The organism is Xanthomonas sp. WHRI 8393 (assembly GCF_040203315.1).
In the GTDB taxonomy this organism is placed as follows: domain Bacteria; phylum Pseudomonadota; class Gammaproteobacteria; order Xanthomonadales; family Xanthomonadaceae; genus Xanthomonas; species Xanthomonas arboricola.
The window spans coordinates 1-52,380 of the sequence record NZ_JBEGGL010000011.1; the positions used below are offsets into that span (position 1 = coordinate 1).

A 52,380-nucleotide genomic window follows, 5' to 3' on the forward strand; every position below is an offset into this window, starting at 1 on the left:
ACCTTACGCGGCATGGATGCCGCGTAAGAGCCTACAAGGACGTACTTGCGGCGTGTCCCGCGAGGGTGGGCGGGCAAGGGCCCTGCAGCGAAGTCACAGACCCAACGCCTCGCTTCAGGCTGCACAGGTGAAGAAGTCAGAATGCAACCGGAATCAACACGTCAACGCGAGGCGCAGCATGCTGTTCATGAAGGACCTGCCCCTGTCCCCGCTGCCGATGCAGCGAAACCGATCAAGGCGCCGGCGGATACAGCGGCGCCAAGACCTCCGGCTCCGCAGCCGTGGCATGCCGCCAACGCGGGCCCTTGGCAAAGGCCTCGCGCAATGCCGAACGTGCACTGGTCACGTCGCCATCGCCGCCCCAGCGGGCGCGCTGCATCTGCGCCACCGCCGCCTGCTGCGCCGGGTCGCTCAACGCTGCCAGCACGCTGTCGATATCGGTAACGCCGGCCATGCCGCACAACACTGCGGCCACGTCGTCCATGCCGCCGGTATCGAGCGCGCGTCGCAGCTCGGCCACACCGTGCGTCACACGCCGGCCGGGCGCAGCTGCATCGCTGGCATTGATCACCGGCGCGCCATGCGAACCGCCGCGACGCCGTAACAAGGCCCACACCAGGGTGGCAATCCACAGCAGCGCAAAGCCGATGGCCGCAGCGATCCAGCCCCAAGGCCGTTGCGTGGCCGCAGCCTGCTGCAGACTCAGCGTGCCAGCCGCAGCGGTTGGCGCAGCGTTATCCGGTGATGGATTGGCTACAGGCGTTGGCGCTGGCGCGGGCGCCGCAAACGCGCCGCTGCCTGCCGCCACGTCCAGTGTGAGGTCCGGCAACGCCGCGGTCTTGGCTGCCGCCGCACCCACATCCCACCACGCCACCTGCAAGCCGGGCACCACCAGCGGGCCGGCGCGGTTGGGCACGATCGAATAGCGGCGGGTCAGCCGCAGCTGCGGCGAGCCATCCACGAAGCGTTCTTCGTATTGCGGCGGCTCGGCGAACACCTGCGCATCGGGCACGCTCGGGGTCGGCAGTTCCGGGAACTGCGCCTGGGTGGCGCCGCGTGCGCTGGCCTCCACCACGAGCTGTGCCGCTTCACCGGCGGTGGCGCGCTGCGGCGTGGTCGTATACCGCAACTGCAGGCTGCGCAGCGGCAACCACGGCTGCGGCGCGTTGGCCGGTTGTGCGCGTACCTGCAGCGGGATGCTGGCGCTGCGTGCGCTCAGCTCGCCGTTGCCACGACCAAAATAGTCGTCGAAGAAGCCGCCGACCGACCGACCATTGAAGCGCGCCGACGGCAACACCAGGCGGCCGCTGCGCTCGGGCACCAGCAGATAGCGCCGCTCGACCACGTTGTATTGGCGGTTATTGAGTACCTTGACCGAACTGACGTCGTCGCCGATGCGCTGCAGCGATGCACCATCGGGCGCTTCCAGATCCAGCTCGCCGGACGCCAGCTGCGTGGCGAAATACAGCCGCACCACCACGCCCACACTTTGCTGCACATAGGGCTGCGGATCGTCCACCTGCGTCTGGACGAAGGCATCCTCGTTGCCTTGCGCCGCCGCTGCGCCGGACGCGCTGCTGCCGGCATCGCTTGCCGACGCGCCCACCTGCAGCCGCAACGGTTCGGTGCGCTCGTTACCCACGCGGATCGCCGGCACGATCAGCTCGCCGCTCTTGCGCGGCGTCAGCACCACACCGAACAACGCGCGCACCGTCACCGACCCATTGGTCACCTGCATCTGCTGGTTGGCGCTCTTGGCCCCCAGCGCGAAATCGTTGCGCAACGGCGTGTAATCCGGATCGACACCGCGTTGATCGGTTTCGATATTCAGCATCACCACGTCGCCGGCATTGGCACTGTCACGGTCCAGCCACGCGCGCGTGACGGCACCCACCGGTGCACAGGTGAGCAGCATCGCGCTGGTCAACATGCCGATCGCCGCGCGGCGCAAATGGTGTGTGCCGATCATCGTCCGTCCCGTTGCCTGCGTTCGTGTTCCAGCCTGAATTTGGTGCGCAGCAGACTGCCCGGGTCGTCCGGCACCCGCCGCAGCCAGGCATCCACCGCCTGGCGTTGCTCGCGTTGTTCCGGCGTTTCGTTAGCCGTTGCCGCGGCGGCCTGCTTGCCGTTTGCATCGGCGCTCTTGTCGCCAGCCTGCGCCATCGCCTGCTGCATCTTTTGCCGCTGCGCGGCATCGGCCTGCTGCTGCGCCTGGGCATCGGCCGATTGCGGCGCTGCGTCCTGCTTGCTCTGCTCGCCCTGGCCGTTTTTGGACTGCTGGTTCTGTGAGGCTGCGTCCTGCGGCGTCTGTGCAGACGGCTGATCCTTGCCGTCCTGTCTGCCCTGCGAGTCCTGTTTGCCTTGCCCGTCCTGGCCGGGCTTTGGAGCGTTCTGCTTGTTCTGCCCGGACTGATTCTGGCCGGAGTCATTCTGACCGGATTGCTTCTGGTCGTCGGACTGGCCCTTGCCGTCCTTGCCTTTGCCGTCCTTGTTGTTCTGCTGATGACGCTTGCGCGCCGCCGCCACCGCCGCACGATTGGCGATGGCGTCGGGCTGATCCGGATGTTGCTTGAGCGCCCGGTCGTAAGCCGCAATCGCTTGGTCGTACTGGCCCTGCCTGGCCAGCGCATTGCCGAGGTTGTACAAACCCTCATCGGTGGGCACATTTTCGAAGGCTTTTTGTGCCGCGGCGAAATCGCCCTTGCGATACGCCTGCACGCCGGCATCCAGGCGTTCCTGCTGCACCTGATCGGCGCGTTGCCACAAGGTGCCGTCGGCAGCATGCGCGGGTTGGGCCAGCGGCAACACGCACACCAGGGCCAGAATCGCCACAACCGTACGCCGCCGGAACGCCAGCAGTGCCAACAGCATCACCGGCAGCAGCAGCCAGTAGCCCTCGTCCAGCCAGGTCTTGCCGCCGGTGGACTCGGCAGCTTCATCGGCCAGCGGCTGTTGCGCCGGGTCGAGCACGCCCAGCGCACGCAGGTCCGTATCGTCGGCGGTGATGCGCGCATAGCGACCACCGCCCTGCCCGGCAAGATCGCGCAGGCTGCCTTCATCCAGTTTTGTCTGCGCAATCTCACCGGTCGTGGTGCGATAGGCCGCGCCGCGCATGCTCCCCACGCCGAGCGCGGACACACTGAATCCACGCGAGCGCGCCAATCGTGCGGAACTTCCGGCCGCACGATCGGCGCTGTCGCTGACCAGCAGGATGTCGCCTTGCTTGAAACCCGCCTGCAGCAGCAACTGCGTGGCCGCGTCGATCGCCGCATCGGCGCGCTTGCCGTCCACCGGCATCACCGATGGCGACAGCGCATCCAGAAACAACGCCACGTTGGCGGTGTCTTCGGTCAACGGCGCAACGGTGAAACTCTCGCCCGCATAGACCAGCAATGCGACTTCGCCACCGGCCCGCTTGCGCAACAACGTGGCCAACTTGGCCCGCGCCTGCAGCAGACGCGATGGTGGCAGGTCGTTGGCGGTGATGCTGGAAGACAGGTCCAGCGCCACCACCAGCGGCATGCTGGAGTGATACACCGGCCGCTCGGTCTGCCGCCAGCTCGGCCCGGTCATCGCCAGCACCGCCAGCGCATAGGTCAGCGCAGCCAGTACGAATCCCAGCCATCCACGCCGACTGCCGGACACCAGCAGGGTCGGCAACAGATGGGCATCCACGCTTTGCCGCCACACGTCCGCATCCCGTCGACGCAACTGCCACAGTACTGCCGCCGGCACGATCGCCAGTAGCGCCCATAGCAACCCCGGGCGCAGCAGATGCAGCGACTGCAGCCAGCCTGCCAGTTCGGTCAGCGCGTTCATCGCCATCTCCGCGGCAACACATAGGCCAGCAGCGCAATCACGATGGCAGCGCCCAACGGCCAGTAATAGCGTTCCACGCGCGGCTGCACCGAGGGGCCGAGCGCCTTGACCGGCTCCAGCCGATCCAGCTCGGCATAGATGCCTGCCAGTTCTTCGGTATCGCGGGCACGGAAAAAGCGCCCACCGGTTTGCGCGGCGATCTTGCACAAGCCGTCTTCGTCGATATCGTCGTTGCCCGTGGCCGGAATCGGCACGCCGAACAACGAATAGCCGCCATTGCCGCCGAAGGCGATCGTATGCACGCGCACGCCTTCGGCCTTGGCAAGCTCGGCGGCCTTGAGCGGATTGAGCACGCCTGCGGTGTTGACGCCGTCGGTGAGCAACACCACCACGCGCTGGCCCTGCTTCTGTTCGCGCAGCCGTTTGACCGACAACGCGATCGCATCGCCGATCGCCGTCTCGCGCCCGGCCAGTCCCACCACGCTGTCGGCCAACTGGTCGCGTACCGAGGTCAGGTCGGCGGTCAACGGCGTCAACGCGTAGGCGCGCTGACCGAACACCAGCAAGCCGACCCGATCGCCGTCGCGACGATCCAGAAAGTCCGACAACACCGCCTTGGCGGCGGTCAGGCGATCCACCACATTGCCGCCGAGCACCATGTCCGGCTCGCTCATGCTGCCGGACAGATCCACCGCCAGCATCATCTGCCGCGCCTCGCGCGGCGGCTGGATCACATCGCCCAATTGTTGCGGGCGCGCAAGCGCCGCGCATAGGAAAAACCAGCCCAGCCAGGCAAGCCAGCGCGGCACCCGCAGCACCGGTGCCCTGTTTGCCTGCGCAACCGCATGCAATTGATCGGCGTACGGCACGCGCAGCGCGGCCGTATCGGCACGACGCTGCGGCCAGAACCACATCAGCAACGGCAGCGGCATCAACCACCATGCCCACGGCCATGCACAGTGCGCCAGCGCATCCTGCCATTGCGACCACTGCAGCCAGTTCATCGCCGGCCTCGCATCAGACTCAGAAAACGCTGCCGCGCCAGCGCCTGCACCGCATCCAGATCGGTCACCGCCGGCGTGCGTTGAAAACCGCCGTCCAGCAGCGCGCGCCCCGGTCCCTGCGAAAAAGCCTGCGTCTTGCTCTTGTGCCCGTCCAGAAACTGCAGCCATGCCTCGCCCTGCAGCCGGTCGGCCTGCGCATCGACGCTGCGCGCTGCGCGTCGCAGCAACACCGACAACGCGGCCAGACGCTGTGCGGGGGTCGTTGCGCGCTGCAGCTCGGCATCGAATGCCGCCAGCCAGCGCCGCTGCTGCTGACGACGGCGACGCCACCACCACCATGCGCTGCCAAGCACCAGGACCACTGCCGCGATCACCAGCCACCAGCCCGGCGCCAGCGGCCACCACGACGGCGACGGCGGCAGATGGACATCGCGTAGCGGCAGCGATTGCGGCGACATCGTCATCGACTCCGCACGGCGGCACTGCCGCCCAACCAGGCATCGCTGGCATCGTCGGTGGACAGGCGATGCAAGCGCACACCGCGTGCCTGCAGGACCGCGGTCAATTGTTCCAGCGGCGCCACGAATTCGGACTGCCAACGCGCGCGTCCGGCCTGCGTGGACAGATCGATCGCGATGCGCTCGCCGCGCACATCGAAGCTGAGTGCGCGGGCCGGTGGCGCCAGCTCCAGCGGGTCGACCAGCACGATCACCACCACCTCGTGATGCAAGGCCAGGCCCGACCAGCGCGTGGCAGAAATCCTGCTGGCGCTGCGCGCATCGGCCAGCACGGTCAACCGCGCACCCGGGCGCAGCAGCCGCGCAGCATGGTCCAGTGCCACCTCCAGGCCCGCATCGCCGGACGGCGGCTGCGTGTACCAGCGCGCCAATGCGTCCAGCACCGGCAACACGCCGCGTTGACCCGAGCGCGGTGCAATCGGCGCTTCGCTGGCAGTGCCACGCAGCGCGGCGATCCGGTCGCCCTGCCGTTGCGCCAGCCACGCCGCGACGGCGCCGGCACGGGCGGCCTGCACCGATTTGTAGCGCACCCGCGTGCCGAAGAAGAGCGCTGGCGAGGTATCGGCCAAAATCAGGCTCAAGCGTTCGCGCTCGGCCTGGAACAATTTGGTGTGCGCGCGCCCGGTACGCGCGGTGACGCGCCAGTCGATATGCCGCGCATCGTCGCCGGCCACGTACTCGCGCGACTCGGCGTATTCCATCCCGCGCCCACGCGTTGCCGCCGGCACCGGCCCCACCAGCCCGTGGCGGCCACGCCCTGGCTGCCCGCGATGGGTCGTGGTGCCACGCAGCGCGATCAGCTCCGTCAGCGTCGGCCGCAGTCCATCGCCGGCGATCGACGCCGGAGCGGTGACAGGGGAAGAAGACGGCATCGAAGACATCGGATTCTGGTCAGAGGACGGCATACCTCGGCGACACGCTACCCGATCAGGGCAGCGGAATCTTTTCCAGCAAGGCGGCGACCAGACGTTCGCCATCCCAGCCTTCGGCAGTGGCTTCGTAGCTGGGCAGCACGCGATGACGCAGCACATCCGGCGCGATTGCGCGGATATCGTCCGGGGTCACGTAGTCGCGCCCGGCCAGCCATGCACGCGCCCGTGCGCAGCGCTCCAGCGCGATCGACCCACGTGGGCTCGCGCCCCAGGCAATCCGCCGCGCCAATGCCGGGTCGTAGCGCTGCGCATCACGCGATGCGAGCACGATCTCGATCAGGTAGCGCTCCAGCTGCGGCGCCAGATGCACGTCCAGCACCACCCGACGCGCGGCAAAGACATCTTCCAGCGGGATCTTGTCGGGTACCGGCTCGTGCTTTTCCAGGGTGTCGCGCGCGGCCTCACGTGCCAGACGCAGGATCTCCGCCTCGGCATCGGCCTGTGGGTAGCCGATACGCACGTGCATCAGGAAGCGATCCAGCTGCGCCTCGGGCAACGGGAACGTGCCTTCCTGCTCGATCGGGTTCTGCGTGGCCATCACCAGGAACAGCTGCGGCAGCGCATAGGTATGCCGCCCGACGGTGACCTGACGCTCACCCATCGCCTCCAGCAGTGCCGACTGCACCTTGGCCGGCGCGCGATTGATCTCGTCGGCCAGCAGGATCGGATGGAAGATCGGCCCGGGCATGAACTCGAACCGGCTGTCCTGCGGCCGCCAGATCTCGGTGCCGGTCAGATCGGAGGGCAGCAAGTCGGGGGTGAACTGTACCCGCGCGAAATCCGCCTCCAGCCGCGAGGCCAGCGCGCGGATCGCGGTGGTCTTGGCCAGCCCGGGCGCGCCCTCGACCAGCAGGTGCCCGTCGGCCAGCAGGGCGATCAGCAATCGTTCGACCAGCGCGGACTGGCCCACGATGCGCTGCGCCAGCGACTCGCGCAGCAGGGTGAATTGACGATGCAACCGGTCCTGGGCGGGCGCGGCAGCGGCTTCTGGGGGCAACAGCGGCGGTGCGTTCATAGGACCAGTGTGACCGATTCGAATGTAATTGGTTCACTACGAAGCGGAAAGATGTTCAGTGAGTGACCGGGTTCATGCTCTCCACGGCCGGCCACACCGTGGGTGAATATCCCGGTGAACATCGCAGGCGGGCTTGAGTGATAGACATCTGGATGGATGAGGCACGCATGCCACCTGGCGCAGATGACGTTTGCATGCGCCATGGGCATCACTCGAGCAGACCTGGAAAAGAAGAAGGCCGCTTTCGCGGCCCTCTTTTCTCATGGGTTGCGCTTATTGCGCTGCGCTTGCCACTCGCAACACCTTCGGAGTGACGAAAACCAGCAACTCAGCCTTTTCCTTGCTGCGCCCACGCTTCTTGAACAGATTGCCCAGGAACGGGATGTCTCCCAGGAACGGCACCTTCGACACGCTCTCACGGTCCGTGAATTCGTACACACCGCCGATCACCACCGTCTCGCCATCGGCCACCAACACTGCCGTATTGACTTCCCGGCGATTGATTTCCGGCACGGTGCCGTATTGCGGCAAGGTAATGAAGCGTGCCACTTCGTCCTTTTTAACATTCATGTTCAGGAAAACGCGGTTGTCATTGGTAATCGTCGGCGTCACCTTGAGTTCAAGCAGAACTTCTTTGAACTGCACATTGGCCTGCGACCCGCCACCTGCAACGCCCGCGCCACTGATGGTCACGTAGCCGATTTCGCGGCCCTGCTTGATCACACCCTCACGCTGGTTGGCGGTCACGATACGCGGATTGGAAACGACTTCGCCGCGCCCTTCTTCCTGCATCGCCGACAGCTCGATATCCAGGTTGAAGTGGGAACCCAATAGGGTGTAGGCGAGACCTGCTGCGCCGCTGTTCGTGAAGCCGCCAGCCCCAAGATCGACGTTCAGCCCGGACGGAAACAGATGCGCCGGCAACGTCGTCTGTGTGCCGCCATTAGCGCGTTCCAGAGCAGCTTGCGCAGAAGTGTTGAGGTAGTTGACGTTACTTTCCAGCGAGCCACTCAAAATTCCCCGCCCTGTCGCACCGGTGACTCCAAACCGTGCACCCAAGTCACGCGCAAAGGTATCGGTCGCGATCACGATGCGGCTTTCGATCAATACCTGATCCACCGGCCGATCAATATGCGAAATCAGCTCGCGCATCTGCGCGACCTTCTTCGGAATATCGCTGATCATCAGGGTATTGGTGCGCTCATCAGCGACCAGACGACCACGCGGCGACAAAAATCCGTTGTCCTGCTGTCCTACGCCGCCCTGTCCACCTTGACCACCACTACCGCCACCAATCCCCTTGGCCTCGGTCAGCGCTTTGAAGATCACGGCCGCATTGTGGTAGTTGATCTGCACGTAATCGGTGATCAGATCCTCGCGGTTCTCGATCGCGATGCGGGCGTCTTCCTTGTCCTGCTCGAACTTGGCCAGCTCCGGCTGCGGGGCGACCCACACCACGCCGCCGTCGCGGCGCTTGTCCAGCCCCTTGGCGCGCAGCACGATGTCCAGCGCCTGGTCCCACGGCACGTTCATCAGGCGCAGCGTGACATTGCCCTGCACGGTATCGGAGGCGACGATATTGAGGTTGGATTCCTCGGCGATCAGCTGCAGCACGGTGCGTACCGGCACGTCCTGAAAGTTGAACGTCACCGGGCGGCCGCTGTAACCGCGCGCAGCGATCTGTGCGGCGGCCTGGGTGACGGCTGCGGCGCTGACGCCACCGACCGCAGGCTGGCCCTTGCGCGGAGTGATTTCGACCACGTACTCGTTGCCGGTCTGGTAGGCCAGCGAATCGAACGCGCCCTTGGTCGACAGCACCAGCTGCGACCCCGAGCCGGACGGCTTGACCTCGACGCGCTGCACCGGCGTTGCAAAGTCGGTGACGTTGAGCGGGCGCTGCAGTTCGGCGGGCAGGCGTGCGTTGCTGATGTCGACCAGCACGTTGTCGCCCTGCGTGCGCAGATCCGGGCTGGCGCCCTGGCCGTCGAACTGCAGGATCAGACGGCCAGCGCCATCCTCACCACGTTTGAAATCGATCTTGGACACCGCCAGGCTCGCCGGAGCGGTCTTGGCCGGGTCCTGCACAGGCTGCTTCAGTGCCGCCGCCGAGAACGCGCTACCGCTCGCCAGCGCCAGCGCGAACCCCATCGCGCAGGCCTGGAATACCGCGTGGCGTCGAACCGGACGCAGCCGCCGGGCATTGGAAAACGTCATCGTGCTATCCCCTATCACTTTATTGATCATCCAATGCGAGCGCGGCCGGCCGTTCAAGCCATCCGCCCGCACCGTCCGGCACAAGTTCAATCAGCTCGATGCGGTCTTCGTAGACCCCGGTGACCCGGCCATCGCTCTGTCCCAGATACACGCCCGGCCGCACCCGGTAAGTCACCTTGTCGGGTGCCATGACCAGCGCAACCAGGCCCGAGCCACCGCCAATGGTCCCCACCATGTCGAGGGCGTCGAGCGGATAGGCTTCCAGCGGCTCCTTGCGCCGGTTCGGATCCGGACGCGTGCCGTTGCCGCCTTCGGCGCTGACCCAGGCATCGCTGAACGGGTCGCGCATCGACTGCGCCGCATATTCGAACGTCTCGAACTGCTGCATCACCGGCAATGGCTCCAACGGCGGCGCCGGCCGTGCGCGCACTTCGGCGACCCAGGCTTCCAGGTTCGGCGCATCGCCCGGTGTGCTGGTCACCCCACGCGTACACGCCGGCAATACAGCAATTAGCGCCACGCAGGACAGGATCTTGAGCAGTTTCATGGTCATTGGCCGCCCTTCTTCGCAGCGTCGGCCGCGGCCTTCTCCTGCTCTGCCATTTCCTCATCGTCAAGATAACGATAGGTCTTGACCGTGCCGGACAGTTCCAGCGCCCCGCGCGGGGTGATGCCGGCCTTGGGGTCCCTCGGCTTGAGGTTGATGTCGTGCATGGTCAGGATCACCACGCGCGGCAACGACGCCACACCGCTGACGAAGGCACCGAACTGGTGATAACTGCCCACCATGCGCAAGGCGATCGGCTTTTCGGCGTAGAACTCCTTCGGCGATTCCGGGCCCGGCTGGAACAACTCGTTGGACAGGCCGCTGGACAGCGCGGTCTGCGAGATGTCGATGATCAGATCCGGCATTTCGGTCTTGCTGGGCAGCTGCCGCAGCATCTGCTGCAGTACCTGCTCCATCTGCGCGAGCTGCTGCTTGAGCGGCTCCAGATTCACCGCGCGGCCCTGCTGGGTCTCGAACTCGGTGCGCAGCTGCGTTTCTGTGCCTTCCAGGCCTTCGAGTTCATCGCGCTTGCCGCTGATCAACAGGAACCAGGCCAGCACCATGATGAACAGGCCGACCACCACGCAGAACACGATGCGTGCCTGCTGCGGCCAGCCGCCGATGTTGTTGAAATCCAGATCGCTGAGCTTGAATGCTTTCTTACTCATGACGCCGCCCCCTCCTGCGGCCGATTGGCGGACGCCGGCGCTGGCTGCACGGGCGCAGGAGCAGCGGCCGGCGACGTGGCAGGCGCAGGTGCTGCAGGTGCCGCCGCTGGCGCACCCGCAGGGGCCGTACCGACTGGCGTTGCACCCGGCGCTTGCGCATCGACCGGTGCGGTGCCGTTCTTGTCGGCCTCGTTCGGATTGGCCAGCTTGACCTTGAGCGTGAACACGTACGGCAGCGTCTTGGTGTCCATCGACGGTCCCGCGGGCTGCCCAGCCTTGTCCTGGCTCTTGGCCTCGATGATCGACAGGTCCGGATTGGTCATCCAGCCCGAGCCTTCCAGGTTGCGCATATAGGTACTGACGCGCGCGTTGGACTGCGAACGCCCTTCCAGGGTGAGGATGTCGCCGTCCTGCTTGATGTTGGTCAAGGCCACGCCATCGGGGATGGTGCGCACCAGCGAATCGAACAGATGCACCATCTGCGAGCGATTGGCCTGCAGTTCCTCGATCACCTTCTTGCGGGCGAGCAGGCGGTCCTTCTTCTTGTCGAGCTCCTTGATCTCTTCGTTCTGCGCCTTGACCTTGTCGATCTCGGCGGTCAGGAACGCATTGCGCTCGGTCTGGCCGCTGATCTGCGCGTCGTAGTAGAACCAGATCAGGACCGACAGCAGCACGCCGCCCAACGCGGCGAAGCCCAGCATCGAATAGAACTCACGCTCGCGCGCCTTCCGGCGCTCGGCACGCCAGGGCAAAAGATTGATTCTTGCCATCAGTCAAAGCTCCTCAGGGCCAGGCCGGTGGCGATCATCAATGCAGGCGCATCCAGCGCCAGCGCGTGGGCCTGGACCTTCGGGCCCAGCGTCATCTGCGCAAGCGGGTTGGCGACCACGGTGGTCACGCCGAGCTGCTCTTCCACCATTTCCGGCAAGCGCGACAGCGCAGCGCAGCCGCCGGCCAACACGATGCAGTCGACGCGATTGAATTCGCTGCCCGCGTAGAAGAACTGCAGCAAGCGGCTGATCTGCTGCACCGTCGCCTCCTTGAACGGCTCCAGCACTTCGACCTCGTAGCTCTCCGGCAAGCCGCCCTGACGCTTGGCCAGGCCGGCCTCCTCGTAAGTCAACCCGTAACGGCGCATCACCTCGTCGGTGAGCTGCTTGCCGCCGAAGACCTGCTCGCGGCTATACAGGCTGCGACCGGAGCGCAACACGCTCAGCGTGGTCATGGTCGCGCCGATGTCCACCAGCGCAACCACCGCATCGGCGGCCACCGGCAACTCGCTGGCGACCAGGGCGAAGGCGTTCTCGACCGCGAAGGCCTCCACGTCCATGACCTTGGCGGTCAGGCCACCGAGTTCCAGCGCGGACTGGCGCAGTTCCACATTCTCCGAGCGCGAGGCCGCCAGCAGCACCTGGACCATGTCCGGGCTGTTGGGCATCGGGCCGAGCACCTCGAAGTCGAGATTGACTTCCTCGATCGGGTACGGAATGTAATTGGTGGCTTCCAGTTCGACCTGGGCTTCCAGGTCGCTGTCGTCCAGATCGGCCGGCATCGGAATCAGCTTGGTGATCACCGCCGACCCGGCCACCGCGGCTGCGGCGTTCTTGGCCTTGCTGCCGGAACGGTTGATGGCGCGACGAATCGCTTCGCCGACCGCCTCGACCTCGACGATGTTCTTTTCCACGACCGCATTCGGCGGCAACGGTTCCACCGCGTAATGCTCCACGCGGAAACGGTTCCCGCTGCGCGACAGCTGCAAGAGCTTGACCGCAGTGGAACTGATATCGACACCAATCAGTGGCGATTGACTCTTGGGTAGAAGCCCCACGGAAACTCCCCTGCCGATGGGCACTTGGACGCTTGTCTGCGCCCTCGTATTAATAATTAAATTTTAACAGGTGACAAGCCCTTCACGCGCATGGCAATGGCCCCGCGACGTGACCCCAGTGCTGTTTCCTGCGATCCCCAGAGTTCGGCCCCAGCCAAACCCGGCGTCATCTATACTCTGTGACCAAGAAATCTGCAATCGGAATCTCTCTTACATGCCCCGTATTCGCCGTTGGCTGGGCTGGATCCTGGCCGCGTTCGTGGTGCTCGCCCTGCTTGGCGCTATTGCTGCCGGCGGCCTGTATTACGCCATTTCCTCCAAGTTGCCGGACGTGCAGTCGCTCAAGCAGGTCGAGCTGCAGGAGCCGATGTACGTCTATTCCAGCGACGGCCGCCTGATGGCCGTCTATGGCGAGACCCGGCGCTACCCCATCCAGATGAAGGACGTGCCGCTGCGCCTGAAGCAGGCCTTCCTGGCGACGGAGGATGCGCGCTTCTACGAACACGGCGGCGTGGACTACAAGGGCATCGCCCGTGCGGTGTGGCTGCTGGCCAGCACCGATGCCAAGCGCGTGCCGGGTGGTTCGACCATCACCCAGCAGGTGGCACGGCAGTTCTTCCTCAGTTCCGAATACAGCTACACCCGCAAACTCGCCGAGATCCTGCTGGCGCGCAAGATCGAGAGTGAGCTGAGCAAGGACGAGATCTTCGAGCTGTATCTCAACAAGAGCTTCTTCGGCAATCGCGCCTATGGCGTCGGTGCTGCCGCCGAGTACTACTACGGCAAGAAGATGAGCGAGTTGAGCCTGGACGAGATGGCCTCGCTGGCCGGCATCCCCAAGTTCCCGTCCAGCGGCAACCCGATCAGCAATCCGGAACGCGCGCAGGAGCGCCGCGATTACTACGTGCTGCAACGCATGGCCGACCTGGGCTTTGTCAGCCAGGCCGAAGCCGACGCCGCCAAGGCGGTGCCGATGCACGCCAAGCCGCACGAGCCGCCGGTCGAGGTTTACGCCCCGTACGTGGCCGAGCTGGTGCGCCAGGAAATGATCGCCAAGTACGGCGGCGATGTGCTCAACAAGGGTTACCACGTCACCACCACCATCGATGCCACGCTACAGACCGGCGCCGATGCGGCGGTTGCCGAAGGCCTGCGCCTGTACGACCACCGGCATGGCTGGCATGGGGTGGAGCAGCATTTCGATGTCGCCGCCGATGCGGATGCCACGGCACTGGCCAAGCATCTGTCGGGCGTGTTCACCCAGGGCGGCCTGCGCGCGGTGATCGTGGCACGCACCAATGCCGACGGCGGCGTGACCGTCGTGCAGAGCGACAAGACCGAGCTCACCTTGCCGGCCAGCGCCAGTCGCTGGACCAACAAGACGCCGGCCAAGCTGCTGACGCGCGGCGACCTGACCCGCATCCGCGCCGGCGAGAAGGATGGCGAGTGGATCATCGACCAGTTGCCGCGCGGCCAGGCCGCGCTGGTGTCGCTGGATGCCAATAGCGGCGCCCTGCGCGCGCTGGTCGGCGGTTTCAGCTTCGCCGGCAACAAGTTCAACCGCGCCACCCAGGCGCGCCGCCAGCCGGGCTCCAGCTTCAAGCCGTTCGTGTATGCGGCCGCGTTCGAGAAAGGCTTCAACCCGGCCTCGATCGTGCTCGATGCGCCGGTGGTGTTCCGCGACCGCCGCGGCAAGACCTGGTCGCCGCAGAACGACGGCGGCGGCTTCCGCGGCCCGATGCGCTTGCGCGAGGCACTGGTGCAATCGCGCAACCTGGTCTCGGTCCGCTTGCTGGACGCGATCAGCGTCGATTTTGCGCGCAAGTACATCAGCCAGTTCGGCTTCCAGGAAGCCGAGCTGCCGCCCAACCTGTCGATGTCGCTGGGCACGGCCTCACTGACGCCGTTGTCGGTCGCGCGTGGCTATGCAGTGTTCGCCAACGGCGGCTCGCGGGTGGAGACCTGGATCGTGGACGAGGTCAAGGACCGCGACGGCAATGTCGTCTTCAAGGAAGTGCCGGCGGTGGCCTGCCGTACCTGCGCATTGCAGGGCGGCAATGTCGCGCCGGTGAGCCAGGTGGTGGACGGCTTCAACTTCGGCGCCCCCGCGCTGCCCAAGTCGATCGAGCCGACCCCGGCGACCCCGGCCACGCCGACGGAGACCGCCCCGGCAGCCACTGCCGAAACCAAGATCGCGCCGCGCGCCATCGACGAGCGTACCGCCTACCAGTTGGTCTCGATGATGCGCGACGTGGTCCAGCGCGGCACCGGCACCGCGGCCAAGGTGCTGGGGCGCGAGGACGTTGGCGGCAAGACCGGCTCGACCAACGATCACCGCGACGCCTGGTTCTCCGGCTTCGGCGGCCCCTACGCCACCACGGTGTGGGTGGGTCGCGACGACTTCCGTTCGCTTGGCTATCGCGAGTACGGCGGCAAGGCGGCACTGCCGATCTGGATCGACTACATGCGCGTGGCGCTGAAGGACAAGCCGATCGCCGCCAACGATCCGCCCGACGGCATGACCCAGGCCACCATCAATGGGGCGGTGGAATGGGTGAAGAACGAGGACCTGGATCGCCTGCAGGACTACGACTACGGCCTGCAGGAACAGCAGGACGAGAAGGCCTTCGATATCTTTTGAGGGCGGGGATTCGAGATTCGGGAATCGGGATTGGGGAATCGGAACGGCTTCGTCCGCCCGATTCCCCGATCGGGTCCGCGGAATCGACTGTCTCCGGCTGCAGTAGAAGGGACCGGGCAATCGCCATCGCGTGATTGCCCTTGCAGGGAAACACGGGGCATTCGCCACCTCTTCATGCCGCTGTTGTAGAGTCGAACCAGGTTCATTAGGGGAGCCCGGTCATGCATCACGCGCGCGAACACGCCGATACGCGAACCCGAGAACGTCGCCATCGCCTGGCGCACGAAGCGGCCCGGCTGATGGCCGAGGGTGGCATCCGTGATTTTCATCAGGCCAAGCTCAAGGCGGCCAGCCGGCTGGGCATCCACGACGACGCATCGCTGCCGCGCAACCGCGAGATCGAAGATGCGTTGCGCGAGCACCAGCGCCTGTTCGCCGGGCCTGCGCACGGGCTGCGGCTGCGCCAACGCCGCGAAGCCGCATTGCGCGCGCTGGAGTTTCTCAGCCCGTTCCAGCCGCGCCTGGCCGGCCCGGTGCTCGATGGCACAGCCGACGCCAATGCGCCGGTGCAGTTGCAGTTGCACAGCGACGATGCCGACGCCGTGCAGCGCTTTCTGGAAGAACACCGCATTCCGGCCGAATCGCGTACGCGCCGGCTGCGTCTGGACCGCGAGCGCACGGCCGAGTTCCCGGTCTGGCTGTTCAGTGCCGAGGAACTGAGCTTCGACCTGACCGTGCTGCCGTACGATGCCTTGCGCCAGGCACCGCTGTCGCAGCTGGACGAAAAACCGATGCAGCGCGCCTCGGCCGCCCAGTTGCGTCAGTTGTTGGCAGAAGAGGATGGTGGCCACGCCCTGCCGCGCACGCGCTGAGCGCAGCGCGCCATGACGCGTGACCACTGACCACAACGCCAACCCGCAAAAGCAAACGCCCCGCAATGCGGGGCGTTCGTTCAAGCAGACAACCGCAGGCGCTTAGCGCTGGCCGGCGTCGGTGTAGTCGCGCTTGTCGTAGCCGGTGTAGATCTGGCGCGGACGGCCGATCTTCATTTCCGGGTCGACCTGCTGCTCCAGCCAATGCGACACCCAGCCGGCGGTGCGTGCGATGGCAAACATCACGGTGAACATTTCCACCGGGATGTTCAGTGCCTTGTAGATCAGGCCCGAGTAGAAGTCGACGTTCGGGTACAGCTTGCGCTGCACGAAGTAGTCGTCCTTCAGCGCGGCTTCTTCCAGCTTCAGCGCCACTTCCAGCAGCGGATCGTTGACACCCAGTTCGCCCAGCACCTTGTGGGTCATCTCGCGGATGATCTTGGCGCGCGGGTCGAAGTTCTTGTAGACGCGATGACCGAAGCCCATCAGGCGGAACGAGGAGTTCTTGTCCTTGGCCTTGGCCACGGCGGACTCGACGTTGTCGGCGGTGCCGATCTCTTCCAGCATCTTCAGCACGGCTTCGTTGGCGCCACCGTGTGCCGGGCCCCACAGCGCGGTGATGCCCGCTGCGACCGAGGCATACGGGTTGGCACCGGTCGAACCGACCAGACGCACGGTCGAGGTCGAGGCGTTCTGCTCGTGATCGGCATGCAGGATGAACAGCAGATCCAGCGCCTTGGCCACCACCGGATTGATCTCCAGCGGCTCGCTCGGCACTTCGAACATCATGTGCAGGAAGCGGTCGACGTAGTTGAGGTTGTTGCGCGGGTAGCGGATCGGCCAGCCGATCGAATAGCGGTACGCGGCAGCAGCCAGGGTCGGCACCTTGGCGATCAGACGGATGGCGGCCTGGCGGCGCTGCTCCGGATCATTGAGGTCCAGGGTGTCGTGGTAGAACGCCGACAGCGAGGCGACCGAACCGGCCAGCATGGCCATGGGGTGGGCGTCATGCCGGAAGCCACCGAGGAAGTTCTTCAGCGACTCGTGCATCATCGTGTGATGCGTGACTTCGTGGTCGAACTTCTTGAATTCGTCCGCGGTCGGCAGCTCGCCGTTCATCAGCAGGTACGAGACTTCAAGGAAGCTGGACTTCTCGGCCAACTGTTCGATCGGGTAGCCGCGATACAGCAACACGCCGTTGTCGCCATCGATGTAGGTGATGGCCGACTTGCAGCTGGCGGTGGCGGTAAAGCCCGAGTCGTAGGTGAACAGACCGGTTTCTTTGGTCAGCTTTGAAATATCGACGCAATCATTGCCAAGCGTGGGCTTGAGAACCGGCAGAACGACCGACTTGTCGCCGGCGTTGAGCGTGACCTGATCAAGATCGGACACTGTGTACGCTCCTTCAGTGGAAGGCGCCTGTCACCAAATGGGCAGGCACGTGATGGAAGTCCAGGGCATCGCCCCGGATCACGTCATTATCGCACAGCAACATTTTGGCCGTCGCTTGGACAGAAGTCGTAGACGCCCCGTCGACGGCGTGAAAACGAAGTTGCCGCCGCCCAAAAAACAACGGCCGCGCAATGCGCGGCCGCTGCCGGTACAGCCCGTCCTGCAAGCTCAGCGCGCGTAGCGCTTCTGGAACTTGTCGATCCGGCCGCCGGTGTCGATCACCTTGTGCTTGCCGGTATAGAACGGGTGCGAGGCCGAGGAGATATCCACCTTGATCAGCGGGTATTCCTGGCCGTCTTCCCACTTCACGGTCTCTTTCGAGCTCATGGTGGAACGGGTCAGAATCTTGAAATCGGACGTCACGTCGTGGAAGACGACGTCGTTGTAGCTGGGATGAACGTTATCTTTCATGGACTTGGCGCCGGGCTGCCTGGATAAGCCGGGCATTATAGCGGCCTCCAGACGCCCGGCGCAAGATCGCCTTACCCCGCCGCCAGAGCCGCGGCGACCAGGCCGAAGAATTGCTGGCGATCGTAGTCCAGCAGCAGGTTGGCATTGTCGGGGGTGCCATCCCGGCGCTCCCAGTCCACCAGGGTCATACCGCGGGTATGGGTACCGGTTAACTCGATATGCACCGGCCGCTGCTCCAGCCGCTGCGCGCCCTCCGGATGCAGCGCGAACGCCATCGCTAGCGCGTCGGCGGCGTACCAGTGCTCGCCACGGCTGTCTTCGGACCACAGCCGGGTCTTGCGCGAAATCTCTTCGTAGAACCGTGCCTGCGCGGAGTCTGCCGCCAGCCATTGCTCGACATCGCGATGCAGCAGCCCGTGCGCGATGGTGGCTTCCCAGTCGGCCACGTCGAAGTGCGGAAAACCGCGGAATACGAGATGTGCCGCTTCCGGGTCGAAGCCGATATTGAATTCGGCCGCGGCGGTGATGTTGCCGTGCCCGGTCAGCGCCCCGCCCATCACCACCAGCCGCGCCACGCGCTGCGGCAGGGTCGGATCCAGCGTCAGGGCCAGGGCCAGATTGGTCAGCGGGCCGAGCGCGACCAGCAGCAGCTCGCCGGCGTACTCGTGCGACAGGCGCAGGATGGCCAGCGCGGCGTGCTCGGTCTCGGCAGCGCGTTTGGCCGGCGCCAGGCCGACATCGCCGAAGCCGTCGATGCCATGCACATGCGCCGCGTCCACCGAGGGATGCAGCAGCGGCTGCGGGCAGCCCGCATAGACCGGCACATCGTCGCGTCCGGCAATCTCGCAGACCTTCAAGGCGTTGCGCACGGTGTGCTCCAGGCCCACGTTGCCGGCGGCGATGGTCAGCCCAACGACCTCATGCCGGGTGTCGTTGAAGGCCATCAGCAAGGCCAGCGCGTCGTCCACGCCCGGGTCGGTGTCGATCAGCAGCGGTATCTTTTTGGTCATGGGATCGGAGATTGGTCATTCGGGATTCGTTGCCGCATCTTCGCAAGGATCGGCCGGTCACGCGAACCTACAGGCCGCAGCAGCCAGCCCTGGCCAATCCCCAATCCCCAATCCCGAATCCCCGCCACTCAAGCAGCGGCATAACGCACCGCGCTGCCGATCCAGCGCGCGACCACGCGGTCGGCAATGTCCGGCGCTTCGGCCAGCAGCCGTTCGGCGAGCACCTGCACGCGCGGCAGCAGCCCGGCATCGCGGGTGAGATCGGCGATGCGGAAACTGGCCAGGCCGGTCTGCCGCGTGCCCAGCAATTCGCCGGGACCACGCAGCTCCAGATCCTTTTCTGCGATCACGAAGCCGTCGTTGGTCTGGCGCATGGTTTCCAGGCGTTGCCGCGCCATCATCGACAATGGGGCCTGATACAGCAGCACGCAGCTGGACGCGGCCGCGCCGCGGCCGACCCGGCCGCGCAACTGGTGCAACTGCGCCAGACCCAGGCGCTCGGCATTCTCGATGATCATCAGCGAGGCGTTGGGCACGTCCACGCCGACCTCGATCACCGTGGTGGCGACCAGCAGATCGGTAAGGCCCTGCTTGAAATCCAGCATCGCCTTCTGTTTTTCCGCCGCTTTCATGCGCCCGTGCACCAGCGCCACGCGCACGCCGGGCAATTGCGCGGACAGCGCTTCGAAGGTGGCCTCCGCCGCCTGGGCCTCGATCCTCGGCGGGCCACCGGGGGGCGCGCCCTTGCCGGGCTCTTCGCTTTCTTCGATCAAGGTGCAGACCCAGTACGCCTGACGCCCTTCGGCGCAGGCGGCACGGATGCGCTCGACCAGGTCCGGCCGGCGCTCGGCACTGAGCACGATGGTCTGCACCGGCGTGCGCCCGGGCGGCAGCTCGTCGATGGCCGAGACATCCAGATCCGCATAGGTGGACATCGCCAGGGTGCGCGGGATCGGCGTGGCGGTCATCACCAACTGATGCGGCACGCTGCCGGCGGCCGCGCCCTTGTCGCGCAAGGCCAGGCGCTGATGCACGCCGAAGCGGTGCTGCTCGTCGATGATGGCCAGCGCCAGATCGTGGAAGACCACCGCGTCCTGCATCAGGGCGTGGGTGCCGACCACCACCTGCGCCTGGCCGGCGGCCACCTCGGCCATTGCCGCAGCGCGTGCCTTGCCGGTGACCTTGCCGGCCAGCCAGACGATGCGCACGCCCAGCGGTTCCAGCCAGCCACGCAGATTGGTCAGGTGCTGCTCGGCCAGCAGCTCGGTCGGCGCTGCCAGTGCGACCTGCTTGCCCTGCTCCACCGCCAGCATCGCCGCCAATGCGGCGACCACGGTCTTGCCGCTGCCGACATCGCCCTGCACCAACCTAAGCATCGGCGACGGTTTTGCCAGATCGCGGGCAATCTGCGCGAACACGCGCTGCTGCGCACCGGTAAGCTGGAACGGCAACGCCGCGCGCAGTTGCCGCACCAGGGTGCCGTTGCCAGGCAGCAGCGGTGCGCGGAAGCGCTGCAAGGCGATGCGCTGGCGACGCAGGCTGAGCTGATGCGCCAATAGTTCTTCGATCGCTAGGCGTTGCTGGGCCGGATGCCCGCCTGCGAGCAGCTGCTGCGGGTCGGTGTTCACCGGCGGGCGATGCATGGTCAGCAGCGCGCTGCGCAGCGAGGGCAGTTGTTCATCCTGCAGCCAATGCGGCGGCAGCAATTCCAGCGCGGCCTCGGCCGGCAAGCGCTCCAGCGCCTGGCCGATGAGTTTGCGCAACGTGGCCGGGCCCACGCCTTCCAGCACCGGATAGACCGGATCCAGGCTGTCGCCCAGCCCGGCATCCTCGCCCGGTGCCAGCACGCGGTAACTGGGGTGCACGATTTCCCAGCCGTTCTGTCCCGGCTTGGGCGTGCCGAACACCCGCAGTCGCGTGCCCGGTGCGAACTGCGCGACCTGCGCCGCGCGGAAATGGAAGAAGCGCAGCACCACGCTGCCGTGCGACTCGTCCGAGACCGCCACCCGCAACACCGGCCGGTAACGGAAGCCACGCTCCACCGCATCCACACGCCCTTCGATCTGCGCCGGCACGCCGCTCTGCAACTGCGCGATCGTGGTCAGCCGGGTGCGGTCTTCGTAGCGCAGCGGCAGATGCAGCCACAGATCCTGTAGCGTCAAGATGCCGCGCGCAGCGAACTTCTCGGCCACCTTGGGGCCGACGCCGGGCAGGCTGGCAAGCGAGGCCTGGCCTGCGACGGCCAGGCGCGGGGTGACGGTCGCTGCGCGCGGCACGGCAGGGCGCTCAAGTCAGACGAGCTGGATCAGTCGAGCACCATCACCGCGTCGACCTCGAAGCCGGCACCCTTGGGCAGGCCGGAGACCTCGATGGTCGAACGCGCCGGGAACGGCGCCTGGAAATACTCCTGCATCACCGCATTGACGGCGGCGAACTGGCCGAGATCGGTAAGGTACAGGCCCAGCCGCACGATCTTGTCGAGCGAGCCACCGGCGGCTTCGGCCACCGCCTTGAGGTTGTCGAACGCGCGGCGTGCCTGCACGCCGACATCGCCCGGCACGATCTCGCCGGTGGCCGGATCCAGCGGGATCTGCCCGGAGAAATACACCGTGTTGCCGGCACGCACGGCCTGCGAATACGGGCCAATGGCGGCAGGCGCCTGGTCGGTATGGATGATCTGGGACATGGCGACTCCATCAACACTGAAAACGAACGCGCATTGTATCGGCGCCTGCCATTGACGGGCGAATGGGGCGTGGGCGGTGACGGCGCGCAGGCGTTGGCCGCCGGCGTAGCGGCGTGTTGCCCGATGGGCTGAGCATCTTGCAATGGGCTGGTGTCTGCCTGCGCGCGCGCGATGGCGTGGTGAGGCTGTGCGCGTGCGCCGCTGGAGGCCGCGCGACGGAGCACGGGGCTGCGCACGTCCCCTCATCCGCCCCGACGGGGCACCTTCTTCCGAAGGGAGAAGGGAACGGCGCGCGCCTCTTTTGCTGGACGCTAGCCCCTCTTCCGCTGGAAACGCTGGCCACTGTCCTGCGAAGCAGGGCTTGGGTGAAGGCCCGGGCGAAGCCACGCCAAATGCGTTGCACTGTGGTGCGGCAGCGCTGCGGCGCGCGATGCTCCGGGGGTGCGACCTGTGGCGCGGGGTCGTCACAACGCACGGGGGCGGTCACGACACCAAGAGACGTGCAACGCCGCATCATTGCTACCGACTCGGGAACATCGCCCCCTGCGCGGCGGCGCAACAGTCGGTCTGCGCTGCGCCACCTAGCGGCCCGCCACTGCGGAAAACCGGCAGGGCTAGGTGATCGGCGCCGGATTGAACAAGGCCAGATCGTTGTGCAGGCGGTGTTGCTCGGTCCAGGTGCGCTGGCCGCTGGCCACGTCCAGATAGCGCCGGAACAACTCCCAGCCCAATTGCTCCAGCGTCTTGGCGCCGGTCGCCACGCCGCCGGCATCGATGTCCATCAGGTCGGACCAGCGCTGCGCCAATTCGCTGCGGGTAGCCACCTTGATCACCGGCACCATGCCCAGGCCGTAGGGCGTTCCGCGCCCGGTGGTGAATACGTGCAGGTTCATGCCCGCCGCAACCTGCAAGGTGCCGCAGACGAAATCGCTGGCCGGGGTGGCGCAATACTGCAGCCCGCGCCCCTTGACCCGCTCGCCGGGCGGCACCACGCCGTTGATCGCCGAGGAGCCGGACTTGGCGATCGAGCCCATCGCCTTCTCCACGATGTTGGCCAGCCCGCCCTTCTTGTTGCCCGGGGTGGTGTTGGCGCTGCGGTCGGCCTGGCCGCGCGCCAGGTAGGCGTCGTACCAGGCCATTTCGCGTACCAGCGCCCTGGCGACATCGGCATTGGCCGCGCGCGGCACCAGCAGATGGATGCCATCGCGCACTTCGGTGTTTTCCGAAAACATCACCGTGGCACCGGCGCGTACCAGCAGGTCCGCCGCCACGCCCAGGCCCGGGTTGGCGGTCACGCCGGAAAACGCATCGCTGCCGCCGCATTGCATGCCTACCACCAGTTCGCTGGCCGGCACGGTTTCGCGCCGACGCAGGTCCAGATGGCGCAGGCGTTCTTCGGCCATGGCCATGATCGAACCGACCATGTCGGCAAAGCCCAGGCTGGCTTCCTGCAGACGGTAGACGCCGCTGTCGTCGGCGCTGGCATCGTCCGGCAGCAGGCGCTCGGGCGCGAGTTTCTCGCAGCCCAGGCCCACGATCAGCGCCTGCCCGCCGAAGTTGGGGCTGCGCGCGATATTGCGCAGCGTGCGGATGGGGATGATGGCCTCCGGCGCGGTGATTGCCACGCCGCAACCATAGACGTGATTGATCGCCACTACATCGTCGACATTGGGATACTTGGGCAGCAGCTCGGTGCGGATGCGCTCCACCGCGTGGCCGAGCACGCCCACCACGCACTGCACGCTGGTCATGATGCCCAGGATGTTGCGCGTGCCGACACTGCCATCCCGGTTGCGATACCCCTGGAAGGTGTAGCCATCCAAGGGCGCGGGTGCGGGTGCCGGCTGCAGCGACAGATCCAGCGCGGCCAGATCGGGCGCTTCGGGCATCGCCAGCAATTGCTCGCTCACCCAGGCCCCGCGTGCAATGTCGGCATTGGCGGTGCCGATCACCGCGCCCAGGCGGATCACCGGCGCGCCGGCGGCCAGGTCGCGTAGCGCCATCTTGTGGCCCTGCGGAATGTGTTCGACGGCGGTGAGCCCATCCGGAAAGGTGGCGCCGGCCGGTGCGCCGTCATCGTTGACGACGATGGCGACGTTGTCGCGCGCGTGGGCGCGGATGCTAAGCCAACGGGTGGGTTGCTGGGTTGCGGACATCGTGGGGCTACCTTGCAGGCGTGGGGTGGAGTGCATTACCGGTCGGGGCTGTCGAACTGACGGCGGTACTGCAGGATCAAGCGGTTTTCATCGACATTGCGCTGGTAATTGGAGCGGAAGGTGCCGTTGAACCAGATGACGCTCAAGTGCTTGAAGCGCTCGCTCTGGAATTGATAGGTGGTCAAGACATCGCGGGCCCACTCGCGGCCTTGGCCGGCATAGGTGGCCGGCTGCGCATGGTCGCCATTGATGTAGCGCGCCATGACGCTGAGACCGGGGATGCCGATGCTCTTGCCATCGATGCTGTAACGCAGCTGCCAGCTGCGCTCGCCGCGTTCGAGAAAGTCGTTGATGAAGGTCCAGTTGAAGACATTGCCGTCGGTGCCGCCCGGCCAGGGCATGGCGCTGGGGCCGGACAGGCGTTGATAGCCGGCGCCGAATTCGTGCCCGCCCGTGCGCCAGGACAGCATGCTGCTGAACATGCGGTTGTCGATCGGCCCGGCCAGCGACTGGCCGATGTCATCGGTACGGAAATACCGCAGATCCACACGCAGCTGGTCCTTGCCGAAGGTGTGCGTCTGGATCAGGTTATAGAGCTGCTGCCGATAGATGTCTTCCATCACCGCGCCCTGATAGCGCAGTTGCGTGCCGGGCACGACGCTGTAGGTTGCCGAGAGCAGATTCAACGCATCCGAATCCGGCGTGCCCAGAAAACGGCGATTCTTGTTGGTCAAGGTGATGGGAACGCGCGAGTCGCCATCGCGATACCAGGCGCTGGTGAAGCGCGCGAGCAGCAGATCGAGCTTTGGCACGTCCTTGGATTCCAGCGTCACGCCCTGGAATGTTTCCGGCATGATGCGGGTGATGCTGGCGCGCACCAGCGGCTCGTTGGGAATGAAGCTGCCCCACTTCACTTCGGTTTGCGAGGCGCGCAGCTTGAGCGTGGGTGCCACCCGCATCAGCGCATGTTGCGCAGTACCGTCGTCGTTGCTGGGCAGCAGGCCGGTGCCGCCTTCGGCGCGCACGCCATCGAGCTTGAAATCGCCGATACCCAGCAGATCCAGGCCCGCGCCGACCGGCCCGCGGGTATAGCCGCTACGGGCATCAACCACAAACCCCTGCGCCCACTCGGCACGCTTGCCCTGCCCTTCGCCGCTGCGGAAATCGCGGTTGTAATAGAAGTTGAGTGCGGTGACTTCGGCCGTCGCGCCATTCCAGAACCCCTCATCGGGTTGTTGCGCACGCGCACGCCCGGCCGCGCCGACCGCCAGCAGCGCTGCGCCGCTGATTGCCATCATGCTTTTCATCACTCGGTTCTCCACCTGCGGTGAACTGGCGGCCATGCGCTGCGGCCGGCGCTCCGGCAGCAGGCATGAGGGCGCTTCAGCGCACTAGGCAGGGCCGCTTGTTGTCGAAGGTCCAATTGGGGATCAGCGCCTGCATGGCGGCGGCATCGTCGCGCGCGCCCAGGCTCAGGCTTTGATAGGTGCGATGCGCGGCCTCCAGCGCGTCCATGTCCAGCTCCACACCCAGGCCCGGCTTTGCCGGCACCTGGATCTGGCCACCGACGATCTGCAATGGGTCGTGGGTCAGGCGTTGGCCGTCCTGCCAGATCCAGTGCGTATCGATCGCGGTCACCCGCCCAGGCGCCGCGGCTGCGACATGGGTGAACATCGCCAGTGAAATATCGAAATGGTTGTTGGAATGCGAGCCCCAGGTCAGGCCCCAGTCGCGGCACAGTTGCGCCACTCGTACCGAGCCCTGCAACGTCCAGAAATGCGGGTCGGCCAGCGGGATATCCACCGACTGCAACTGGATGGCGTGGCCCATCTGCCGCCAGTCGGTGGCGATCATGTTGGTGGCGGTCGGCAAGCCGGTAGCGCGACGGAATTCGGCCATGATCTCGCGCCCGGAATACCCATCCTGCGCACCGCACGGATCTTCGGCATAGGCCATCACGCCGTGCATGCCGCGGCACAGGGCGATGGCCTGATCCAGCGACCACGCGCCATTGGGGTCGAGGGTGATGCGCGCCTGCGGAAACCGCGCGTGCAACGCGACAATGGCGTCGATTTCGTCTTCGCCGCGCAGCACGCCGCCCTTGAGCTTGAAATCGCGGAAGCCGTATTTCTCGTAGGCCGCTTCGGCCAGGCGCACCACCGATGCCGGCGTCAAGGCCTCCTGGTCCCGCACAGCCTCCCAGTCATCGCGGGCACCGCTGCCGTCGCGATAGTCGAACGCAGTCTTCCGCCGGTCGCCGATGAAAAACAGATAGCCCAGCACATCCACGGCGCTGCGTTGCTGGCCTTCACCGAGCAAGGCAGCGACAGGCTGGTCGAGGAATTGCCCGAGCAGATCCAGCAACGCCGACTCGATGGCCGTCACCGCATGGATGGTGATACGCAGATCGAAGGTCTGCAGGCCACGGCCGGCGCTGTCGCGGTCGGCAAAGGCGGTGCGCACCTGATTGAGGATGCGCTGATACTCGGCGATGGAGCGGTCGCGAATGAGCGGCGCTGCTTCCTGCAGCAAGCCGGCGATGGCCGCGCCGCCAGGCACTTCGCCCACGCCGGTGCGTCCGGACGAATCGCGCAGCACCAGCACATTGCGGGTGAAGTACGGCGCGTGTGCGCCACTGAGGTTGAGCAGCATGCTGTCCTGCCCGGCGACGGGCACCACGCGGATGTCGGTGATGCGCGGCGTGGCGCCGATGCTTGCAGGTGCGGTGTGGATAGTCATCGAAAGTCTCCCAGGACGGTCACAGCGTTGCGGGCACGGGCATGGACGGGCCGCCGGGCGGCGCCTTGAGTTCCACGCGCTTGATTTCGCCCACCACCACCAGATAGGACACCACCGCCAGCAAGGCATTGAGCCCGACGAAGACCAGCGCCCACTCGAAGGTGCCGGTGGTGGAGACGATGTAGCCGATGACGATCGGCGTGGTGATGCCGGCGATATTGCCGAAGGTATTGAACAGGCCACCGGACAGGCCGGCGATTTCCTTGGGCGAGGTGTCGGCCACCACCGCCCAGCCGAGTGCGCCGATGCCCTTGCCGAAGAAGGCCAGCGCCATCAGCCCGACCACCATCCATTCGGCCTGCACATAGTTGCAGCCGATCATCGTCACCGACATCAACATGCCGACAACGATCGGCGTCTTGCGCGCGACGGTGAGCGAGTAGCCGCGCCGCACCATGCGGTCGGACACATAGCCACCCAGCACGCCACCGATGAAACCGCACACCGCCGGCAACGAGGCCACAAATCCGGCTTCCAGGATCGACATGCCGCGCTCCTTGACCAGATACACCGGAAACCAGGTCAGGAAGAAATACGTCAGCGTGGTGATGCAGTACTGGCCGATGTACACGCCCAGCAACATGCGGTTGCACAACAACTGCTTGGCGTAATGCCATTGCGTGCCCTTGGGCTGGCGGCCGGGCTTGTTGCCCTGCTCCATGTCCACCAGCGCGCCGTTGCGCTGGATGTAGTCCAGTTCCTGCGCGCTCAGGCGCGGATGTTCGCGCGGGGCATAGATGGTCTTGCGCCACACCAGCGCCAGCAACACGCCAGCCGCGCCCATCACCAGAAACACATGCTCCCAGCCCCAGGCATGCACCAGCCAGCCCATCAACGGCGCGAACGCCACCGTGGCGAAGTACTGCGCGGAATTGAAGATCGACGCAGCCAGACCGCGCTCTGCAGTGGGAAACCAGGCCGCCACGATGCGGCTATTGCCCGGGAACGACGGCGCTTCGGCGATGCCGACCAGAAAGCGCAGCACGAACAGCGTGGTGACCGCCCAGGTCACCGGCACCCAGTCGATAAAGCCCTGCAAGGCGGTGAACAGCGACCAGATCAGCAGCGACAGGCCGTACACGCGCCGCGAGCCAAAGCGATCGAGCAACCAGCCGCCGGGAATCTGCCCGGCCACATATGCCCAACCGAACGCAGAAAAAATGAAGCCCATCTGCAGCGCGTCGATGCCCAGCGCATCCTGGACCGCGGAACCGGCGATGGACAAGGTGGCGCGATCGGCATAGTTGATCGTGGTGACCACGAACAGCATCAGCAAGATCAGGTAGCGCCTGCGCGGAACCGTCGTTGAACCGACCGTTTTTGAATCGATAGCCATCATCGTTCCTCACCTATGACGATGGAAGCGCACTGCGCTTCGGTACTCCACGTTGCGCCTGCAGATGGCGTACCGGACCCTCCTCCGGCACGCCTCAGGCATCGTTGCTGCGGCAGCCGTCAGTCGTGTCCCAGCGCGCCATCGACGCGTCGCCATAGCCCGAGCGGGTTGTCGTGCGCGACGGCGGCAGGCAACAGCGCAGCCGGCAGATCCTGGTAGCAGACCGGGCGCAGGAAGCGATCGATCGCCAGCGTGCCGACCGAGGTGCTGCGGCTGTCGGAGGTGGCCGGGAACGGGCCGCCGTGCACCATCGCGTGGCAGACCTCCACACCGGTGGGCCAGTCGTTGACCAGGATGCGTCCGGCCTTGCGCTCCAGCACCGGCAGCAATGCGGCGGCCAGTTCGGTATCGCCCACCTCCATGTGCAAGGTGGCGGTGAGCTGGCCTTCTAGGTGCTCGCTCAGCGCACGCAGCTGTTCGATGTCCCTGCAACGCACCAGCAGCGACGAGGCGCCGAAGACTTCGGCCTGCAGCGCTTCATCGGCCAGGAAGGCATCGGCGTCGGTGCCGAACAACGCCGCCGGACAGCGCCCGGCGTCCGCCGCAGCGCCGCGTGCCAGCGTGCTGACCTGCGGGTGCGCGGCCAGACGCTGCACGCCTTGCGCGTAGGCCTGGCCAATGCCTGCGGTGAGCATCGCTGCCGGCGACACGGCCTGCAGCGTTTGCGTTGCGGATGCGACAAATGCATCCAGCGCCGGCGAATCGATCGCCAGCAGCAAGCCGGGATTGGTGCAGAACTGCCCGCTGCCCAGGGTCAGCGAGCCGACGAACGCTTTGCCCAGATCCGATGCGCGCGCCTGCAGCGCCTGCGGCAACAGATACACCGGATTGATCGCGCTCATCTCCGCATACACCGGAATCGGCTCGCGGCGTGCGGCGGCAATCTTGACCAGCGCCATGCCGCCGGCCCGCGAGCCGGTGAAACCCACCGCCTTGATGCGCGCGTCGGCGACCAGTCGTGCACCGATCTCGATGCCGGCGTCGAACAGCAGTGAGAACACGCCCTCGGGCAGGCCGCATTGCGCCACCGCCGCCTGGATCGCACGGCCCACCAATTCCGAAGTCCCCGGATGCGCGCTGTGCGCCTTGACCACCACCGGGCAGCCGGCCGCCAGTGCCGAGGCGGTATCGCCACCGGCCACCGAGAATGCCAGCGGGAAATTACTGGCACCGAACACCGCCACCGGCCCCAGCGCGATATGCCGCTGCCGCAGATCCGCACGCGGCAATGGCGTGCGTTGCGGCAGCGCCGGGTCGATCCGCGCCTGCAGCCAGCTTCCTTCGCGCACCACGTTGGCGAACAGGCGCAGCTGCCCCACCGTGCGCCCCCGCTCGCCTTCCAGGCGCGGGCGCGGCAGGCCGCTTTCGTGCATGGCGCGTTCGATCAAGGCATCGCCCAATGCCAGGATCTGCTCGGCGATGGTTTCCAGGAAGACTGCGCGCGCGTCCAGCGTCGTTTCGCGGTAACGATCGAACGCCGCCCGCGCCAACGCACAGGCCTGTTCCAGATCCTGTGCGCTCACCGAGCCGAATGCCGGCTGCAATGCCGCACCGCTGGCCGCATCCAGCGCATGAAATTCCTCCCCTGCGCCGCGCACGTCGCGCTGCCCGATCAGCGATTGGCCCGTGATGCTGTGCATCAGCGGCGTCCTCCAATCAGTTGCTTGAGCTGGGCGAATTCGTCCTCGTTGAGGTCGGCCAGCGGCGTGCGGACCGGACCGGCCGGGCGGCCGACCGCGCGCATGCCGGCCTTGACGATCGACACCGCATAACCGGCGCGGCGATTACGCAGCACGGTGTACGGCAACACGAAGTCATTGAGCTCGCGGTAGATGGTGACGTGGTCGCGCGCACGCACCGCTGCATAAAACGTCAGCGCCCACTCGGGCAGGAAATTGAAGATGGCCGACGAATACGTGGTCACGCCCATTTCCAGATACGGCAGCGCGAAGGTTTCGGCGGTGGGCAGTCCGCCCACGTAGAGCAATCGGTCGCCAAGGCGTGCGTAGATGCGGGTCATGCGATCCACATCGCCGATGCCGTCCTTGTAGCCCACCAGGTTGGGGCAACGCTCGGCCACCCGCGCCAGCGTCACGTCGTCGAGCTTGGCGTTGGCGCGGCCGTAGACGATCACGCCCAGCCTGGTCGCCTTGCAGACGCGCTCGACATGGTCGGCCACGCCATCGGCATCGCACTCGGTGAGGTACGGCGGAAACAGCAGGATGCCGTCGGCAGCATTGCGCTCGGCAGCCTGCGCCATCTCCATGGCGATCGCGGTGCCGTAACCGGCCGGTGCGATGACCGGCATGCGGCCGGCGGTCTGGGTCACCGCTGCTCGCACGGCGCGATTCACTTCATCCAGCGTCAGCGAAAACAGCTCGCCGGTGCCGCCGGCGGCAAACAGCCCGGCGGCCGGGTGCGAGGACAGCCAGTCCAGATTGCTGCGGTAGGCGGATTCATCAAAGGCCAGGTCGGCGTCGAAATGGGTCACCGGAAACGACAACAGCCCGGCGCCAAGCGCTTGGGCCATTTCAGAAGGGGTGTATCTGCTGCTCATCGGACAAACGCTCCTGGGCGGGGGATGCGGTTGATCCTAGAAACGCAGATCGTTGCCGGTCCAAACCAAAGGACGTATTGTTTGATACACAAGTTGAATCAATAGCATCATCAATCGATGTAGTGCGCCGCAAATGGCTGCTTTGCAACGCTTTTTCGAAACTGCGTAATTATGGCCGGCGACGCCCGCCAGCGCGGTTGCGGGCACGGCAGCGCCTATTCATCGGCGCTGGCGGCGGAGGGATGTTGCGGGTGCAGCATCAATTCACCTGTTTTGCCATGCGAGGCCCGTCCCCCATGTTCGATCTGCAGCAACTGCGTTGCTTTGTCGCCGTCGCCGACGAACTGCACTTCCGTCGCGCGGCCGAGCGCCTGAACATGACCCAGCCGCCGCTCAGCCGGCAGATTCAGTTGCTGGAGCACAGCGTCGGCACCGCGCTGCTAGAGCGCAACAGCCGGCATGTGCGGCTGACCCAGGCCGGGCGCAGCCTGCTTGCCGAAGCGCGCGCGATCCTGCGCATGGCCGAAAACGCCGGCCTGCGCGCGCGCCGGATCGGCACCGGCGATGCCGGTAACGTGTTGGTGGGTTTCACCGCAGGTGCCAGTTACCGCTTCCTGCCCGAGGCCATCGCGCGGTGGCGCAGGCAAGCGCCGGATGTGGATCTGCAACTCAAGGAGATGGTCAGCCTGGCGCAACTGGACGCACTGGATGCAGGCCGGCTGGATATCGGCCTGTTGCGCCCGCCGATCCAACGCCAGGGCCTGCACAGCCGCTGCGTGGCACGCGAACCACTGATCGCCGCGCTGCCGGAGGACTCGCCGCTGGCGCACCGCGACAGCCTGCGTCTGCAGGATTTCCACGGCCAGCCGCTGGTCAATTACGCACCGGACGAGGCGCGTTATTTCTACGATCTGCTGGCGCAATTGTTCGGTGCGCGCGGCATCGCGCCGCGCTCGGTGCAATACGTCAGCCAGATTCATTCGGTGCTGGCGCTGGTACGCGGCGGCATGGGCATGGCGCTGGTGCCCGAAGGCGCCAGCGGCCTGCGTTACGCCGGCATCGTGTACCTGCCGCTGCGCGAGGAAACCCCTGCCACGCCGGTGGAGCTGCACCTGGTGTGGAAACAGGATAACGACAACCCTGCGCTGGGTCGTTTGATCGCCTGAGCCGGGCAAGGCGCGTGCGCTGTCACAGACGCACGGCAGCGCAGCCACTGTCCAACGCGGGGACCGGATTCGAAGCAACTGGCAACACGACTGCGCACCGCCGGGCGGGTGCGACCGGTGCCCGGTGCGGCATGGACCACGCGTACACGCCTGCTTTGAGCGCGACGCCGACAGCCACCTGACGACTGCTCGCCACGGTCTGCTCGCCGCTTCTACTGCCGCCCCACGCTCTGCACCACATGCAGGCGCCGCAGCCGGCGCATCACTTCGGCCAGATGGCGTCGGTCGCGGACCTGGATGTTGAAGCGCAGCACCGCGGCGTTGAAATCGCGGTCCAGGTAATCCACGCGCTCGATATTGGACTGGCTCTGCGCAATCGCCGCAGCCAGCTGGGCCAGCACGCCGGTGCGGTTTTCCACCTCGACGATCAAGGCGGTGTCGTAGTCGCCACTGACGCTGGAATCCCAGTCGATCGGCACCCAGCGTTCGGGCGATTTGCGTAGCTCGGCCAGGTTGGGGCAGTCCAGACGGTGCACCACGATGCCCTTGCCGGCGGTGTGGTAACCCATGATTTCGTCGCCGGGAATCGGCTGGCAACAGTTGGCGAAGCTGATCACGCCGCGCTCGCTGCCGTCGATCAGGATCTTTTCGTGCGAATGCTTGGAGTGGCCGCCACCGCGCAATTCGGCGTAGGCCATCAGCGCCTGCGCGGCCTGGGTCGGCATCCAGTTGCCCAGCGCCACGTCGGCCAGCAAGGCTTCCAGGCGTGGATAGCGGTGCTCGGTGAGGAAGGCGTCCAGGCGGCCCTTGGGCAGCCGCTCCAGCGAGCTGTCCATCGCTTCCAGCGCGCGATCGAGCATGCGGTGGCCGAGCTGCACGGCGTCTTCGTGTTCGAGCTGCTTGAGCTGGTGGCGGATCGCGGTACGCGCCTTGCTGCTGACCACAAACTCCAGCCACTGCGGCTTGGGCGTGGCCGAGCGCGCGGTGATGATTTCCACCGCCTGCCCGCTGACCAGCTTGGTGCGTAGCGGCACCAGCTTCTTGTCCACCCGCGAGGCGACCGCGCGGTTGCCCACGTCGGTGTGCACCGCATAGGCGAAATCCAGCGCGGTGGAGTTGCGCGGCAGCGCCAGGATCTTGCCCTTGGGCGTGAACAGATAGACCTCGTCCGGGAACAGGTCGACCTTGACGTTGTCCAGGAACTCCAGCGACGAGCCCGCCGCGCGTTGCGAATCGATCAGCTCCACGATCCAGTCGTGCGCGCGGCTCTGCGCGCTATTGGGCGAGGCCGAGCCGACCTTGTAGGTCCAGTGCGCAGCCACCCCGCGTTCGGCGATCAGGTCCATCTCCTCGGTGCGGATCTGCACTTCGATAGGCGAGCCATACGGGCCAAACAACACGGTGTGCAGCGACTGATAGCCGTTGGCCTTGGGGATGGCGATGAAATCGCGGAAGCGCCCGTCCAGCGGCTTGAAGGTGGCATGCACCGCGCCCAGCGCGTGATAGCAATCGGCCACCGAACGCACCACCAGGCGGAAGCCGAACACATCCATCACCTGGTCGAAGGACTTGTTCTCTTCGTGCATCTTGGAATAGATGCTCCAGGGCGTCTTGATGCGGCTGACCAGGCGGTGCTCCAGCCCTTCCTTGGCCAGCCGCTGCGACAGCTGCACTTCCACCTGCGCCATCGATTCGCGCCGCACCACCGGCTGGCTGCGGATATGTTTTTCGATGATGGCATGACGCCACGGATACAGCGCGCGGAAGCCCAGGTTCTGCAGCTCGGACTTGATCAGGCTCATGCCCAGGCGCTGGGCGATCGGCGCGTAGATTTCCAGCGTTTCGCGCGCGATGCGGCTGCGCGCCTCGCTGCTCTGCGCGCCCAGCGTGCGCATGTTGTGCAGGCGGTCGGCCAGCTTGATCATGATCACGCGCAGGTCGCGCGACATCGCCAGCAGCATCTTGCGGAAGCTCTCCGCCGCCGCTTCCTGGCGGTCGCGGAACTTGAGCTTGTCCAGCTTGGTGACGCCATCGACCAGCTCGGCCACCGCTTCACCGAATTCCGACGCCAGCTCTTCGCGGGTCAGCGGGGTGTCTTCGATGGTGTCGTGCAGGATCGCGGCGATCAGCGATTCCATGTCCAGGCCGAGCTCGGCGAGTACGCCGGCCACCGCGACCGGATGGGTGATGTACGGCTCGCCCGACTTGCGGGTCTGGCCGGCATGCGCGCTGGCGCCCACTTCCCAGGCACGGCGCAGGATCGGCAGCTGCTCCTTGGGAAGGTAGCTGGCTGCGTGTTCGAAGTGCAGGACGTAGTCGGGGATGGCCTGGTCGGAAGACGGAGACGTCACGACGGTCGCCTGGGCAGTGGGGCCTGGGTTCATGCCGGAAGACTATGCCAGCAACGCAGTCACGGCAAACGTTTGCACACTGCAGGCACCAAAGCGGGCCTGAAACGAAAACAGCCCGCGCGTGGCGGGCTGTTCAGATCGATCGCAGCGATGCGAACGATCAATCGTCGTTCTTGGACATGTCTTCGTCGGCAACGACTTCGGCAGCGGCCCATTCCAGCGCTTCGCGTTCGGCGCGCTCGCGCTCGGCCTTCTCGACTTCGTCGATCAGCGCGTTGTCGATCCGGCGTGCGGCGATCTCGCGCAGTGCCATCACGGTGGGCTTGTCGCTGGCGTCGGCATTTTCGATCAACGGCTGCACGCCGTTGGCGAGCTGACGGGCGCGCTTGGACGCCATCATGACCAGCTCGAAACGGTTGTTCACGACTTCCAGGCAATCTTCTACGGTAATGCGGGCCATGCGGGCTCCCGGCGACCAGCAACGGCCGCGCATCGAATGAGGGAAAGGGGGCGGAGTGTACGCCCGGGCCGCCGTCACGGCAACCTGGGCCCATTCAGTTTCCTTTGGAATCAGGGATTTGAGCAGCTCAGTCCAGCAAGGCCCGGATCAACGCCGCGTGCCGCTGCTGTTGCGCCTGCCGGCGCAGCCGGCTGGCGGTGAAGATCGCGCACATCTCCGAGACCGCGGTGTCGAAGGTCTCGTTGATGATGACGTAATCGAACTCCTCGAAATGCAGCATCTCTTCGCGGGCAGCGGCCAGACGCTGCGCCATCACGTCCTCGCTGTCCTGGCCGCGCTTGCGCATGCGCTCGTCCAGCGCCTGGCGCGACGGCGGCAGGATGAACACGCTGACCGCGTCGGGCACCTTCTGGCGCACCTGGCGCGCGCCCTGCCAGTCGATCTCCAGCAGCACGTCGTGACCGGCGGCCAGCTGCGGCTCCACCGACTGCCGCGCGGTGCCCTTCCAGTCGCCATGCACCAGCGCGTATTCGAAGAAGTCGCCGGCTTCGATCATGCCCTGGAACTCGTCGGCGGAGACGAAATGGTAGTGCTCGGCATGCCGTTCGCCCGGCCGCGGCGCGCGCGAGGTGAACGAGATCGACAAGGCGATCTTGGGATCACGCGCCAGGGTGGCGTTGACGATGCTGCTCTTGCCGGCGCCGGAAGGGGCCGCAACGATATAGAGGGTGCCGCGCATAGGGTCAGGGATTCGGGCTTGGGGAGTCGGGATTCGCGAACGGGCTGCGGACCGGTACCACCGGGGTCGATATGCTACCGGTATTGGCCGCGCCCCGCTGAAACCCGGGATGGCCGTCGACCAATCCCGAATCCCCAATCACCACTCCCGGCTACTCGATGTTCTGCACCTGCTCGCGGATCTGGTCGATCAGCACCTTCAGATCCACCGCGGCGTTGGAGGTGCGGCTGTCCACCGACTTGGAGCCGAGCGTATTGGCTTCGCGGTTGAATTCCTGCAGCAGGAAGTCCAGGCGGCGGCCGACCGGCTCGCGCTGCCTGAGCACGCGGCGGATCTCGGCGATGTGGCTGGACAGGCGGTCGAGCTCTTCGTCCACGTCCAGCTTCTGCAGCCACAGCACCAGTTCCTGCTCGGCGCGACCGGGATCGACCGGATGCGGCAGATCGGCCAGGCGGGCGGCCAGCTTGGCACGCTGCCCTTCGCGGATGACGGGAATCAGCGTACGCACCTCGGCGGCGATACGTTCGATCGCATCGACCCGCTCGCTGATCGCATCGGCCAGCTTGGCGCCTTCGCGCTCGCGCGCGGCGACGAAACTGTCCACCACCTCATCCAGCAATGCCAGGGCCTGCGCCTGCAATGCCGGTGCGTCCACGTCCTGCACCTGCAGCACGCCGGGCAGCTGCAGCAGATCGGTGAAGCCGACCTGCAGCTTGGGGAACATGCCGTCAAGGCGCGTGGCCAGTGCGCCCAGTTCCTGCAGCAGCGATTCGTTCACGGCCAGGGTCTGCGCGTTGTCCGGCGCGCGCAGGCGCAGCGCCAGATCCAGCTTGCCGCGGCTATTTTTCGCCGCCACGCGCTCGCGCAGCAGCGGCTCCAGCGCACGCAGTTCTTCGGGCAGGCGCACGCCCACTTCCAGAAACCGATGGTTGACCGAGCGCAGCTCGCAACCGAGCGTGCCCCAGGGCGTGATGCGTTCGCCACCAGCAAACGCGGTCATGCTTCGAATCATCGTCAGTCCCGTGCCTTCAAAGCGCGAATGGTACCCTAGCGGCCCGCGCTGGCTGACCGCCCCGCCACGCGCCGACCCAGACCCACCTCCCGACTTCCGGACTCATCGCATGACCTTTTCCCGTCCCAGCGGCCGCACGGCCGACCAGCTGCGCCCGGTGCGCATCGAACGCGCCTTCACCCGTCACGCCGAAGGCTCGGTGCTGGTCAGCTTCGGCGACACCCGCGTGCTGTGCACCGCCAGCGTGGAAAACCGCGTCCCCGGATTCCTGCGCGGCAAGGGCGAAGGCTGGGTGACCGCCGAATACGGCATGCTGCCGCGCTCCACCCACACCCGTTCCGATCGCGAAGCCGCACGTGGCAAGCAGGGCGGACGCACGCTGGAAATCCAGCGCCTGATCGGCCGCGCACTGCGCGCCTGCGTGGATCGCAATGCCCTGGGCGAGCGCACCATCACCCTGGACTGCGACGTGCTGCAGGCCGATGGCGGCACCCGCACCGCCGCAATCACCGGCGCCTACGTGGCGCTGGCCGATGCGGTGAACCTGCTGCTCAAGCGCGGCGACATCAAGAAGCACCCGCTGATCGGCGCCGTGGCCGCAGTGTCGGTGGGCATCTATCGCGGCGAGCCGGTGCTGGATCTGGACTACCCCGAAGACAGCGACTGCGACACCGACATGAATGTGGTGATGAATGACGGCGGCGGCTTCATCGAGCTGCAAGGCACTGCCGAAGGCCACGCCTTCCGCCGCGACGAACTCAATGCACTGCTCGCACTCGCCGAACAAGGCATGAGCGAACTGTTCGCCCTGCAACGCGCTGCACTGGCCGGATGAGCAGGCGCATCGCCCTGACCACCCTGTTGGTCGCCGATTACGACGCGGCGATCGCCTGGTACACCGGCGCGCTGGGCTTCCAGGTGCTGGAGGATCGCGCACTTGGCGACGGCAAGCGCTGGGTGGTGATCGGCCCGGGCAGCGCGCAGGACGCCGGCTTGCTGCTCGCGCAGCCGGCCGACGCCGCCCAGCGCGCGCGCATCGGCGACCAGACCGGGGGGCGGGTGGATCATTTTCTCTACACCGACGACTTCTGGCGCGACCACGCGGCGATGCAGGCGTTCGGGGTGGAATTCTTGGAAACCCCGCGCGAGGAACCGTACGGCACGGTCGTGGTGTTCCGCGATCTGTACGGCACCAAGTGGGACCTGCTGGAGCCCAAGCAATGAAACAACTGGTCCTGGCCAGCGGCAACGCCGGCAAGCTGGAAGAACTGCGCGCCATGCTCGCCGACCTGCCACTGCGCATCGTGGAGCAAGGCGAGCTCGGCGTGGACGATGTGCCGGAAACCGGCCTGACCTTCGTCGAGAACGCCTTGATCAAGGCACGCCATGCCAGCGCGGTCACCGGCCTGCCGGCACTGGCCGACGACTCCGGCCTGATCGTCGATGCGCTCGGCGGCGCACCGGGCCTGTACAGCGCCCGCTATGCCGGCAGCCCGACCGATGCGCAGGCCAACAACGCCAAGCTGCTCGACGCCATGCGCGCCGTGCCGGCCGAGCGCCGCAGCGCGCGGTTTTACGCGGTGATCGTGCTGCTGCGTCACCCGGAAGATCCGCAACCGCTGATCGCCGAAGGCAGCTGGGAAGGGGTGATCACCACCGAACCACGCGGCACCGGCGGCTTTGGCTACAACCCGGTGTTCCTGGATCCGCTGCATGGCCTGACCGCTGCGGAGATGGATACCGCGCTGAAGAACCGGCTGAGTCACCGTGCGGTGGCGCTGGCCACGCTGCAGCACAAGCTGCACGCCCTGTCGCTGTGAACCATGGCCTGACGCAGTGCCCGACCTGATTCCACCGCCGCTGTCGCTTTACGTGCACCTGCCCTGGTGCGTGCGCAAATGCCCGTACTGCGATTTCAACTCGCATGCGGCCAAGGGCGTGCTGCCGTTCGAGGACTACGTGGATGCGTTGATCCGCGACCTGGATGCGGATCTGCCGCTGGTGTGGGGGCGCGTGGTGCATTCGGTGTTTTTCGGCGGCGGCACGCCGAGCCTGTTTCCGCCCGAAGCCATCGACAGATTCCTGCAAGCCGCCGCCGCGCGGCTGCGCTTTGCACCGAATCTGGAGATCACCCTGGAAACCAATCCAGGCACCGCCGAACATGGCCGCTTCGACGGCTATCGCGCCGCCGGCGTGAACCGCCTGAGCTTCGGCGTGCAGACCTTCGACGATGTAGCGCTGCAGCGGCTGGGTCGCATCCACGACAGTGCCGAGGCCGAGCGTGCGATCAAGCTGGCGCAGGATGCCGGCTACGACAATTTCAATATCGACCTGATGTACGCGCTGCCCGAGCAGACCCTGGCGCAGGCCGAGCGCGATCTCGAACGCGCCTTTGCGCTGCAGCCCACCCACATGTCGCATTACCAGCTCACGCTGGAGCCGAACACGGTGTTCTTCGCGCGGCCGCCCAAGGGCATTCCCGACGACGATGCGGCCTGGGACATGCAGGAGCATTGCCAGCGCCTGCTGGCCGAGGCCGGCTACGCGCAGTACGAAGTGAGCGCCTACGCCAGGCCCGGGCGGCAATGCGCGCACAATCTCAATTACTGGCGCTTCGGCGATTACCTGGGCATCGGCGCCGGGGCGCACGGCAAGATCAGCTCCGGCGCCGAACAGCATGTGCTGCGACGCTGGAAGCACAAGCATCCGCAGAGTTACCTGGCCAGCGCCGGCAGCGCGGCGTCGATCGGCGGCGACGAGATCGTGCCGCGTGAGCGGCTGCCGTTCGAATACATGCTCAACCTGCTGCGCCTGCACGAGGGCTTCTCCCTGCGCGACTTCGAAGTCTCCACCGGCCTGGCCGCCTCGGTCATCGAGTTGCCTGTGGCGCGCGCGATTGCACAAGGCTGGATGACCGCGCAGGACGGACGCGTGGTGCCGACCGAGCTGGGCCGCCGCTTCACCAATGACGTGGTCGAGCTGTTTCTGGGCTGATCGCGGCGATCACGGCGCGGCACAGCAGCCAGCACGCCGCGCCGTGATCGGTAGCGCACGCGACATCACTGGCGCGCGGATCCAGCGAGCCGCGCCACGCGCGCCATCCGCATCAGGGTGGCGACCGTAGCTGGCGAGGCGCGTCCTGCGCCCGCCTGGTCGCTGCCCGGCGGAAAAACATGCTACATAGCTCACGCCTCGCACCGAGCCCGCCTCCCCCGGATGTCCACTCCCGCCTCCTCCCTGCAGCACACGCTCAGCGGCCCGATCGCCGATGCACCGGTTTCCGCGCGCGGACGGCGCCTGCTCGCCGCGCTGCATGCGCATTGCGTGCAGGCGCTCAGCGGGCCGCTGCGGCTGACCATCGTCGAGCTGGAACGCGAGCTGCTGCATCAGGCCGAGCATGCCCGCAACAGCCAGATCCAGGCCGAAACCTATGCGCAGACACGTGACCTGCGCGACCACATCGATCGGTTTCCGCAGGCGTTCCTGCAGCAGCTGGCGCAGGACCTGGCCACGCTGCGCGATCGCCCGTCGCTGATGCCAGCAGCCGATGCCTCAGCGCATCCGCAGATGCTCACCCTGGTGGAGGACACCGATATCGATCGCGATATCGTGCTCAGCGAGATTGCGCGCCGCGAAACCTCCCGCCGCGCCGATGCGCTGCAATTGCTGGCGCAGCGGGTGGCGGTGATCGGCGCGGTGGCCGAGTTCGAACTGGAGGCAGTGCCGCTGGGCCCGTACGCCCTGTGCCGCGTGCTGCGCCAGTGCGGCGAAACGCTGGGACTGAGCCTGGACGGGCAGCTGACGCTGTACCGCGTGTTCGAGCGTCAGGTCATCGAGCGTTTGAACGATCTGTACGAGCGCGCCAACGGCACGCTCGCGCAGGAAGGCATCCTGCCGGGGCTGATCTATCACCCTTACCTGGTCAAGCCCACCCAGGTGCAGACGCGGCGCGCACCGCCTGCAGCAGCCACCGCACCGAAGGATGCTGCGGCCGCCAGCGCGCGCGCGCTGCCGCCGCGCAACGGGCGGCCTGCAACTGGCTGGAGCGGTCAATCGGCACCGACACCGTGGCAGAGCGCCCTGCTGGATCCGCCCGCCATGCCGATGACACTGGCAGCGGCGACCGACGGTGAGCAGGCAGCACCTGCCCTGAGCGATGCAGTGCAGGCGCTCGGCGGCCTGATGTCGTCAGCGCGCCGGTCGCAGGCGGCGGGCAACGTAGGCGCAGCGGCGAATCAAAGCTCTGCAGATCACGGCGCAGCGCCTGCAAGCAGCGCCCAGGCAACACCCGAAAAAGCATCTCCCCGGCTCGCCTCCTCGGCCGTGCCCAAGGCCGCCGTCAGCGACGCACTGGCCAGCCTGCAGGGCACGCTGGCGGCACAGGCAGCGGCAGCGGCGCAGCCGACCGGCATCGATGCGGTGCAGCGCCAGCTGCTGGCGTTGCTGCGGGCGCAACACGGCCCCGACGCCGCGCTGTCGCCGCAGGACACCGACACCTTCGACCTGCTCGGCCTGCTCTACGCGCAGATGCAACGCGAAGTGCGCGAGCAGACCCCGGCGCAGGCCCTGCTCGCCAAGTTGCAGGTGCCGGTGGTGCGCGCGGCCTTGGCCGATACGCATTTCTTCGTGCGCGACCAGCACCCGGTGCGCGAATTGCTCAACACCGTGGCCGAGTCCGGCGCGGTCTGGCTGGGCGACGACGATGTCGACCCGCAGTTGCTGCACAAGCTGGGCAGCGCGGTGGACCGGATCGTCAACGACTACCAGGGCGACGAGGCCGTATTCGCCGCAGCCAACGCCGATATCCAGGCGCATCTGCGCGCCTTGGCGCGCAAGGCCGACCTCGCCGAGCGCCGCCATGTGGATGCGGCGCGCGGCAAGGAGCGGCTGGAGTCGGCCAAGCAGCAGGCCGAGGCGCGCATCGAGCAGCTGTGCGAGCAGAGCGTCCCGCCGCGCTTCGTGCAGGCGCTGCTGCGTCAGGCATGGTCGGACGTGCTGACGCTGACGCTGCTGCGCCAGGGCGAGCAATCGCCCGAATGGGACGAGCGCCAGGCCCTGACTGCGCGCATTGCCGAAGTCACCTGCCGCAGCAAGGGGCAACCTGCCGACATCGCGCTCGGCAGCGAGATCGAAACCGCGCTGCTGCAGGTCGGCTATCACCACGATGAAGCGGCGGCGATCGCGCGGCGCCTGTCCACGCCCGGCGGCGAGGACGAGACGACCTCGCGCACCGAGCTCGCCACCAGGCTCAAGGCGCGCACGCGGCTGGGCGACCAGGGCGACAGCACGCCGCGCAAGGACATCGCCGGCCCGCGTTCGCCGGCCGAAGAGGCCTGCTACACGCAGCTGCGCAGCCTGCCGTTCGGCAGCTGGTTCGAGTTCGTGATCAACCAGCAGGGCGACCTACGTCGGCAACGGCTGTCCTGGTACAGCCCGATGACCGGCAACGCGCTGTTCGTCAATCAACGTGGGCAAAAGGTCGCCGAGCACTCGCTGGATGGCCTGTCGCGGCTGATGGCCGGTGGCCAGGCACGCCTGCTGGTCGAAGAGAAATCGCGGCTGATCGACCGCGCCTGGCATGCCACCGTGCGCACGCTGCGCAGCCTGGCCGGTCAGGCGCCCATTGCAGAGGTCAACCCATGATCCAGGACACCCGCCGCGCACCGCGCCGCCAGCCGTCCGACCTGATACCGGTGACCGACATGCTCAGCGAGGCGCAGATTGGCCGGGTCGGCAATGTCTCGGAAACCGGCATGCTGCTGCTGGCCTCGGTTCCGCTGCATGACGACGCCCTGTATCAATTGCGCTTCAGCCTGCCCGAGCGCATCGGCCGTGCCACCGAGATCGATGTCGGTGTGCATCTGTTGTGGAGCGAAGCCGCGCACGCACCCGGACAGGCCTGGGCCGGCTTCCGCTTCCTGACCATGTCCGAGCCGCATCGCCAACGCCTGCGCGCCTGGATCGCCGAAGAACACATGCTGGGCTGAAGGACAGCATCACCACGATTACGGCAAAATCGCGACCTGTCCTTGCATCGCCGATCGAGCCCCGCATGCCCCAGCCGTCCTTGAGCCACCTGTATTCCGACCACCTGCGCACGCTGACCGCGCGCGCCGACGAGGCGCTGCAGCGCGGCGGCTTCGACCACCTGGTGGTGCCCAGCGGCAGCCTGCATTACCAGGTGTTCGACGACCGCGACTATCCCTACGCGGTCAATCCGCAGTTCAAGGCCTGGGTGCCGCTGACGCGGGTGCCCAACAGCTGGCTGGTCTACACCCCGGGCAAGCGCCCAATGCTGATCTTCTGCCAGCCGTTGGACTATTGGCATGTGGTGCCCGAGGCGCCCAGCGGCTGGTGGGTGGAGCACTGCGACATCCACATCATCCGCACCCCGGACCAGGCCCTGGCGCTGCTGCCCAGGCAGATCGACCGTTGCGCCATCCTGGGCGAGGCGCAGAGCGCGCTCGGTGCGTATGTGCCCAACAATCCGCAGCCGGTGCTCGATTATCTGGACTACCAGCGCGCGTTCAAGACGCCGTACGAACTGGCCTTGCTGCGCATCGCCCAGCAGCTGGCAGTGCGCGGCCATCGCGCCGCCGAGGCGGCCTTCCGCGCCGGCCAGAGCGAGTTCGGCATCCATATGGCCTACTGCGCCGCCGTCGGTCAGGACGCCAACGAACTGCCCTACGGCAACATCATCGCGCTCAACGAGCACGGCGCGGTGCTGCACTACACCGAACTCGGCCAGCAGCCGCCGCAGCCGCTGCGCAGCTTCCTGATCGATGCCGGTGCTTCCGCCTACGGCTATGCCAGCGACATCACTCGCACCTACGCCGCCGACCCCGGCAGCGAATTCCAGGCCCTGATCGATGCGGTGGATGCCGCACAGATCCGCATGGGCCAGGGCGTGCGCAGCGGCGTGGATTACAAGCAGTTGCACGTGGATGCGCATCTGGCCCTGATGGGCATCCTCAAGGACTTCGGCATCCTCACCGTGTCGCCGGAAGCTGCGCTCGCCACCGGCGTCAGCGCCGCATTCTTCCCGCACGGGCTGGGCCATCTGATCGGCCTGCAGGTGCACGACGTGGCAGGCTTTGCGGCCAGCGACCGCGGCGGCCGCATCGAGCGCCCCGCCGGCCACCCGTATCTGCGGCTGACCCGCGTGCTGGAAGCGGGCATGGTGGTCACCATCGAACCGGGCGTGTACTTCATCGACATGCTGCTGGACGAAGTGAAGAAGAACGGCCACGCCGCCAGCGTCGACTGGGCGCGCGTTGCGCAGTTCAAACCCTACGGCGGCATCCGTATCGAAGACGAGGTGGTGTGCACCGATGGCGCGCCCGAAAACCTGACCCGCCCGGTGTTTGCCGCCCCTTGAATCCTTCCGCACCGCAAGGAGCATTGCCATGAACGATCCACGCCAGTCCTCGCACCCCGACCATCCGATGTATCAACAGATCCAGCGCGGCGTGCATGCAATCGATGCGGCACATGGACGCACACCCGACCAGACCAGCGACCGGCTCAGCGCCGCCCTGTTGCCGCTGGCCAAGGAAGGCGGCCTGTCGCGCGTGGATCATGTGCTGATGAGCGAGGCCAACAATCGCGGCGTACACGGTGGCGAAAACGTGTTCGTGGTGCAGGGCGACCCGGCCAACCCGGCGCATCTGCGCGCACACATGAAGACCGAGCAGGCATTGAGCACGCCGGAAGCGCAGTCGTTCGCACGCGCACAGCAACTGGCGACGCCAGGCGAACAGGTCCAGCAGCCCGAACGCACCCAGACGCCCCAGCTGGGCCAGTAGAACGGCCCGCAGCACAACGGCCGGGCGCCTCATGCCTGCAAGGCGCCCGGCGCGGCCCGAGCGCCGCCGCCCTCAGCCGGATACGCCGCGCAATCTCAACCAAGCCGGTAATGCGCGTGTGGCTCGCAAGGCAATGCACCGATCCAGACCAGGACGGCTCATTGCGGCATGACCGCGCTATGCGTGCAACGCGTCGCGGTCCGCCATCTCCGCTTCGATCTCGTCGGCGCTGCGCGCCAGCGCATCGGTCAGCACCCGATGGCCGTCGGCGGTGATCAGCACATTGTCTTCGGTGCGGATGCCGATGCCGCGCCACCTGGCCTCCACCGTGGTGTCGTCGGCGGAGATATAGAGTCCCGGCTCGATGGTGAACACCATGCCGGGCTCGAGCAGACGCGAGTCGCCAGCCAACCGGTAGTCGCCCACATCGTGCACATCCAGCCCCAGCCAGTGGCCGGTCTTGTGCCGATAGAAGCGCTTGTAATGGCCGTCGGCGATATTGCGCTCCAGCTTGCCCTTGAGCAGGCCCAGCTGCAGCAGCCCCTCGGTCAGGGTCTGCACCGCGGCCAGATGCCCGGCTTCGTAGGGCACGCCAGGGCGCGCCTGCGCCAGCGCGGCAGCCTGCGCAGCGCCGACCAGATCGTGCAGCGCACGCTGCGCCGGGGTGAAACGGCCGTTGACCGGAAAGGTGCGGGTGATATCGGCCGCGTAGCCGCGGTACTCGGCGCCGGCATCGATCAGCACCAGTTCGCCATCGCGGCTGCGCGCATTGTTGGCGCGGTAGTGCAGCACGCAGGCATTGCTGCCGGTGCCGACGATGCTGCCGTACGCCGGCCACGCATCGGCGGCGCGGAACGCGCACTCCACCTCGGCCTGCAGTTCGTACTCGTGCACACCCGGCCGCGCCAGCCGCATGGCGGCGCGATGCGCGCGCACGCTGATGTCGGCGGCGTGCTGCATCAAGGCGATTTCGTCGCGCGACTTGAACAGCCGCTGCTCGTGCAGCAGATGCCCGAGCTCGAGGAATTCGTGCGGCGGCTGCGCGCCGTGGCGCACCTGCTCGCGCACGCGCTTGAGCCAGCCGATCAGCTTGAGGTCGAAGTCGACATCGCGCCCGAAGTGGTAATAGACGCGGCTGCGCCCTTCCAGCAGGCCCGGCAGGATCTCGTCGACATCGTCGATGGGGTACGCATCGTCCATGCCGTAGCGCTCCACCGCGCCTTCCTGGCCCTCGCGCGGGCCATCCCAGGCCTCACGCTCGGCATCGCGCTCGCGGCAGAACAGGATCGCCTCGCCATGCTTGCGGCCCGGCACCAGCACCAGCACCGCTTCCGGCTCCGGGAAGCCGCTCAGATACCAGAAATCCGAATCCTGCCGATACGGGTAGTGGGTGTCGTGGCTGCGCACCCGCTCGGGCGCCGCCGGCAGGATCAGGATGGCCTGATCGCCGGCCATCTGCATCAGCTGCTTGCGCCGACGCGCGTACTCGGCCGCGCCGATCCCGGTGAGTTTTTTCATGGCGGTCGTGCGGTCAGTTCAGACGTTGGCGGAAGCGCGGCCCCATCACGCAGTCGCCATGCAGCAACAGCACCGCCACGCGCACGAACTCCTCGATCTCCGCCAGGGCGGTGTCGTCTTCGTCGGCCGCATCGAAATCGTCGCTGGACGCCTGCGCCAGCCGCGCCAGGTCCTGCAGCGCCTCTTCGCCCTCTTCGGTCAGTGCCGGGCGCTGCTGCGCCGCCAGGCCGAAGCCACCCAGAAAGGCACGACACCAGTCGAACAAGGCATCGGTACGCGCCGCCAGCGGTGCGCCGTCATCGATCAGCAGCAGTTCGAAGGCGAAATCGCGGTCTTCCAGCTGCGCCACCGTGGCCTGCCGCATCTGGTCCAGCGCCCCGCCCTGCCTGGGTGCCACCTGCGCGGTGTCGGCCAGGATGCGCGCCAGCCAGTCGCCGCTGTCGGCACCGCCGCCGGAGAGCCACCCGCACAGCCCGCCATGCAACTCCGCTGCGGAGGAAGCCAACTCCAGCTGGCGACTTTCGTTTTGCACAGCGGTTACATCGGGCAGATCCATCGGGTCATCCAGGCTGGGAACAGGAGGTGCCGGCGCATGGGCCGGCGATTTGACTTCCCAGTGTATCAAGGCACCCCGCGTCGGCCGCCAGCGGCGCGTTCCCTACGGGGTCCGCGCGCGTGGCGCCGGCCGCGCCGGGCGCGGTGCAAGCCCTTGTCGGGATTGGCCTGACGGCGGGTAAGCGGGCTGCGATCGGGCGCTTGACCGCCGCGCGCACGCGCCCCTATCGTGAGCGTATGGACAACGCCGCTGCCCTCGCCCAGATCCGCGCACTTGCCGCCCGTGTGGAGGCCCTGGTCGAGCGCAGCCAGCGGTTGACCGACGAGAACCGCAGCCTGCGTCACCAGCAGGAACAGTTGATCGGCGAGCGTGCGCAATTGCTGACCAAAAACGAACAGGCGCGCTCGCGCGTGGAAGCGATGATCGTGCGGTTGAAATCTCTGGAGCAGCACACGTGAGCAACAACGAGCCGGTCAGCGTGCGTATTCTGGATCGTGAATACACCGTTGGCGTCACCGCCGACGAACGCGAGAGCCTCACCGCTGCGGCGCGCCTGCTGGATCTGCGCATGCGCGAGATTCGCGGCAGCAATCGCATGGCAGCGGTGGACCGCGTTGCGGTGCTGGCCGCACTCAATCTGGCGCACGAATTGCAGCAGCTGCGCGATCAGCAAGCGTTGTACGACCGTGAACTGGCCAACACGCTGGACAGCTTGAATCGCCGCCTGGACAGCGTGCCCGACACGCCGCGTTGAGGTGCAGTTCGCACTGTCGTCGCAAATATGAACTTTCAATTGCGCCGGCCGACGAATGGGCTAGCCATCGCGCAGCAGAGGTCTATACTTCACCTGCGTTCTCTGCTGTAAACGACAGCGTGCAAAACATTCGCCTTGTCCCTTAATTACGACCACGGGGGCGCGACGAAGCCGGGAGTGCAAGTCCGCCTTGTAGCGGGAAGCCCGATGGCCTCACAACGTCCCCACTTGAACCCCGGGTTCAAGGTCGTTTCGCCCGCATCGTTCACGGCGGAGAATGCAAATCTGAAACGGCGCCTTCGGGCGCCGTTTCTTTTTGCGTGTCTGAAACGCACGGCACGCGCAGTTCGGCGGCGCCGCTGTTGTAATGACTACGCCAAGACATGCGTGCGTGCGCCGCAACGTTGCCAGTGCTGCACGCACGCGCTCAGCGACAGGCGAGAGACTTGCCGGCACCGGCGATCGGTGGGACACACGCAGCTAGGCAGGCGCGTCCACGCCATCGACAATATCCCTCCGCCTATCGCTGCGAGACGCCATGACCGACGACCGAGACGCCTTGCGCCAGCAGTTGCGCGCGCTGCGCCGCAGCCTGCCCGCAGCGCAGCGCCTGGCAGCCGCGGATGCGCTGGCCGAGCGCCTGCTGGCGCTGCCGTTCGCGCCGCAGACCGGCGCGGTGGCCGGGTACTGGGCGATGGATGGCGAAATCGCGCTGCATCGCTGGCAACTGAGCCTGCCGGCCGGCGTGCGCTATTGCCTGCCGGTGCTGGACGGGCGCGTCCTGCGCTTTGCGCCGTGGCGGCCGGGCCAGGGGCTGGTCAGCAACCGCTACGGCATCCCCGAGCCGGACGTGGCGCGCACCGCGCTGCTCGCACCCGAGGAGATGGCGCTGGTGGTGACGCCGTTGACCGGCTTCGACGCGCAGTGCCGGCGGCTGGGCATGGGAGGCGGCTGGTATGATCGGAGCTTCGCGTTCCGGCACCGCCAGACGCCGCCGCCCTGGCTGGTCGGCGTCGGCTTCGCCGCGCAGCAGCTACCCGCCCTGCCCACCGAATCCTGGGACGTGGCGGTGGATGCGATCTGCACCGAACACGCCACCTTCCTGAAAGACGACGCCGTTTCCGTATGACTGCCCGCAAGCGCTACTGGTTGATGAAGTCCGAGCCGGACACGTTTTCCATCGATGATCTGGAACGCGTCGGCACCGAACCGTGGAACGGCGTGCGCAACTACCAGGCACGCAACTTCATGCGCGACGGCATGCATGTCGGCGATGGGGTGTTGTTTTACCACTCCAACTGCAAAGTGCCGGGCATTGTCGGCGTCGCCAAGGTCGCCAGCGCGGCGTATCCGGACGACACCCAGTTCGATCCCAAATCCGACTACCACGACCCCAAGGCCACCCGCGAAGATCCGCGCTGGATGCTGGTGGACGTGGCCTTCGAGCGCAAGCTCACGCGCACGATCGCACTGGACGAAATCAAGCAGCAGGCCGACGCACTGGGCGAAGGCTTCCCGCTGATCGCCCGCGGCAACCGCCTGTCGATCCTGCCGGTGACCGCCGCGCAGTGGAAATTGTTGCTGGCGATGGAGTAGCCGGGAGTAGAGATTCGGGATTTGCGATTTGCAAATCCCGCTCAGCCCAGCCGCTCTTGCGATTCCCCAATCCCGATTCCCGATTCCCCAATCCCGAGCCCCAAAATGTCCGAAGCAAAACGCCTGGCCGCCGAAAAAGCAATCGATTACGTGGAAGACGGCATGATCGTCGGGGTCGGTACCGGTTCGACGGTGGCCTACTTCATCGATGCCTTGGGCCGCATCAGCCACCGCATCAAGGGGGCGGTGTCCAGCTCCGAGCAGAGCAGCGCGCAGCTCAGGCGCCATGGCATCGAGGTGCTGGATCTCAACCACACCGGCAATCTGTCGCTGTATGTGGATGGTGCCGACGAGTGCGACCCGAACCGTTGCCTGATCAAGGGCGGCGGCGCGGCGTTGACGCGCGAGAAGATCATTGCCGAAGCCAGCGAGCGCTTCATCTGCATCGTCGACCCGAGCAAGCAGGTGCCGGTGCTGGGCAAGTTCCCGCTGCCGGTGGAAGTGATTCCGATGGCGCGCAGCCTGGTGGCCCGCCAGATCCTGGCGCTCACCGGCGGTCAGCCGGTATGGCGCGATGGCGTGGTCACCGACAACGGCAACGTGGTGCTGGACGTGCACAACCTGCAGATCACCGACCCGGTGGCGCTGGAGCGCAGCCTGAACCAGATTCCCGGCGTGGTCTGCGTGGGCCTGTTCGCGCGTCGCCCGGCCGATGTGGTGATTGTCGGTGGCGAGCCGCCGCGGGTGATCTGAGCGATCGCGTGCAAGCACGCGCATACGCAGTTGCGGCCCGCGTTGCGAAGCGACAGCGGGCCGGACTCCTGTCACCTGCGATGACGGTACGCCGCACCACAGCGGCTTGACGCACGCGGCCGCTTGGCAGATGGTGCGGCATCCCCGCCCACTGGTATGCCGCATGCGCCGTCTTTGCTTCCTCGCCCTTGCGTTGTTGATCCTGCTCAGCGGCTGCGCCAGCAGCGGCGGCAGCTGGGTGGAACTGGCCGGCACGCGCTACCAGGTGGAGCTGGCGCAGAACGATGCCGACCGCGCCAAAGGCCTGATGTTTCGCGATGCCATGGCGGACGATCACGGCATGCTGTTCGTCCACGACCGCCAGGAACCGCTGGCGTACTGGATGAAGAACACCAAGATCGCGCTGGATATCCTGTATTTCGACAATGAGCGCCGGCTGGTCTCGCAGCAGCGCGACGTGCCGCCGTGTTCGGCCGGCGACGCCTGCCCGCCCTACCCCAGCAAGCGCCCGGCCCGTTACGTGCTGGAACTCAATGCCGGCCAGGCCGCCAGGCTCAACCTGCAGGACGGCGCCAGCCTGACCCTGAGCCCGGACATCCCAAAGCTCAAGTGAATCTCACGCGACAGGCCCTTCCTGTCAGGAAGTACCGGACTTGAACCACGCGCCGCTTGCCGACACTCTTGGCAGCATGGTCGACATGCTCCCACTTCCCCATTGGACCGCGCTCGCCAGCCTGGACGACGACGCAGTGCCGTTGATGTCCACCGCGCTGCTGATCGCGCGCGACGAGTATCCGCAGCTGGACGCCGAGCTGTACGACACGCTGGTGCAAAGCCACGTCGAGCATCTGCGCCGCGAGGTGGAGGCGATCGACCTGTGGCCGCTGAAGATGGCCGCGGTCAATCGCTACCTGTTCGACGAGCTGGGCTATTCGGGCAATCACGACGAGTACTACGACCCGCGCAACAGCTACCTCAACCAGGTCTTCGAACGCCGCCTGGGCAACCCGATCTCGCTGGCGATGGTGCAGATCGAAGTGGCGCGCCGGCTGGGCATTCCGCTGGCGGGCGTGTCGTTTCCCGGGCATTTCCTGGTGCGTTTGCCGGTGGACGACGGCGTGCTGGTCATGGACCCGTTCAACGGCGGCCGCCCGTTGGGCGTGGACGAGCTGCGCGAGCGCGCGCGTCCGCACCTGGGTGGCGAGATCCCCGACGACCGCGCCTTGGCGCAGATCCTCGACCCCGCACCGCATCGCGCGATCCTGATCCGCATTCTGCGCAATCTGCACGGCGTCTACGCCGATGCCGAGCACTGGGACCGCGCCGCGCGCAGTGCCGACCGCATCCTGAAGCTGGTGCCGGACCAGCCCGAGGCGTTACGCGATCGCGGCATGGCCTATCTGCACCTGGGACACCGCAATGGCGCACGCCACGATCTGTCGCGTTATCTGCAGCTCAATCCCAGTGCGCAGGACGCGGCCAATCTGCACGAGCATCTGGTCGAGCTGAACAGTCAGCGCGCGCGCGCGCACTGAAAACACAGCCTGCAAGGCCCTCGCCAGCACCATGCGAACCTGTGCCGGCGATGTTGTGGCGCGAAAAACGCAGCGATCCAGCTGCGCCGCCGAGGCACTAGAGCGGCGAATAAAACGTAGCGAGCGGTCGTCAGGTGGTGCGGACGGCGCGCTCAGAGCCGGAGTGTACGAGTGGTACATGCCGATCCCGCGCACCGCAGCGCCCGCCTGACGGCGGCGCAGTAGTTTTGTTAGCCGCTCTCAGTCGATCTCGACCATCTCGAAGTCGTCCTTGGTCACGCCGCAATCCGGGCAGGTCCAGGTGTCGGGAACGTCCTGCCAGGCGGTGCCCGGGGCGATGCCTTCTTCGGGGATGCCGTCGGCCTCGTGGTAGAGAAACCCGCAGACGACGCACATCCAGGTGCGGTAGGTGGTCGTGGATGTCTCGCTCATCGGATAATCGCGGTCACGCAACGGTGGGGCTGCATTGTCCCATCCCACCCACCGCTTCCGGAAGCGCTGCCATGTCCGACCTGCACAACGCCCGCGGCGTCTACCTCATCACGCCCGACGAACCCGACACCGCACGCCTGATCGCGCGCACCTTGCCGCTGCTGCCCGCTGTCACCTGGCTGCAGTACCGCAACAAGCAGGCCACCGCGGCGCTGCGCCTGGAACAGGCCAGCGCGCTGCGTCAGGCCTGCGCCGCGCACGCCGTGCCGTTGATCATCAACGACGATGCGCAGCTGGCACGACAGGTGGGCGCGCAGGGCGTGCACCTGGGCGAAGACGATGGCGAGGCGGCGGCCGCACGTGCGCTGTTGGGCGAACAGGCCATCATCGGGGTGTCGTGCTACGACGAGATTGCGCGCGCGCGCGCAGCGGTCGCGGCCGGCGCCAGCTACGTGGCCTTCGGCGCGTTCTTCCCGACCACCACCAAGGTGACCACACGTCGCGCAACGCCGGCGTTGCTGCAGCAAGCCGCAGCGCTGGGAGTGCCGCGCGTGGCGATCGGTGGCATCGCGGCTGCGCAGGTGCCCGGCTTGGTGGCTGCAGGTGCCGAGTTGATTGCAGTGGTCAGCGGCGTGTACGCCGCGCCGGACCCGCTCGCGGCAGTGCAGGCATATCGGACCGGGTTTGCACGCTAGCGTGGCGGCAGACGACAGACGTTACCCGCAACACGCGCAAGCGAAGACGCAAGAGACCGAGACTCGAGTCGAAGCGTCGTTTATTGGATGCAGTCAAAAGCTCGGTGGGTCGAGCGCGCGCTGCCCTCAGCGCTCGCGGAACACGCCGTGAATCCGTCCGTGGAGGCTGCTTGGCGGCATCCACGCCGCCAAGTGCCCCGCAATCGGCAAGGACACCGCACCGGGAGATTGGTCGGTGGCCAGGTGAAGAACCTGCTTGTCGCCAGACCTGCGTGAGATGCTCAGAAAGTCGTAGGGTGCATGCCTAAAGCCTGCCTGTTGCTCGAACTGCAACGGGGTTTCGGACGCGACGTCATCCGAACAACGCGCGTCATGCTCTGTTCTTAACCAGGCGCACCAACCCTCCCGACTGGTCCTTGCCCGCCCACCGTCGCGGGACCTTACGCGGCATGGATGCCGCGTAAGAGCCTACAGGGACGTACT

The 52,380-nt window shown here is 66.5% G+C and carries 48 protein-coding genes and 2 other RNA genes; 20 read left to right on the plus strand and 30 right to left on the minus strand.

Annotation, left to right across the window (positions count from 1 at the left end; translation table 11 throughout):
- Nucleotides 1-232 precede the first annotated feature (232 nt).
- The 11 genes from ABQ137_RS20330 to ABQ137_RS20380 form a co-directional block, all read right to left on the minus strand.
- The gene (locus tag ABQ137_RS20330; protein ID WP_349783455.1) at nucleotides 233-1,969 is read right to left on the minus strand and encodes a BatD family protein; all 1,737 of its coding nucleotides are present in this window, start codon (nucleotides 1,967-1,969) and stop codon (nucleotides 233-235) included.
- Nucleotides 1,966-3,819 carry a VWA domain-containing protein gene (locus ABQ137_RS20335; protein WP_349783456.1) on the minus strand — a complete coding sequence of 618 codons (1,854 nt, stop codon included), beginning with the start codon at nucleotides 3,817-3,819 and terminating at the stop codon, nucleotides 1,966-1,968. The genes ABQ137_RS20330 and ABQ137_RS20335 overlap by 4 nt, the downstream gene beginning before the upstream one ends.
- On the minus strand, nucleotides 3,816-4,823 hold the full coding sequence (locus ABQ137_RS20340; RefSeq protein ID WP_349783457.1) for a vWA domain-containing protein: 1,008 nt from the start codon (nucleotides 4,821-4,823) through the stop codon (nucleotides 3,816-3,818). Before ABQ137_RS20340 ends, ABQ137_RS20335 begins: the two co-directional genes overlap by 4 nt.
- On the minus strand, nucleotides 4,820-5,281 hold the full coding sequence (locus ABQ137_RS20345) for a DUF4381 domain-containing protein (RefSeq protein ID WP_349783458.1): 462 nt from the start codon (nucleotides 5,279-5,281) through the stop codon (nucleotides 4,820-4,822). The genes ABQ137_RS20340 and ABQ137_RS20345 overlap by 4 nt, the downstream gene beginning before the upstream one ends.
- A gap of 2 nt (nucleotides 5,282-5,283) precedes the next feature.
- On the minus strand, nucleotides 5,284-6,246 hold the full coding sequence (locus ABQ137_RS20350; RefSeq protein ID WP_349783459.1) for a DUF58 domain-containing protein: 963 nt from the start codon (nucleotides 6,244-6,246) through the stop codon (nucleotides 5,284-5,286).
- A 22-nt stretch (nucleotides 6,247-6,268) separates the two neighbouring features.
- Nucleotides 6,269-7,288 carry an AAA family ATPase gene (locus ABQ137_RS20355; protein WP_024938134.1) on the minus strand — a complete coding sequence of 340 codons (1,020 nt, stop codon included), beginning with the start codon at nucleotides 7,286-7,288 and terminating at the stop codon, nucleotides 6,269-6,271.
- A gap of 273 nt (nucleotides 7,289-7,561) precedes the next feature.
- Nucleotides 7,562-9,502 carry a type IV pilus secretin PilQ gene (locus tag ABQ137_RS20360; RefSeq protein ID WP_104568043.1) on the minus strand — a complete coding sequence of 647 codons (1,941 nt, stop codon included), beginning with the start codon at nucleotides 9,500-9,502 and terminating at the stop codon, nucleotides 7,562-7,564.
- Between the two features lie 19 nt (nucleotides 9,503-9,521).
- Entirely contained in the window at nucleotides 9,522-10,055 is a 534-nt protein-coding gene (locus ABQ137_RS20365; RefSeq protein WP_024938133.1) for a pilus assembly protein PilP, read from the minus strand.
- Complete coding sequence (locus tag ABQ137_RS20370; protein ID WP_024938132.1) at nucleotides 10,052-10,717, minus strand: type IV pilus inner membrane component PilO; 666 nt, start codon at nucleotides 10,715-10,717, stop codon at nucleotides 10,052-10,054. The genes ABQ137_RS20365 and ABQ137_RS20370 overlap by 4 nt, the downstream gene beginning before the upstream one ends.
- Nucleotides 10,714-11,487, minus strand: a complete 774-nt coding sequence (locus tag ABQ137_RS20375) for a PilN domain-containing protein (protein ID WP_349783460.1) — start codon at nucleotides 11,485-11,487, stop codon at nucleotides 10,714-10,716. The genes ABQ137_RS20370 and ABQ137_RS20375 overlap by 4 nt, the downstream gene beginning before the upstream one ends.
- On the minus strand, nucleotides 11,487-12,545 hold the full coding sequence (locus tag ABQ137_RS20380) for a pilus assembly protein PilM (RefSeq protein WP_039423791.1): 1,059 nt from the start codon (nucleotides 12,543-12,545) through the stop codon (nucleotides 11,487-11,489). Before ABQ137_RS20380 ends, ABQ137_RS20375 begins: the two co-directional genes overlap by 1 nt.
- 214 nt (nucleotides 12,546-12,759) lie before the next feature.
- Between ABQ137_RS20380 and ABQ137_RS20385 the strand changes: the two genes are divergently transcribed.
- Nucleotides 12,760-15,186 (plus strand): penicillin-binding protein 1A, encoded by a 2,427-nt coding sequence (locus ABQ137_RS20385; protein WP_166770368.1) that lies wholly within the window; start codon nucleotides 12,760-12,762, stop codon nucleotides 15,184-15,186.
- A gap of 221 nt (nucleotides 15,187-15,407) precedes the next feature.
- Nucleotides 15,408-16,058: a hypothetical protein gene (locus ABQ137_RS20390; protein WP_039519223.1), complete on the plus strand. Its 651-nt coding sequence runs from the start codon at nucleotides 15,408-15,410 to the stop codon at nucleotides 16,056-16,058.
- Nucleotides 16,059-16,160: 102 nt separating this feature from the next.
- On the opposite strand, the gene ABQ137_RS20395 is transcribed toward ABQ137_RS20390, so the two are convergent.
- The 11 genes from ABQ137_RS20395 to kdgD all read right to left on the minus strand — a co-directional run bounded on the left by ABQ137_RS20395 (nucleotide 16,161) and on the right by kdgD (nucleotide 30,525).
- Nucleotides 16,161-17,450 carry a citrate synthase gene (locus ABQ137_RS20395; RefSeq protein WP_024938127.1) on the minus strand — a complete coding sequence of 430 codons (1,290 nt, stop codon included), beginning with the start codon at nucleotides 17,448-17,450 and terminating at the stop codon, nucleotides 16,161-16,163.
- 228 nt (nucleotides 17,451-17,678) lie between these two features.
- Nucleotides 17,679-17,921: a type B 50S ribosomal protein L31 gene (locus ABQ137_RS20400; protein WP_024938126.1), complete on the minus strand. Its 243-nt coding sequence runs from the start codon at nucleotides 17,919-17,921 to the stop codon at nucleotides 17,679-17,681.
- Nucleotides 17,922-17,992: 71 nt separating this feature from the next.
- Nucleotides 17,993-18,931, minus strand: a complete 939-nt coding sequence (locus tag ABQ137_RS20405; protein ID WP_349783461.1) for a nucleoside hydrolase — start codon at nucleotides 18,929-18,931, stop codon at nucleotides 17,993-17,995.
- A gap of 128 nt (nucleotides 18,932-19,059) precedes the next feature.
- Nucleotides 19,060-21,207 (minus strand): ATP-dependent DNA helicase RecG, encoded by a 2,148-nt coding sequence (gene recG, locus ABQ137_RS20410; protein ID WP_349783462.1) that lies wholly within the window; start codon nucleotides 21,205-21,207, stop codon nucleotides 19,060-19,062.
- A gap of 29 nt (nucleotides 21,208-21,236) precedes the next feature.
- The gene (locus tag ABQ137_RS20415) at nucleotides 21,237-21,617 is read right to left on the minus strand and encodes a RidA family protein (protein WP_024938123.1); all 381 of its coding nucleotides are present in this window, start codon (nucleotides 21,615-21,617) and stop codon (nucleotides 21,237-21,239) included.
- A gap of 614 nt (nucleotides 21,618-22,231) precedes the next feature.
- Nucleotides 22,232-23,773: a galactarate dehydratase gene (gene garD, locus ABQ137_RS20420; protein ID WP_126966766.1), complete on the minus strand. Its 1,542-nt coding sequence runs from the start codon at nucleotides 23,771-23,773 to the stop codon at nucleotides 22,232-22,234.
- A 35-nt stretch (nucleotides 23,774-23,808) separates the two neighbouring features.
- The gene (locus ABQ137_RS20425) at nucleotides 23,809-25,080 is read right to left on the minus strand and encodes an OprD family porin (protein ID WP_102251398.1); all 1,272 of its coding nucleotides are present in this window, start codon (nucleotides 25,078-25,080) and stop codon (nucleotides 23,809-23,811) included.
- A 76-nt stretch (nucleotides 25,081-25,156) separates the two neighbouring features.
- A complete protein-coding gene (gene gudD / locus ABQ137_RS20430) occupies nucleotides 25,157-26,512 on the minus strand; it encodes a glucarate dehydratase (RefSeq protein ID WP_081008578.1) in 1,356 nt (451 codons plus the stop codon).
- A 19-nt stretch (nucleotides 26,513-26,531) separates the two neighbouring features.
- Complete coding sequence (locus ABQ137_RS20435; protein ID WP_046344127.1) at nucleotides 26,532-27,911, minus strand: MFS transporter; 1,380 nt, start codon at nucleotides 27,909-27,911, stop codon at nucleotides 26,532-26,534.
- A gap of 116 nt (nucleotides 27,912-28,027) precedes the next feature.
- Nucleotides 28,028-29,608: an aldehyde dehydrogenase (NADP(+)) gene (locus tag ABQ137_RS20440; protein ID WP_046344128.1), complete on the minus strand. Its 1,581-nt coding sequence runs from the start codon at nucleotides 29,606-29,608 to the stop codon at nucleotides 28,028-28,030.
- Entirely contained in the window at nucleotides 29,608-30,525 is a 918-nt protein-coding gene (kdgD, locus tag ABQ137_RS20445) for a 5-dehydro-4-deoxyglucarate dehydratase (protein ID WP_104568037.1), read from the minus strand. The genes ABQ137_RS20440 and kdgD overlap by 1 nt, the downstream gene beginning before the upstream one ends.
- A gap of 296 nt (nucleotides 30,526-30,821) precedes the next feature.
- Between kdgD and ABQ137_RS20450 the strand changes: the two genes are divergently transcribed.
- Nucleotides 30,822-31,691 (plus strand): LysR family transcriptional regulator, encoded by an 870-nt coding sequence (locus ABQ137_RS20450; protein ID WP_349783463.1) that lies wholly within the window; start codon nucleotides 30,822-30,824, stop codon nucleotides 31,689-31,691.
- 212 nt (nucleotides 31,692-31,903) lie between these two features.
- Here ABQ137_RS20450 and ABQ137_RS20455 read toward each other — a convergent pair whose 3' ends face one another.
- From ABQ137_RS20455 to ABQ137_RS20470, 4 genes are all read right to left on the minus strand, one after another.
- Nucleotides 31,904-34,075, minus strand: coding sequence for a RelA/SpoT family protein (locus ABQ137_RS20455; RefSeq protein ID WP_349783464.1), 2,172 nt, complete (start codon nucleotides 34,073-34,075; stop codon nucleotides 31,904-31,906).
- Nucleotides 34,076-34,202: 127 nt separating this feature from the next.
- Nucleotides 34,203-34,502, minus strand: coding sequence for a DNA-directed RNA polymerase subunit omega (gene rpoZ, locus ABQ137_RS20460; protein ID WP_002812428.1), 300 nt, complete (start codon nucleotides 34,500-34,502; stop codon nucleotides 34,203-34,205).
- Between the two features lie 127 nt (nucleotides 34,503-34,629).
- The gene (gene gmk, locus ABQ137_RS20465) at nucleotides 34,630-35,241 is read right to left on the minus strand and encodes a guanylate kinase (RefSeq protein WP_016903572.1); all 612 of its coding nucleotides are present in this window, start codon (nucleotides 35,239-35,241) and stop codon (nucleotides 34,630-34,632) included.
- A gap of 151 nt (nucleotides 35,242-35,392) precedes the next feature.
- Nucleotides 35,393-36,253, minus strand: coding sequence for a YicC/YloC family endoribonuclease (locus tag ABQ137_RS20470; RefSeq protein ID WP_046344146.1), 861 nt, complete (start codon nucleotides 36,251-36,253; stop codon nucleotides 35,393-35,395).
- 109 nt (nucleotides 36,254-36,362) lie between these two features.
- Between ABQ137_RS20470 and rph the strand changes: the two genes are divergently transcribed.
- The 8 genes from rph to ABQ137_RS20510 all read left to right on the plus strand — a co-directional run bounded on the left by rph (nucleotide 36,363) and on the right by ABQ137_RS20510 (nucleotide 44,058).
- Nucleotides 36,363-37,088, plus strand: a complete 726-nt coding sequence (rph, locus tag ABQ137_RS20475) for a ribonuclease PH (RefSeq protein ID WP_024938119.1) — start codon at nucleotides 36,363-36,365, stop codon at nucleotides 37,086-37,088.
- Complete coding sequence (locus ABQ137_RS20480; RefSeq protein ID WP_016903569.1) at nucleotides 37,085-37,477, plus strand: VOC family protein; 393 nt, start codon at nucleotides 37,085-37,087, stop codon at nucleotides 37,475-37,477. Before rph ends, ABQ137_RS20480 begins: the two co-directional genes overlap by 4 nt.
- Nucleotides 37,474-38,073: an RdgB/HAM1 family non-canonical purine NTP pyrophosphatase gene (gene rdgB / locus ABQ137_RS20485; RefSeq protein WP_349777945.1), complete on the plus strand. Its 600-nt coding sequence runs from the start codon at nucleotides 37,474-37,476 to the stop codon at nucleotides 38,071-38,073. The genes ABQ137_RS20480 and rdgB overlap by 4 nt, the downstream gene beginning before the upstream one ends.
- A 16-nt stretch (nucleotides 38,074-38,089) precedes the next feature.
- Nucleotides 38,090-39,247: a radical SAM family heme chaperone HemW gene (hemW, locus tag ABQ137_RS20490; RefSeq protein WP_349783465.1), complete on the plus strand. Its 1,158-nt coding sequence runs from the start codon at nucleotides 38,090-38,092 to the stop codon at nucleotides 39,245-39,247.
- 222 nt (nucleotides 39,248-39,469) lie between these two features.
- Complete coding sequence (locus ABQ137_RS20495) at nucleotides 39,470-41,896, plus strand: DUF1631 domain-containing protein (RefSeq protein WP_349783466.1); 2,427 nt, start codon at nucleotides 39,470-39,472, stop codon at nucleotides 41,894-41,896.
- On the plus strand, nucleotides 41,893-42,240 hold the full coding sequence (locus tag ABQ137_RS20500; RefSeq protein ID WP_046344154.1) for a PilZ domain-containing protein: 348 nt from the start codon (nucleotides 41,893-41,895) through the stop codon (nucleotides 42,238-42,240). Before ABQ137_RS20495 ends, ABQ137_RS20500 begins: the two co-directional genes overlap by 4 nt.
- 65 nt (nucleotides 42,241-42,305) lie before the next feature.
- Nucleotides 42,306-43,631, plus strand: coding sequence for a Xaa-Pro dipeptidase (gene pepQ, locus ABQ137_RS20505; protein ID WP_102251360.1), 1,326 nt, complete (start codon nucleotides 42,306-42,308; stop codon nucleotides 43,629-43,631).
- Nucleotides 43,632-43,659: 28 nt separating this feature from the next.
- The gene (locus ABQ137_RS20510; protein ID WP_024938113.1) at nucleotides 43,660-44,058 is read left to right on the plus strand and encodes an XVIPCD domain-containing protein; all 399 of its coding nucleotides are present in this window, start codon (nucleotides 43,660-43,662) and stop codon (nucleotides 44,056-44,058) included.
- A gap of 177 nt (nucleotides 44,059-44,235) precedes the next feature.
- Here the strand turns inward: ABQ137_RS20510 and ABQ137_RS20515 are convergent, their stop codons facing one another.
- Both ABQ137_RS20515 and ABQ137_RS20520 read right to left on the minus strand, forming a co-directional pair.
- Complete coding sequence (locus ABQ137_RS20515) at nucleotides 44,236-45,576, minus strand: aminopeptidase P N-terminal domain-containing protein (protein WP_104568028.1); 1,341 nt, start codon at nucleotides 45,574-45,576, stop codon at nucleotides 44,236-44,238.
- Between the two features lie 13 nt (nucleotides 45,577-45,589).
- On the minus strand, nucleotides 45,590-46,132 hold the full coding sequence (locus tag ABQ137_RS20520) for a YecA/YgfB family protein (protein ID WP_024938111.1): 543 nt from the start codon (nucleotides 46,130-46,132) through the stop codon (nucleotides 45,590-45,592).
- A gap of 236 nt (nucleotides 46,133-46,368) precedes the next feature.
- Between ABQ137_RS20520 and ABQ137_RS20525 the strand changes: the two genes are divergently transcribed.
- The 8 genes from ABQ137_RS20525 to ABQ137_RS20560 all read left to right on the plus strand — a co-directional run bounded on the left by ABQ137_RS20525 (nucleotide 46,369) and on the right by ABQ137_RS20560 (nucleotide 50,770).
- Nucleotides 46,369-46,590 (plus strand): TIGR02449 family protein, encoded by a 222-nt coding sequence (locus tag ABQ137_RS20525; protein ID WP_024938110.1) that lies wholly within the window; start codon nucleotides 46,369-46,371, stop codon nucleotides 46,588-46,590.
- The gene (locus ABQ137_RS20530; protein ID WP_228328532.1) at nucleotides 46,587-46,886 is read left to right on the plus strand and encodes a cell division protein ZapA; all 300 of its coding nucleotides are present in this window, start codon (nucleotides 46,587-46,589) and stop codon (nucleotides 46,884-46,886) included. Before ABQ137_RS20525 ends, ABQ137_RS20530 begins: the two co-directional genes overlap by 4 nt.
- A 96-nt stretch (nucleotides 46,887-46,982) precedes the next feature.
- Nucleotides 46,983-47,167, plus strand: a non-coding RNA gene (gene ssrS, locus ABQ137_RS20535) — 6S RNA.
- A gap of 257 nt (nucleotides 47,168-47,424) precedes the next feature.
- Nucleotides 47,425-48,015 (plus strand): 5-formyltetrahydrofolate cyclo-ligase, encoded by a 591-nt coding sequence (locus ABQ137_RS20540; RefSeq protein WP_102580704.1) that lies wholly within the window; start codon nucleotides 47,425-47,427, stop codon nucleotides 48,013-48,015.
- The gene (locus ABQ137_RS20545; protein WP_046344161.1) at nucleotides 48,012-48,482 is read left to right on the plus strand and encodes an EVE domain-containing protein; all 471 of its coding nucleotides are present in this window, start codon (nucleotides 48,012-48,014) and stop codon (nucleotides 48,480-48,482) included. The genes ABQ137_RS20540 and ABQ137_RS20545 overlap by 4 nt, the downstream gene beginning before the upstream one ends.
- A gap of 105 nt (nucleotides 48,483-48,587) precedes the next feature.
- The gene (gene rpiA, locus ABQ137_RS20550) at nucleotides 48,588-49,235 is read left to right on the plus strand and encodes a ribose-5-phosphate isomerase RpiA (protein WP_016903557.1); all 648 of its coding nucleotides are present in this window, start codon (nucleotides 48,588-48,590) and stop codon (nucleotides 49,233-49,235) included.
- Between the two features lie 163 nt (nucleotides 49,236-49,398).
- Nucleotides 49,399-49,848, plus strand: a complete 450-nt coding sequence (locus ABQ137_RS20555; protein ID WP_046344162.1) for a DUF192 domain-containing protein — start codon at nucleotides 49,399-49,401, stop codon at nucleotides 49,846-49,848.
- Nucleotides 49,849-49,888: 40 nt separating this feature from the next.
- Nucleotides 49,889-50,770: a SirB1 family protein gene (locus ABQ137_RS20560; protein WP_046344164.1), complete on the plus strand. Its 882-nt coding sequence runs from the start codon at nucleotides 49,889-49,891 to the stop codon at nucleotides 50,768-50,770.
- 104 nt (nucleotides 50,771-50,874) lie between these two features.
- Here the strand turns inward: ABQ137_RS20560 and ABQ137_RS20565 are convergent.
- Together ABQ137_RS20565 and ABQ137_RS20570 are read right to left on the minus strand one after the other, a co-directional pair.
- Nucleotides 50,875-50,950: non-coding RNA, sX9 sRNA (locus tag ABQ137_RS20565), on the minus strand.
- A 60-nt stretch (nucleotides 50,951-51,010) separates the two neighbouring features.
- Entirely contained in the window at nucleotides 51,011-51,250 is a 240-nt protein-coding gene (locus tag ABQ137_RS20570) for a rubredoxin (RefSeq protein WP_024938106.1), read from the minus strand.
- A gap of 23 nt (nucleotides 51,251-51,273) precedes the next feature.
- On the opposite strand from ABQ137_RS20570, the gene thiE reads away from it, so the two are divergent.
- Nucleotides 51,274-51,897 carry a thiamine phosphate synthase gene (thiE, locus tag ABQ137_RS20575; RefSeq protein WP_349783467.1) on the plus strand — a complete coding sequence of 208 codons (624 nt, stop codon included), beginning with the start codon at nucleotides 51,274-51,276 and terminating at the stop codon, nucleotides 51,895-51,897.
- Nucleotides 51,898-52,380 lie beyond the last annotated feature (483 nt).

Excerpts from the sequence above, each read along its gene's own strand:
- ABQ137_RS20435 (WP_046344127.1), bottom strand. The coding sequence starts at position 27,911 with ATGATGGCTATCGATTCAAAAACGGTCGGTTCAACGACGGTTCCGCGC.
- gmk (WP_016903572.1), bottom strand. The coding sequence starts at position 35,241 with ATGCGCGGCACCCTCTATATCGTTGCGGCCCCTTCCGGCGCCGGCAAG.
- ABQ137_RS20520 (WP_024938111.1), bottom strand. The coding sequence starts at position 46,132 with ATGGATCTGCCCGATGTAACCGCTGTGCAAAACGAAAGTCGCCAGCTG.
- ABQ137_RS20450 (WP_349783463.1), top strand. The coding sequence starts at position 30,822 with ATGTTCGATCTGCAGCAACTGCGTTGCTTTGTCGCCGTCGCCGACGAA.
- ABQ137_RS20480 (WP_016903569.1), top strand. The coding sequence starts at position 37,085 with ATGAGCAGGCGCATCGCCCTGACCACCCTGTTGGTCGCCGATTACGAC.
- ABQ137_RS20375 (WP_349783460.1), bottom strand. The coding sequence starts at position 11,487 with ATGGCAAGAATCAATCTTTTGCCCTGGCGTGCCGAGCGCCGGAAGGCG.
- rpoZ (WP_002812428.1), bottom strand. The coding sequence starts at position 34,502 with ATGGCCCGCATTACCGTAGAAGATTGCCTGGAAGTCGTGAACAACCGT.
- ABQ137_RS20500 (WP_046344154.1), top strand. The coding sequence starts at position 41,893 with ATGATCCAGGACACCCGCCGCGCACCGCGCCGCCAGCCGTCCGACCTG.
- kdgD (WP_104568037.1), bottom strand. The coding sequence starts at position 30,525 with ATGAGCAGCAGATACACCCCTTCTGAAATGGCCCAAGCGCTTGGCGCC.
- ABQ137_RS20540 (WP_102580704.1), top strand. The coding sequence starts at position 47,425 with ATGACCGACGACCGAGACGCCTTGCGCCAGCAGTTGCGCGCGCTGCGC.
- gudD (WP_081008578.1), bottom strand. The coding sequence starts at position 26,512 with ATGACTATCCACACCGCACCTGCAAGCATCGGCGCCACGCCGCGCATC.
- ABQ137_RS20330 (WP_349783455.1), bottom strand. The coding sequence starts at position 1,969 with ATGATCGGCACACACCATTTGCGCCGCGCGGCGATCGGCATGTTGACC.
- ABQ137_RS20405 (WP_349783461.1), bottom strand. The coding sequence starts at position 18,931 with ATGACCAAAAAGATACCGCTGCTGATCGACACCGACCCGGGCGTGGAC.
- thiE (WP_349783467.1), top strand. The coding sequence starts at position 51,274 with ATGTCCGACCTGCACAACGCCCGCGGCGTCTACCTCATCACGCCCGAC.
- ABQ137_RS20365 (WP_024938133.1), bottom strand. The coding sequence starts at position 10,055 with ATGACCATGAAACTGCTCAAGATCCTGTCCTGCGTGGCGCTAATTGCT.
- rdgB (WP_349777945.1), top strand. The coding sequence starts at position 37,474 with ATGAAACAACTGGTCCTGGCCAGCGGCAACGCCGGCAAGCTGGAAGAA.
- rpiA (WP_016903557.1), top strand. The coding sequence starts at position 48,588 with ATGTCCGAAGCAAAACGCCTGGCCGCCGAAAAAGCAATCGATTACGTG.
- ABQ137_RS20385 (WP_166770368.1), top strand. The coding sequence starts at position 12,760 with ATGCCCCGTATTCGCCGTTGGCTGGGCTGGATCCTGGCCGCGTTCGTG.
- ABQ137_RS20455 (WP_349783464.1), bottom strand. The coding sequence starts at position 34,075 with ATGAACCCAGGCCCCACTGCCCAGGCGACCGTCGTGACGTCTCCGTCT.
- ABQ137_RS20440 (WP_046344128.1), bottom strand. The coding sequence starts at position 29,608 with ATGCACAGCATCACGGGCCAATCGCTGATCGGGCAGCGCGACGTGCGC.
- ABQ137_RS20340 (WP_349783457.1), bottom strand. The coding sequence starts at position 4,823 with ATGAACTGGCTGCAGTGGTCGCAATGGCAGGATGCGCTGGCGCACTGT.
- ABQ137_RS20555 (WP_046344162.1), top strand. The coding sequence starts at position 49,399 with ATGCGCCGTCTTTGCTTCCTCGCCCTTGCGTTGTTGATCCTGCTCAGC.
- ABQ137_RS20470 (WP_046344146.1), bottom strand. The coding sequence starts at position 36,253 with ATGATTCGAAGCATGACCGCGTTTGCTGGTGGCGAACGCATCACGCCC.
- ABQ137_RS20510 (WP_024938113.1), top strand. The coding sequence starts at position 43,660 with ATGAACGATCCACGCCAGTCCTCGCACCCCGACCATCCGATGTATCAA.
- ABQ137_RS20370 (WP_024938132.1), bottom strand. The coding sequence starts at position 10,717 with ATGAGTAAGAAAGCATTCAAGCTCAGCGATCTGGATTTCAACAACATC.
- ABQ137_RS20545 (WP_046344161.1), top strand. The coding sequence starts at position 48,012 with ATGACTGCCCGCAAGCGCTACTGGTTGATGAAGTCCGAGCCGGACACG.
- ABQ137_RS20390 (WP_039519223.1), top strand. The coding sequence starts at position 15,408 with ATGCATCACGCGCGCGAACACGCCGATACGCGAACCCGAGAACGTCGC.
- rph (WP_024938119.1), top strand. The coding sequence starts at position 36,363 with ATGACCTTTTCCCGTCCCAGCGGCCGCACGGCCGACCAGCTGCGCCCG.
- ABQ137_RS20335 (WP_349783456.1), bottom strand. The coding sequence starts at position 3,819 with ATGAACGCGCTGACCGAACTGGCAGGCTGGCTGCAGTCGCTGCATCTG.
- garD (WP_126966766.1), bottom strand. The coding sequence starts at position 23,773 with ATGTCCGCAACCCAGCAACCCACCCGTTGGCTTAGCATCCGCGCCCAC.
- ABQ137_RS20350 (WP_349783459.1), bottom strand. The coding sequence starts at position 6,246 with ATGCCGTCCTCTGACCAGAATCCGATGTCTTCGATGCCGTCTTCTTCC.
- ABQ137_RS20525 (WP_024938110.1), top strand. The coding sequence starts at position 46,369 with ATGGACAACGCCGCTGCCCTCGCCCAGATCCGCGCACTTGCCGCCCGT.
- ABQ137_RS20400 (WP_024938126.1), bottom strand. The coding sequence starts at position 17,921 with ATGAAAGATAACGTTCATCCCAGCTACAACGACGTCGTCTTCCACGAC.
- ABQ137_RS20425 (WP_102251398.1), bottom strand. The coding sequence starts at position 25,080 with ATGAAAAGCATGATGGCAATCAGCGGCGCAGCGCTGCTGGCGGTCGGC.
- pepQ (WP_102251360.1), top strand. The coding sequence starts at position 42,306 with ATGCCCCAGCCGTCCTTGAGCCACCTGTATTCCGACCACCTGCGCACG.
- ABQ137_RS20495 (WP_349783466.1), top strand. The coding sequence starts at position 39,470 with ATGTCCACTCCCGCCTCCTCCCTGCAGCACACGCTCAGCGGCCCGATC.
- ABQ137_RS20515 (WP_104568028.1), bottom strand. The coding sequence starts at position 45,576 with ATGAAAAAACTCACCGGGATCGGCGCGGCCGAGTACGCGCGTCGGCGC.
- ABQ137_RS20355 (WP_024938134.1), bottom strand. The coding sequence starts at position 7,288 with ATGAACGCACCGCCGCTGTTGCCCCCAGAAGCCGCTGCCGCGCCCGCC.
- ABQ137_RS20415 (WP_024938123.1), bottom strand. The coding sequence starts at position 21,617 with ATGTCCCAGATCATCCATACCGACCAGGCGCCTGCCGCCATTGGCCCG.
- ABQ137_RS20345 (WP_349783458.1), bottom strand. The coding sequence starts at position 5,281 with ATGTCGCCGCAATCGCTGCCGCTACGCGATGTCCATCTGCCGCCGTCG.
- ABQ137_RS20360 (WP_104568043.1), bottom strand. The coding sequence starts at position 9,502 with ATGACGTTTTCCAATGCCCGGCGGCTGCGTCCGGTTCGACGCCACGCG.